Source organism: Klebsiella sp. HMSC09D12, assembly GCF_001808475.1.
Lineage (GTDB): Bacteria > Pseudomonadota > Gammaproteobacteria > Enterobacterales > Enterobacteriaceae > Klebsiella > Klebsiella oxytoca.
In genome coordinates, this window is record NZ_KV793492.1 from 115,698 (window position 1) to 164,622 (window position 48,925).

At 56.8% G+C, this 48,925-nt stretch carries 38 protein-coding genes and 1 pseudogene; 24 read left to right on the forward strand and 15 right to left on the reverse strand.

The features are described 5' to 3' along the window. Positions 1–130 precede the first annotated feature (130 nt). Complete coding sequence (locus HMPREF3178_RS19025) at positions 131–454, reverse strand: DUF1889 family protein (protein ID WP_071530277.1); 324 nt, start codon at positions 452–454, stop codon at positions 131–133. Positions 455–998: 544 nt separating this feature from the next. Between HMPREF3178_RS19025 and HMPREF3178_RS19030 the strand changes: the two genes are divergently transcribed. Both HMPREF3178_RS19030 and dhaT read left to right on the forward strand, forming a co-directional pair. Continuing rightward, positions 999–1,424 (forward strand): GlcG/HbpS family heme-binding protein, encoded by a 426-nt coding sequence (locus HMPREF3178_RS19030; RefSeq protein WP_017145401.1) that lies wholly within the window; start codon positions 999–1,001, stop codon positions 1,422–1,424. Between the two features lie 24 nt (positions 1,425–1,448). Then, positions 1,449–2,612 carry a 1,3-propanediol dehydrogenase gene (gene dhaT / locus HMPREF3178_RS19035; RefSeq protein ID WP_017145400.1) on the forward strand — a complete coding sequence of 388 codons (1,164 nt, stop codon included), beginning with the start codon at positions 1,449–1,451 and terminating at the stop codon, positions 2,610–2,612. A 58-nt stretch (positions 2,613–2,670) separates the two neighbouring features. On the opposite strand, the gene dhaR is transcribed toward dhaT, so the two are convergent. Both dhaR and HMPREF3178_RS19045 read right to left on the reverse strand, forming a co-directional pair. After that, positions 2,671–4,584, reverse strand: coding sequence for a dihydroxyacetone kinase operon transcriptional regulator DhaR (gene dhaR, locus HMPREF3178_RS19040; protein ID WP_029496780.1), 1,914 nt, complete (start codon positions 4,582–4,584; stop codon positions 2,671–2,673). A 104-nt stretch (positions 4,585–4,688) separates the two neighbouring features. Then, positions 4,689–5,786, reverse strand: coding sequence for a glycerol dehydrogenase (locus HMPREF3178_RS19045; protein WP_017145398.1), 1,098 nt, complete (start codon positions 5,784–5,786; stop codon positions 4,689–4,691). A 595-nt stretch (positions 5,787–6,381) separates the two neighbouring features. Here HMPREF3178_RS19045 and dhaK point away from each other — a divergent pair. The 4 genes from dhaK (at position 6,382) to HMPREF3178_RS19065 (ending at position 11,244) form a co-directional block, all read left to right on the forward strand. After that, complete coding sequence (dhaK, locus tag HMPREF3178_RS19050) at positions 6,382–7,452, forward strand: dihydroxyacetone kinase subunit DhaK (RefSeq protein WP_017145397.1); 1,071 nt, start codon at positions 6,382–6,384, stop codon at positions 7,450–7,452. Between the two features lie 10 nt (positions 7,453–7,462). Next, positions 7,463–8,095, forward strand: a complete 633-nt coding sequence (gene dhaL, locus HMPREF3178_RS19055; RefSeq protein ID WP_004115682.1) for a dihydroxyacetone kinase subunit DhaL — start codon at positions 7,463–7,465, stop codon at positions 8,093–8,095. A 10-nt stretch (positions 8,096–8,105) separates the two neighbouring features. After that, complete coding sequence (dhaM, locus tag HMPREF3178_RS19060) at positions 8,106–9,527, forward strand: dihydroxyacetone kinase phosphoryl donor subunit DhaM (RefSeq protein ID WP_017145396.1); 1,422 nt, start codon at positions 8,106–8,108, stop codon at positions 9,525–9,527. Positions 9,528–9,594: 67 nt separating this feature from the next. Beyond that, positions 9,595–11,244 carry a glycerone kinase gene (locus HMPREF3178_RS19065; protein ID WP_017145395.1) on the forward strand — a complete coding sequence of 550 codons (1,650 nt, stop codon included), beginning with the start codon at positions 9,595–9,597 and terminating at the stop codon, positions 11,242–11,244. Positions 11,245–11,407: 163 nt separating this feature from the next. Here the strand turns inward: HMPREF3178_RS19065 and HMPREF3178_RS19070 are convergent, their stop codons facing one another. Continuing rightward, on the reverse strand, positions 11,408–12,181 hold the full coding sequence (locus HMPREF3178_RS19070; RefSeq protein ID WP_017145394.1) for a siderophore-interacting protein: 774 nt from the start codon (positions 12,179–12,181) through the stop codon (positions 11,408–11,410). Positions 12,182–12,420: 239 nt separating this feature from the next. On the opposite strand from HMPREF3178_RS19070, the gene HMPREF3178_RS19075 reads away from it, so the two are divergent. Both HMPREF3178_RS19075 and ygjG read left to right on the forward strand, forming a co-directional pair. After that, positions 12,421–12,966: a PadR family transcriptional regulator gene (locus HMPREF3178_RS19075; RefSeq protein WP_004105928.1), complete on the forward strand. Its 546-nt coding sequence runs from the start codon at positions 12,421–12,423 to the stop codon at positions 12,964–12,966. Between the two features lie 224 nt (positions 12,967–13,190). Continuing rightward, entirely contained in the window at positions 13,191–14,570 is a 1,380-nt protein-coding gene (gene ygjG / locus HMPREF3178_RS19080; RefSeq protein WP_004105929.1) for a putrescine aminotransferase, read from the forward strand. A gap of 36 nt (positions 14,571–14,606) precedes the next feature. Here the strand turns inward: ygjG and HMPREF3178_RS19085 are convergent, their stop codons facing one another. Then, entirely contained in the window at positions 14,607–14,939 is a 333-nt protein-coding gene (locus HMPREF3178_RS19085) for a tRNA-binding protein (protein ID WP_004105930.1), read from the reverse strand. Between the two features lie 219 nt (positions 14,940–15,158). On the opposite strand from HMPREF3178_RS19085, the gene ebgR reads away from it, so the two are divergent. The 7 genes from ebgR to ygjK all read left to right on the forward strand — a co-directional run bounded on the left by ebgR (position 15,159) and on the right by ygjK (position 26,639). After that, positions 15,159–16,142: a transcriptional regulator EbgR gene (gene ebgR / locus HMPREF3178_RS19090; RefSeq protein WP_004105931.1), complete on the forward strand. Its 984-nt coding sequence runs from the start codon at positions 15,159–15,161 to the stop codon at positions 16,140–16,142. A gap of 296 nt (positions 16,143–16,438) precedes the next feature. Next, positions 16,439–19,531: a beta-galactosidase subunit alpha gene (ebgA, locus tag HMPREF3178_RS19095; RefSeq protein WP_017145393.1), complete on the forward strand. Its 3,093-nt coding sequence runs from the start codon at positions 16,439–16,441 to the stop codon at positions 19,529–19,531. Further along, positions 19,528–19,977 carry a beta-galactosidase subunit beta gene (locus HMPREF3178_RS19100; RefSeq protein WP_004105933.1) on the forward strand — a complete coding sequence of 150 codons (450 nt, stop codon included), beginning with the start codon at positions 19,528–19,530 and terminating at the stop codon, positions 19,975–19,977. Before ebgA ends, HMPREF3178_RS19100 begins: the two co-directional genes overlap by 4 nt. Before the next feature lie 93 nt (positions 19,978–20,070). Continuing rightward, a complete protein-coding gene (locus HMPREF3178_RS19105; RefSeq protein ID WP_004105934.1) occupies positions 20,071–21,504 on the forward strand; it encodes an amino acid permease in 1,434 nt (477 codons plus the stop codon). A gap of 228 nt (positions 21,505–21,732) precedes the next feature. After that, complete coding sequence (locus tag HMPREF3178_RS19110) at positions 21,733–23,166, forward strand: amino acid permease (protein WP_004105935.1); 1,434 nt, start codon at positions 21,733–21,735, stop codon at positions 23,164–23,166. Positions 23,167–23,211: 45 nt separating this feature from the next. Further along, positions 23,212–24,270: a protein YgjJ gene (ygjJ, locus tag HMPREF3178_RS19115; protein ID WP_017145392.1), complete on the forward strand. Its 1,059-nt coding sequence runs from the start codon at positions 23,212–23,214 to the stop codon at positions 24,268–24,270. Between the two features lie 17 nt (positions 24,271–24,287). After that, complete coding sequence (ygjK, locus tag HMPREF3178_RS19120) at positions 24,288–26,639, forward strand: alpha-glucosidase (protein ID WP_070585416.1); 2,352 nt, start codon at positions 24,288–24,290, stop codon at positions 26,637–26,639. A 108-nt stretch (positions 26,640–26,747) separates the two neighbouring features. Here ygjK and lsrG read toward each other — a convergent pair whose 3' ends face one another. The 6 genes and pseudogenes from lsrG to lsrA all read right to left on the reverse strand — a co-directional run bounded on the left by lsrG (position 26,748) and on the right by lsrA (position 32,473). Further along, on the reverse strand, positions 26,748–27,044 hold the full coding sequence (lsrG, locus tag HMPREF3178_RS19125; RefSeq protein WP_004105938.1) for a (4S)-4-hydroxy-5-phosphonooxypentane-2,3-dione isomerase: 297 nt from the start codon (positions 27,042–27,044) through the stop codon (positions 26,748–26,750). Next, positions 27,041–27,928 (reverse strand): 3-hydroxy-5-phosphonooxypentane-2,4-dione thiolase, encoded by an 888-nt coding sequence (gene lsrF / locus HMPREF3178_RS19130; RefSeq protein WP_004105939.1) that lies wholly within the window; start codon positions 27,926–27,928, stop codon positions 27,041–27,043. The genes lsrG and lsrF overlap by 4 nt, the downstream gene beginning before the upstream one ends. 11 nt (positions 27,929–27,939) lie before the next feature. Then, a complete protein-coding gene (lsrB, locus tag HMPREF3178_RS19135) occupies positions 27,940–28,953 on the reverse strand; it encodes an autoinducer 2 ABC transporter substrate-binding protein LsrB (RefSeq protein ID WP_004105940.1) in 1,014 nt (337 codons plus the stop codon). A 7-nt stretch (positions 28,954–28,960) separates the two neighbouring features. Further along, positions 28,961–29,954 (reverse strand): annotated as a pseudogene (gene lsrD / locus HMPREF3178_RS19140) (autoinducer 2 ABC transporter permease LsrD). Further along, a complete protein-coding gene (lsrC, locus tag HMPREF3178_RS19145) occupies positions 29,955–30,989 on the reverse strand; it encodes an autoinducer 2 ABC transporter permease LsrC (protein WP_017145390.1) in 1,035 nt (344 codons plus the stop codon). Then, entirely contained in the window at positions 30,986–32,473 is a 1,488-nt protein-coding gene (gene lsrA, locus HMPREF3178_RS19150; protein ID WP_017145389.1) for an autoinducer 2 ABC transporter ATP-binding protein LsrA, read from the reverse strand. The genes lsrC and lsrA overlap by 4 nt, the downstream gene beginning before the upstream one ends. A 219-nt stretch (positions 32,474–32,692) precedes the next feature. On the opposite strand from lsrA, the gene lsrR reads away from it, so the two are divergent. The 3 genes from lsrR (at position 32,693) to HMPREF3178_RS19165 (ending at position 37,530) form a co-directional block, all read left to right on the forward strand. Further along, complete coding sequence (gene lsrR / locus HMPREF3178_RS19155) at positions 32,693–33,664, forward strand: transcriptional regulator LsrR (protein ID WP_004105944.1); 972 nt, start codon at positions 32,693–32,695, stop codon at positions 33,662–33,664. A 38-nt stretch (positions 33,665–33,702) separates the two neighbouring features. Beyond that, a complete protein-coding gene (gene lsrK, locus HMPREF3178_RS19160) occupies positions 33,703–35,295 on the forward strand; it encodes an autoinducer-2 kinase (protein WP_017145388.1) in 1,593 nt (530 codons plus the stop codon). 213 nt (positions 35,296–35,508) lie between these two features. Then, positions 35,509–37,530: an NADPH-dependent 2,4-dienoyl-CoA reductase gene (locus tag HMPREF3178_RS19165; RefSeq protein ID WP_017145387.1), complete on the forward strand. Its 2,022-nt coding sequence runs from the start codon at positions 35,509–35,511 to the stop codon at positions 37,528–37,530. 153 nt (positions 37,531–37,683) lie between these two features. On the opposite strand, the gene HMPREF3178_RS19170 is transcribed toward HMPREF3178_RS19165, so the two are convergent. From HMPREF3178_RS19170 to HMPREF3178_RS19180, 3 genes are all read right to left on the reverse strand, one after another. Continuing rightward, entirely contained in the window at positions 37,684–38,511 is an 828-nt protein-coding gene (locus tag HMPREF3178_RS19170; protein WP_029496779.1) for a hypothetical protein, read from the reverse strand. Between the two features lie 77 nt (positions 38,512–38,588). Then, on the reverse strand, positions 38,589–39,719 hold the full coding sequence (gene rlmG / locus HMPREF3178_RS19175; protein ID WP_017145385.1) for a 23S rRNA (guanine(1835)-N(2))-methyltransferase RlmG: 1,131 nt from the start codon (positions 39,717–39,719) through the stop codon (positions 38,589–38,591). Between the two features lie 104 nt (positions 39,720–39,823). Next, positions 39,824–41,167: a glycoside-pentoside-hexuronide (GPH):cation symporter gene (locus HMPREF3178_RS19180; protein WP_017145384.1), complete on the reverse strand. Its 1,344-nt coding sequence runs from the start codon at positions 41,165–41,167 to the stop codon at positions 39,824–39,826. Positions 41,168–41,274: 107 nt separating this feature from the next. Between HMPREF3178_RS19180 and HMPREF3178_RS19185 the strand changes: the two genes are divergently transcribed. The 6 genes from HMPREF3178_RS19185 to sstT all read left to right on the forward strand — a co-directional run bounded on the left by HMPREF3178_RS19185 (position 41,275) and on the right by sstT (position 48,275). Beyond that, on the forward strand, positions 41,275–42,141 hold the full coding sequence (locus HMPREF3178_RS19185) for a helix-turn-helix domain-containing protein (RefSeq protein WP_004105950.1): 867 nt from the start codon (positions 41,275–41,277) through the stop codon (positions 42,139–42,141). A 128-nt stretch (positions 42,142–42,269) separates the two neighbouring features. Next, positions 42,270–43,913, forward strand: a complete 1,644-nt coding sequence (locus HMPREF3178_RS19190; protein ID WP_004105951.1) for a glycoside hydrolase family 43 protein — start codon at positions 42,270–42,272, stop codon at positions 43,911–43,913. A gap of 78 nt (positions 43,914–43,991) precedes the next feature. Further along, positions 43,992–44,495: a M48 metallopeptidase family protein gene (locus HMPREF3178_RS19195; protein WP_014839612.1), complete on the forward strand. Its 504-nt coding sequence runs from the start codon at positions 43,992–43,994 to the stop codon at positions 44,493–44,495. Between the two features lie 69 nt (positions 44,496–44,564). After that, a complete protein-coding gene (locus HMPREF3178_RS19200; RefSeq protein ID WP_004105959.1) occupies positions 44,565–45,554 on the forward strand; it encodes a Gfo/Idh/MocA family protein in 990 nt (329 codons plus the stop codon). Positions 45,555–45,804: 250 nt separating this feature from the next. Further along, complete coding sequence (locus HMPREF3178_RS19205) at positions 45,805–46,773, forward strand: TerC family protein (RefSeq protein ID WP_017145383.1); 969 nt, start codon at positions 45,805–45,807, stop codon at positions 46,771–46,773. Between the two features lie 254 nt (positions 46,774–47,027). Continuing rightward, a complete protein-coding gene (sstT, locus tag HMPREF3178_RS19210; RefSeq protein WP_004105963.1) occupies positions 47,028–48,275 on the forward strand; it encodes a serine/threonine transporter SstT in 1,248 nt (415 codons plus the stop codon). A 15-nt stretch (positions 48,276–48,290) separates the two neighbouring features. On the opposite strand, the gene HMPREF3178_RS19215 is transcribed toward sstT, so the two are convergent. Continuing rightward, entirely contained in the window at positions 48,291–48,845 is a 555-nt protein-coding gene (locus tag HMPREF3178_RS19215; protein ID WP_004105965.1) for a YgjV family protein, read from the reverse strand. Positions 48,846–48,925: the final 80 nt, after the last annotated feature.

Sequence of the window (48,925 nt, forward strand, 5' to 3'; positions counted from 1 at the left end):
TTGGTCGCTGGTTCAAGTCCAGCAGGGGCCACCAGATACAGCAAGGGCTGGCGAGAAATCGTCAGCCCTTTTTGCGTTTTGCGGCTCCTGTATAGCGCCACGTCTTATGGTGAATATGGCGACAGGCGGCTTACGCCAGCGCCTGCAGCTGTTCGCGCATATAAGCAGTAAAGTATTCTGGGTTTTTGATAATAATGCGGTTGCCAGAGGCAATTTTGTCCGCCCATCCGGCTACTTTTTGCGTGAACCCGGCACTCCACCCCTCCTTCTCACCACGGGCCGTGACCTGCGCAGCGCTGGCCGGTACACCTAGTTCATGCAAATACTTCAGGATCCCCTTAGCGGTACTTTCATCCATAGTATTCGGCACCGGTAACGATGTGTTCATACCACCAATAAAATCCAGGGCTTTATCGATTGCTGTTGGCATGCTCTTATCCTTAAAATTAACCACGTAATGAACATGTTTATAATATGGACCCAACTCCGTCGGGATATCAAAGAGATCGTTGCCTTTCTTTGATTCAGGCCCCAGCTAAACGCTTGCGTGGCGCTTTTCTGCTCGACTAATGCGGCGTTTTGCTCCCCTCCACGCCGCGCGCTCGCATCACGGTGCGATGCCCAATGAGTAAAAAGGCAGAAAAACTTCACCCTGCGCGACGGCTTACCGATAAACTCGCCTTCTTCTCGCCGTTAATCAGCAAAAAGCGATGTAAAGCCGTAAGTTAAGCAAATTAATTTCGTTCCAGTCTGGCACAGAATAAAAAAACAGAAGTTCCATAATGAAACATGCAAAAGAAAATTAATAACAAACTGTGATACAGCTAAACAATCGTTATCAAAAAACAGCCTGCGGTAATAAAAAACTCAATTAGATAGTATTTTTCTCGCTATTGACTTAATAACCTGCGGCGAGAGAATAGGCCCGCAAACAGCAGTTGAAATATGTGCCTGCGATAATTATCGCGATCCAGCCCTGGATATTAACAGGAGAGATTATGGATAAGATCAAACACATCGCCACTATCACGCTGGCGGCTGCGAAAGAAATGGCTACTGCCGTTGAGGCGAAAGCCCTTGAAATGAACGTGCCGGTGGTCTTTGCCGTTGTTGACCGCGGCGGAAATATGCTCCTGATGCAGCGTATGGATGAGGCATTTATAACCAGCTGCGATATTGCGCTCAATAAAGCCTATACGGCATGCGGCCTGCAAAAAGGCACCCATCAAATTACAGCGTTAGTCCAACCGGGCGCACCGCTATATGGATTACAACTCACCAACCAGCAGCGAATCATTCCTTTTGGCGGCGGCCTGCCAGTTATTTTTAACGAGGAAGTCATCGGCGCCGTTGGCGTGAGCGGCGGTACCGTCGAACAGGACATGTTATTAGCCGAAACGGCTCTGAATGGTTTCTCTAAATAATAAATCTAACCAGGAAGATATATTATGAGCTATCGTATGTTTGATTATCTGGTGCCAAACGTGAACTTTTTTGGTCCCAATGCTGTTTCTGTCGTCGGCGAACGCTGTAAGCTGCTGGGCGGTAAAAAAGCGCTGCTGGTCACCGATAAAGGTCTGCGGGCCATCAAAGACGGCGCGGTGGATAAAACTCTCGGCTATCTGCAGGAAGCCGGTATTGAGGTGGTGGTTTTTGATGGCGTCGAGCCAAATCCAAAAGACACCAACGTGCGCGATGGCCTGGCGGTCTTTCGTCAAGAACAGTGCGATATTATCGTCACCGTCGGCGGCGGTAGCCCTCATGACTGCGGTAAAGGGATTGGTATCGCGGCTACCCACGAAGGGGATCTTTACCGCTATGCCGGCATAGAAACCCTGACTAACCCACTGCCGCCGATCGTCGCGGTGAATACCACCGCCGGTACCGCCAGCGAAGTGACCCGCCACTGCGTACTGACCAACACCAAAACAAAAGTGAAGTTCGTTATCGTCAGCTGGCGTAACCTGCCCTCGGTCTCCATCAATGACCCGCTGCTCATGCTTGGCAAACCGGCGCCGCTGACCGCCGCAACCGGCATGGATGCGTTAACCCACGCCGTGGAGGCCTATATTTCAAAAGATGCCAACCCGGTCACCGATGCCGCCGCGATCCAGGCCATCCGCCTGATCGCCCGGAACTTGCGCCAGGCCGTCGCGCTGGGCAGCAACCTGCAAGCCCGCGAAAACATGGCCTACGCTTCCCTGCTGGCGGGAATGGCTTTCAATAACGCCAACCTCGGTTACGTTCACGCCATGGCCCATCAGCTTGGCGGCCTGTACGATATGCCGCACGGCGTGGCGAACGCGGTTCTGTTGCCGCACGTTGCGCGCTACAACCTGATCGCCAATCCGGAAAAGTTTGCCGACATCGCCGAATTTATGGGAGAAAACATCCACGGACTTTCAACCATGGACGCCGCCGAGTCGGCCATTTGCGCCATCGCCCGCCTCTCTTCCGATATCGGCATTCCGCAGCATCTGAGCGAGCTGGGAGTTAAAGAGGCTGACTTCCCCTATATGGCGGAGATGGCCTTGAAAGACGGCAACGCCTTCTCAAATCCGCGCAAGGGTAACGAGAAAGAGATTGTCGCTATCTTCCGCCAGGCTTTCTGATAGAGCGATCGCTAACGCCGCGAACAAGTACCATCGCGGCGTCAGGCTGGGTGCCCGGTTACTCCTGATTTTTATGCTTAAACTGGCCGGCATCGATATCGTACTGTTTCATTTTTCGCCACAGCGTGGTGCGGCCAATATTCAGCAGCTGCGCCATCTCTTGTACCCGCCCGCTGGTCACGCGGGCGGCATGGATGATGGCCTCTTTTTCAATGGCGCTGAAGGTCAGGCTGGCGGGCAGCAGCGAGGAACCCGCGTCGGCGCCTGGCCGCTCGGCAAAGAGATATTCCGGCAGATTACTCAAACGGATATGGCCGTTCTCGCTGCTAATGGCGATATTTTCAATCACGCTGTTCAGCTCAAAATCATTACCCGGCCAGGAGTAGGCCACCAGCTGCGCCAGCGCATCGTCATCCATCTTCAACCGCGAGGAAAAACGCTTCTCCAGACTCTTAAGACGATTGTGGACCAGCGAAGGAATACTGTTACGCCGCGCCCGCAGCGGCGGAATAACGATTTCAAAAGAGTGCAGCGCGTAGTAAAGCTGGCGACTAAATCGGTTTTGTTCCACCAGGTTGGCAAGATCGACGGTAGTGGTGGCGATGACTTTAACGTCCACCGGGATCAAACGCCGGGCATCCAGACGGGTTAATACCCCCTGCTTGATCACCTGCAACAGCGCGGACTGCAGCTCCGGCGCCAGATATTCGATTTTTTCCAGAAACAGCGTCCCGCCGTTGGCCAGCTCGAGACGGCTAAGACGCCCGTTTTCCTCGTCCGTCGGCGCGCTGCCCATAAAATCCTGCCCAAGGACGCTGTCGGCATACAGCTGGCAGTTAACCGCGATATACGGTCCGCCACCCCGCTCGCTCTCATTGTGAATCGCCTGGCTGAGCAGCTCTTTACCCACCCCTTCCTCGCCGCACAGCAGCACTGGAAAAGCGCCGCGCGCCGCCTGACGGCCAAAGTGAATTAACCGCCGGCTTTCAGGATCGTCAGCCGACATCTGCTCAAAGGTATGGCTCACTTTGCCAAGCTGGCTGGTCATCAGCTGACGCATCTGCTCGACCGGATGCAGCAGCAAGATGAAACTGTTGCCCTGCTCTTCGACGATCGGCTTGAGCGTGATGACGGCATCAACGAACTGATGCTGGCTCTCGAAGGTGACTTCCACATGGTTCAGCCCGCGCGCGTGCTTGATCGCCCGGCGCAACAGAGCCGGCAGCGTCACCAGTTCATTGATGTTTTTCCCCTGGCTGGCCTGGGCATCAAGGTGCAGCAGCGTCGCGGCCTGCACGTTCAGAAACTGCAAAATGCCCTGCTCGTTCCACGCCATCACCCCGTCATCCATGCTCTCCAGCAGACCGTACATCTGGTTAAGGTGGCGATTCGACTCGGCCAGCAGGCTATCGGTGAGCAGCGAGTTGCCCACTTCCCTGGCGATAGCCAGGGTCAGGGAGAGGTCCGGCGAAGCCTGTTCTTCCGTCAGGCAGCACAAAGAAATGGAACCGAACAGGCGCCCGTGGTTATCAAACACCGGCGTAGAGCTAAACGACCATCCGTGCAGCGCATGTTTAAAATGCTGCTCGCCCGTCGTTTTGACCGGCTGCCCGAGCATGGAGGCCAGCGAGAGCGCGCAGCTGCCGATGATGCTTTCCGCGCAATAGCTACCGTCACGAAACCCCAGCGCCGCCAGCTGGTCAAGGGTCTGCGGATCGCCGCAGCGGCTGAGAATACAGGCGGACTCATCAAGGATAAACAATGCGCAGGGGCGGTTATCCATATACTCCCAGGCATCTTCCAGCGCCGCCTGGCCAATCGTCAGCAGCGCGGTCTTACGCCGACAAATCGATTCGAAGGTCAGCCCCTGCGCCTGATGCGGCGTCTGCCAGGTTTCCCGCTGCATAAACTTACTGCAGCGATGCCACGACTGGGTTATCGCCAGGGGAAAGCTCTGAGTCTGCGCAGTCATATCCATTTCCGCTGTTACTTAAACGACAACCCCTCCGGCGGTAACCGCCAGAGGGGGATAAAACGCCCCTTCTCATTAACGAGGCGGGACAGGACGACGCTAAATTAACGCGCCAGCCACTGCTGTCCAAGCAGGTCGGCGGTCAGAATTGCCGCATGCACGCTCTGCGCGCTGACCGGGAACGGCATGTTATGGATGGTTTCGCCTTCCGCACAGGTCGCTTTTGCTACCGCCTGAATTTTCTCGTCGATGCTCTCTTTAACGCCCATTTGCGCCAGCGTGACCGGCAGGCCGACGGTATGGCAGAAGTTCAGCACCGTTTCGATCTCTTCCATCGGGCTATTTTGCAGCACCAGCTGCGCCAGGGTACCAAACGCGACTTTCTCGCCATGGTACAGGTGATGGCACTCTTCGAGGATGGTGAAACCATTGTGAATGGCGTGCGCGGCGGCCAGGCCGCTGCTTTCAAAGCCGATTCCGCTAAGGTAGGTATTCGCTTCAACGATGCGTTCCAGCGCATCGGTCACCACTCCGGCCTGAGCGGCGAGGCGGGCCTTTTCGCCTTCCGCCAGCAGCGTATCATAGCACAGGCGCGCCAGGCTCAGCGCCGCCGCCGTCGACTGGCCGCCGGCCATGCTGGTGGCTCTGGCGTCATAGCAGGCCCTGGCTTCAAACCAGGTTGAAAGCGCATCGCCCATCCCGGCCACCAGCAGGCGTACCGGGGCTTTAGCGATAATCGTCGTATCCATCACCACCATGTCCGGATTTTTCGGGTAAATAAGATACTCTTCAAATTCACCGGCTTCGGTATAAATAACCGACAACGCGCTGGTTGGCGCATCGGTGGAGGCAATCGTCGGGATCACCACCACCGGCAGCTTCTGGTAATAGCCTATCGCTTTCGCCGTATCGAGCGTCTTGCCGCCGCCGATGCCCACCACGCCGCGGCAGCCGTGCTGCTTCAGAATGGCGATCAGGCGATTGATCTCAACGTGGCTGCACTCGCCGTTGAAGCGCTCCGCATGGCAGCTGATATTGTGGCTATGCAAACCGTTCAACACTTTCTCACCCGCCAGCTTCATCACGAAGTCATCGGCAATCACGAAAAAGCTGTCCGCCAGGTTTTTAGCGTACTCGCCAAACAGCGTGGATGCATCCGGTCCCTGGAGATATTTGGCTGGAGATTGAATAACTTTTAGCATTCCGTTCACCCTCAAATAAGTGCATGTTTTGACACGATGTGCCCCGGTATTTCCCCGTCCGGCCTGGTATTAAAAGCGGGAACAAAAGCGCTACCTGAGCGATGTCATCACTGTAGGGCGAGCCGCGGGCAAAAAAATGTTTCCCCTTTTTGTCCCGATATGAAACAGGGTGCACATTTTATCGTTTCATATTGAAACATGAATTCATATGAAACGACGGGATTGCGATCTCGATCCGCTCGTTGAGCGCAAAACAAGCGGAAAAAGTGGATGAAGTACGGCGTTTTTCGCCGCTACTGGCGCCTGGAGAGGTAAAATTTTTTCTCCCCCCGCGTCTGGCAAGTATGTGAAGTGAGATGAAATAGTCGCCCTGGCTCGCATTTTTCGATTTCTCCCGGCAAAAGCGTTTCATAACGGAACAAAATTCACCGTGCGCGTTTCGTAATGAAACTCATTTTATGGCGATTTTTTTTCCCGTTAACTCAGCCAGAATCAATACATCGCCCGATATCGCATATCGACAGGCGATACCCCTACACGATGACCGCTTCCGTCAGCAGAGAGGCCGCATCGAAACTCCGATGGAGAATAAACAATGAAAAAACTGATTAACCGTGTCGAAGATGTCCTGAGTGAACAACTGGCGGGCCTGGCAAAAGCGCACCCTGAACTAACGCTGCATCATGATCCGGTCTACGTCACCCGCGCCGATGCACCGGTGGCCGGGAAAGTAGCGCTGCTTTCCGGCGGCGGCAGCGGTCATGAGCCGATGCACTGCGGATATATTGGCCTGGGCATGCTTTCCGGGGCCTGTCCGGGGGAAATTTTCACCTCCCCAACGCCGGATAAAATGTTTGAGTGCGCCATGAACATCGACGGCGGCGAAGGCGTGCTGCTGATTATTAAAAACTACACTGGCGATATTCTTAACTTTGAAACCGCCACCGAGCTGCTACACGAAAGCGGCATCAAGGTCACCACCGTGGTAGTCGATGACGATGTGGCGGTAAAAGACAGCCTCTATACCGCCGGACGGCGCGGCGTGGCCAATACCGTGCTGATTGAAAAACTGGTGGGCGCGGCCGCCGAGCGCGGCGACTCGCTGGCAGCATGCGCTGAACTGGGGCGCAAGCTTAACAACCTCGGCCACTCTATCGGCATCGCGCTGGGCGCCTGCACCGTTCCGGCCGCCGGCCAGCCCTCATTCGAACTGCAGGACGATGAGATGGAGTTCGGCGTCGGCATTCACGGCGAACCGGGCATCGACCGCCGCCGCTTCACCTCCCTCGATCGCACCGTTGACGAAATGTTCGATACTCTGCTGGAAAACGGCGCCTATAGCCGCACGCTGCGCCACTGGGACAACGTGAAGGGCGCGTGGCAGGAGATAACGCAGACCAAGCAGGCGCTGCAAAAAGGCGATCGGGTTATCGCGCTGGTCAACAACCTCGGCGCCACGCCGCTGTCCGAACTCTACGGCGTCTATAACCGTCTGACGCAGCGCTGCGAGGAAACCGGCATCGCGATCGAGCGCAATCTTATCGGCAGCTACTGTACCTCTCTGGATATGGTCGGTTTTTCCATCACCCTGTTAAAAGCCGATGACGAGACGCTGGCATTATGGGACGCCCCGGTTCACACCCCGGCGCTGAACTGGGGAAAATAAGGAGCACGACATGTCATTAAGCAGAACGCAAATCGTAGACTGGCTCTATCGCTGCGGCGATATCTTCACCAAAGAGAGCGATTTTTTGACCGGTCTGGACCGGGAGATCGGCGATGCCGACCACGGCCTGAATATGCATCGTGGGTTTAGCAAGGTGGTGGAAAAGCTGCCTTCGATTGCCGATAAAGACATTGGTTTCATTCTTAAAAATACCGGCATGACGCTGCTGTCCAACGTCGGTGGGGCCAGCGGCCCGCTGTTCGGCACCTTCTTTATCCGCGCCGCTCAGGTGACCCAGGCCCATCAGAGTCTGACCCTGGACGAGCTTTATCAAGCCATCCGCGAAGGCGCGGAAGGCGTGGTGAATCGCGGCAAAGCCGAGCCGGGCGATAAAACCATGTGCGACGTCTGGCTGCCGGTAGTGGAATCGCTGCGCCAGTCCAGCGAACAGCACCTGTCGATCCAAAGCGCTCTTGATGCTGCCTGCGAACAGGCGCAAGCCGCCGTCCAGGCCACCATCGCCATGCAGGCTCGCAAAGGGCGGGCCAGCTACCTGGGCGAACGCAGCATCGGGCACCAGGATCCGGGCGCGACCTCGGTAATGTTGATGGTTCAGATGCTGGCCGCAGCGGCCAAAGAGTAAGGAAAACGCGATGGTAAACCTGGTGATTGTTTCGCATAGCGCTCGTCTGGGCGAAGGTGTCGGAGAACTGGCCCGGCAGATGTTAATGAACGATGGCTGTAAGCTGGCGATCGCCGCCGGAATTGACGATCCCACCAGCCCGATCGGCACCGATCCCATTAAGGTTATGGAAGCCATCGAGTCCGTAGCCGACGCCGATCATATCCTGGTGATGATGGATATTGGCAGCGCCCTGCTGAGCGCCGAAACCGCGCTGGATCTCCTCGATCCGGCCATTGCGGCGAAGGTTCGCCTGTGCGCGGCGCCGCTGGTGGAAGGAACGCTGGCGGCGACGGTGAGCGCCGCCGCCGGGGCCTGCATCGACAAGGTCATCGAAGATGCCATGAACGCGCTGGAGGCAAAACGCGTACAGCTGGGATTGCCATCGCAACCGCAACACGCGGCGTTGACCGCCGCGCCGATCGACGACCGCGATGCGCGCTCGGTTTCCGTGGTGATTCAAAACCACAACGGCCTGCATGTTCGCCCGGCGTCAAAGCTGGTCGCCGCGCTGGCGGGATTCAACGCCGACCTGGTGCTGGAGAAAGGAGGTAAGTGCGTCACGCCCGACAGCCTCAACCAAATCGCCCTGCTTCAGGTGCGCCGTAACGATACCTTAAGACTGCTTGCTCGCGGGCCGGATGCCGATGCCGCGCTGGCAGCGTTCCAGGCGCTGGCGGCGGAGAATTTCGGCGAGCAAACCGAGGCGGCGTCTGCGACTCAGCCCGCCTGCGCCAATCGCGTACAGGGTAAGGTCGTACTCTATTCCCAGCCGCAGGAGAAGGTCTCACGGGAAAAAGGCGTCGCCATCGGTCAGCAGCAGCTGCGGCTAAAACGGGCCATCGATCGGACGCTGGAAGAGCTTAGCGCGCTGACGACCCTGGCGGAGGCGAAGTTTTCCGCCGACATCGCGGCCATCTTCTCCGGGCATCATACCCTGCTCGATGACCCTGATTTATACGCCGCCGCCTGCGATAGGGTGCGCGACGAGCAATGCAGCGCGGAGTGGGCGTGGCATCAGGTGCTGAACGATTTAAGCCAACAATATCGTCATCTCGACGATCCTTACCTACAGGCGCGCTATATTGATATTGAAGATATTTTGCACCGCACGCTGCGTCACCTTAACGGGAGCAACGAAGTACTACCGCAGTTTGACGGCCCCTCGATCCTCGTGGCCGACGATATTTTTCCTTCTACCGTCCTGCAGCTCGATGCGGATCGGGTGAAGGGGATCTGTCTGCAGGCCGGCAGTGAACTCTCTCACGGCGCCATTATCGCCCGTCAGGCGGGTATCGCGATGCTTTGCCAGCAGAGCGATGTCCTGACCACGCTACAAAAGGGGGAGACCGTCATCCTTGATATTCCCGGCAAGCGCGTGATTCGCGCCTAGCCTGCTCTAACCTTCTCGCCCCGGAGGCTGTCCCCTCCGGGAACTCGCTTAACTTTCAGGATCCGTTATGTCTCAATTCTTTTTTAATCAGCGCGCCAACCTCGTCAATGAAGTGATTGAAGGAACCATTATCGCCAGCCCGTGGAATAACCTGGCGCGGCTGGAAAGCGATCCCGCCATTCGCGTGGTGGTGCGTCGCGATCTCGACAAAAACAACGTGGCGGTGATCTCCGGCGGCGGTTCCGGTCACGAACCGGCCCACGCGGGCTTTGTCGGTAAAGGCATGCTGACCGCCGCCGTCTGCGGCGATCTTTTTGCCTCGCCGAGCGTCGATGCGGTGCTGACCGCCATCCAGGCCGTGACCGGCGATGCCGGTTGCCTGCTGATCGTCAAGAACTACACCGGCGATCGTCTGAACTTCGGCCTCGCCGCGGAGAAAGCGCGCCGCATGGGCTATAACGTCGAAATGCTGATCGTTGGCGATGATATTTCGCTGCCGGATAACAAACACCCGCGCGGTATTGCCGGGACGATTCTGGTGCATAAAGTGGCCGGCTACTTCGCCGAACGCGGCCAAAATCTGGCGACCGTGCTGCGTGAAGCGCAGTATGCCGCCAGACACACCTTCAGCCTCGGTCTGGCCCTTTCCAGCTGTCACCTGCCGCAGGATGCGGAAACGACTCCGCGCCATCATCCGGATCAGGCCGAACTGGGGATGGGGATCCACGGCGAACCGGGCGCTTCGGTTATCGCCACGCAGAACAGTGCGGAAATCGTTACGCTGATGGTAGAGAAGCTCAGCGCCGCCCTGCCGGAAACCGGCCGCCTGGCGGTGATGATCAATAATCTCGGCGGCGTATCGATTGCCGAAATGGCAATTTTGACCCGCGAGCTGGCCAATACCCCGCTGCATCAGCGAATTGACTGGCTGATAGGCCCGGCGTCGCTGGTCACCGCGCTGGATATGAAAGGCTTTTCCCTCACCGCCATCGTGCTGGAAGAGAGCATTGAGAAAGCGCTGCTCTCCGCGGTCGAAACCGCCGGCTGGCAGACGCCAGTGCAGCCGCGCGCAATCAGCGTGATGCCCTCGTCGCTGCGCAGTACGCGGGTGGAGTTTACGCCCTCGGAGAATAGCGAGGTTGCAGGCTACGTAGAGCGGGTGACCGGTACGCTATCCGATCTGGAAGCGGACCTCAATGCGCTGGATGCGAAGGTTGGCGACGGCGATACTGGCTCCACCTTTGCCGCTGGCGCACGCGATATCGCCGACTTACTTCAGCGCCGTCAGCTGCCGCTGGCTAACCTCGCCACGCTGTTCGCCCTGATTGGCGAGCGTCTGACGGTTGTGATGGGCGGTTCCAGCGGCGTGCTGATGTCGATTTTCTTTACCGCCGCCGGGCAGAAGCTGGAACAGGGGGCAAGCGTCGCCGAAGCGCTAAACGCCGGTCTGGCACAGATGAAGTTTTACGGCGGTGCCGACGAAGGCGACCGAACCATGATTGACGCCCTGCAACCGGCGCTGGCGGCGCTGCTGGCCGAACCGGAAAATCTGCAGGCCGCTTTCGCGGCGGCGCAGGCGGGCGCGGATCGTACGCTTCACGCCAGCAAAGCAGGTGCAGGACGCGCATCGTACCTGAACAGCGATAGTCTGCGCGGCAATATGGACCCCGGAGCCCACGCGGTGGCCATGGTGTTTAAAGCGCTGGCGCAGAAATAGTCTCTCTGGCACCGCCCCTGCTCCCGGGGGCGGCGCTTAACGCGCCTTGCCCGGGCTACAGGTTCACCGCCGTCTGCGGGCCGGTCGCCCCATGGTTCACCGCCGTCTGCAGGTCTGGTAGCCCGGGTCAGGCGCCAGCCGCAACCCGGGTTTTCTCCCGCGCTTACTTGCTGTGCCAGTAGGCCTGCGAACGCACCAGCTGCGGGTCAATCTCCGGACCTTCAAAACGCGCCAGCAGTGATTTCACCACCGCGCCTTCCCCGGTCACCCAGATAAAATAATCTTCGGTTGGAACCACAACCTGCGCCAGACGCTCGGCCACGGCAGAGGAGTGATGTCCCACCACCCACTCAATATTGAAGCCATCGAGATCGGCCAGGTAATCTTGATAAGACTCATCGCCAATGGTGACGATCGCCGTGACCTGCGGGCGCGTCGGAAGCTGCCGCAATCCCAGCAGACGGCGGCGCAGCGCGGGCATGCCTGACTCATCGGTCACATACAGTTGCCAGACGTAATCTTCCGGCACCACCAGCGAACCGCGCGGGCCGCCGATGACCAGCTTATCACCCGGTTTCGCCGCCAGCGCCCAGCTGCTGGCTATACCGCCATCGTGAATAAAAAAGTCGTACGCCAGCTCATGACGGTCGGCGTCGTAAAGCGGCGTATAATCGCGGGTCGCCGGACGTACGCCTTCGCCCCAGTTAATGCCTTCATCCGTCACCTCCGGCGGCGTAAACGCAGCACCCGCAGTGGGGAAAAAAAGCTTGGTATGGTCGTCGAAACCCTGGGAGACAAAGCCTTCCAGCGCCTCTCCGCCCAGCACGATACGCTGGAATGCGCTGCCGATACGCTCGACGCGCAATACGGTTAACTCACGGAAACGCAGCTCATTACGCACGCGCTGCGGGTATTTAGGATTCCTGCTCGTTGTCATCTTTCATCGCCTTGGTGAACGGAATAGATATATCTAAAAATATTGCAAATGATAATGATTGCCATTAAAAAAGAATGCAAGCACTTTTTGATATAGCCATAGTAAAACGCCACAAAAGTCAAAAAATAGAATTAAATCTCTAATTATCAACTATATAAAAAATAAATCTGCCACAAGGTTGCGACTTGAGTATTTTTAGATATAAATTAGATATATCAAAAAACTCAAAGGAAAAAATCATGAGAGATCATCACGAAGAAGGCCGTGGGCCACGCGGACGCCACGGCGAACATGGCGAACACGGTCGCAGAGGCGGCGGACGCCGGCAGCGCTTCTTTGGCCATGGCGAGCTGCGCCTGGTCATTCTGGACATCCTCACCCGTAATGCCAGCCACGGTTACGAACTGATTAAAGAGATCGAAACCATGACCCAGGGCAACTACAGTCCCAGCCCCGGCGTCATCTACCCGACGCTCGATTTACTCCAGGATCAGGGATTAATCAGCGTGGCTGACGAAAACGGTCGCAAAAAAATCGCCATCACCGCCGAAGGCAGCCAGCTGCACGCGGAAAACCAGCAGCCGCTGGAGCAGATTCAGGCCAGACTGCAGGCGCGAATGGTGGGTTGTGAGCTACGTAAAAACCCGCAGATGAAGCGCGCGCTGGAGAATTTTAAGGCGGTACTGGATTTAAAAGTTAACCAGCAGGAAATAACCGAAGCGCAGCTAAAGCAGATTGTCGGCGTGATTGACCGCGCGGCGATGGAGATCTCCCAGCTCGACTAATCCTTTGCCTCATTATCGGGCAGCCTGCACCGCCGCGAAGCACGCGGCGGTAGCCCTTCAGCGCATCGTTTTACGCCTTCAGGAGTAAAACATGCCAATAAAATTTTGCTCAATTGCGATTTCACGTTGCGTTTATCCCGTTTTTCCTGGCCCGCGCCGAAGTGGCGTAATCCCTGCAATACTTAATTCAGTATCATGTGATACGCCCCGCCCAGGAGCATATTTTGAACAGGTTACCTTCAAGCGCATCGGCTCTGGCCTGCAGCGCACACGCACTGAATCTTATTGAGAAGCGAACGCTCGATCATGAAGAGATGAAATCACTTAACCAGGAGGTCAGGGAATACTTTAAAGAGCATGTGAATCCGGGGTTTTTAGCGTATCGAAAATCGGTCACTGCTGGCGGGGATTACGGAGCCGTAGAGTGGCAAGCGGGAGGATTAAATACGCTTGTCGACACTCAGGGACAGGAGTTTATTGACTGCCTGGGTGGGTTTGGGATTTTTAATGTAGGGCACCGTAATCCAGTTGTCGTTTCCGCCGTCGAAAATCAGCTCGCTAAACAACCCCTTCATAGTCAGGAACTGCTGGACCCGCTGCGGGCCATGCTGGCTAAAACCCTGGCGGCCTTAACGCCGGGCAAACTGAAATACAGCTTCTTTAGCAACAGCGGTACCGAGTCGGTCGAAGCGGCGTTAAAGCTGGCGAAGGCCTACCAGTCTCCGCGCGGCAAGTTTACCTTCGTCGCCACCAGCGGCGCGTTTCACGGTAAGTCGCTGGGCGCGCTTTCAGCCACTGCGAAATCCACTTTCCGTAAGCCCTTTATGCCCCTGCTGCCGGGATTCCGTCATGTACCTTTTGGCGATATCAATGCGATGCGCACGCTGCTGAGCGAGTGCCAAAAGACCGGCGATGACGTCGCGGCGGTGATCCTTGAGCCTATTCAGGGCGAAGGCGGGGTGATTCTGCCGCCGCCGGGCTATCTGCCCGCGGTACGCAAGCTGTGCGACGAGTTTGGCGCGCTGCTGATCCTCGATGAAGTCCAAACCGGCATGGGGCGCACCGGCAAGATGTTCGCCTGCGAGCACGAAAACGTTCAGCCGGATATTCTGTGCCTTGCCAAAGCGCTGGGTGGCGGCGTCATGCCAATTGGCGCCACGGTCGCCACCGAAGAGGTGTTCTCGGTACTGTTCGATAACCCGTTCCTGCATACCACCACGTTTGGCGGCAACCCGCTGGCCTGCGCGGCGGCGCTGGCGACCATTAACGTACTGCTGACGCAAAACCTGCCCGCGCAGGCGGAGCAGAAAGGCGATATGCTGCTGGACGGCTTCCGTCAGCTGGCCCGCGAATATCCGGATCTGGTGAATGACGTGCGCGGCAAAGGTATGCTGATGGCGATTGAGTTTATTGATAACGAAATCGGCTATGACTTTGCCAGCGAAATGTTTCGCCAGCGCGTGCTGGTGGCCGGAACGCTCAACAACGCAAGAACGATTCGCGTTGAGCCGCCGCTGACGCTGACCCCTGAGCAGTGTGAACAGGTGCTAAAAGCGGCCCGCCTGGCGCTGGCGGCGCTGCGGGTTTCGGTGGAAGAGGCGTAATGGCTTGCCCTCTCCCGCTCCGGGAGAGGGCGTTTGCTATACGACGCGCACACCCGCAGGCATCGCTCTTTCCGGCGTAAGCAGTACGCTTTCGCCGCCATCGTCGGTTTCGGCGCATAACAGCATGCACTCCGACGTTTCACCGCGCATTTTGGCTTTCGCCAGATTGCACAGGACCACGACCGTTTTTCCCAGCAACTCTTCTTCTCGGTAATAGGGCACCAGGCTGGTCACCGTCTGCAAGGTGCGCTCGCCAACGTCAATCCGCGCGATATAGAGCTTATCGGCATTCTCATGTCGTTTTACAGCTACAATTTTTCCCGTACGCATTTCCAGTCTGGCAAAATCATCATAAAGCACCGTTTCCATCTTGCACCCCTCAGGTAAAAATTTAGTAAAAGATAACAAAAGTCGGCGAGGTTTCCGCATAATAGTGTAAGGAATGTTAGATCCATCACTTTTTAGTTCGCTATAAACTTCCCGATGCGGATGAATAATACGAGGGAAATTTACTGAAAAGAGATGCAGCGGCCCGCGCTTGCTTTACAATGGTTTGCGTCGATGGTGCAACGTCAGATAAGGAAAACAATGGCCACACTAAAAGATATCGCGACCGAAGCAGGCGTTTCACTGGCGACGGTTTCCCGGGTATTAAACGACGACCCCACTCTGAACGTGAAAGAAGAGACAAAGCACCGCATTCTTGAGGTAGCGGAAAAGCTGGAATATAAAAGCACCAGCTCGCGTAAGACTCAGGTTCATACCGTCGGCCACCATCATATTCTGGCTATCTACAGCTACCAGCAGGATCTGGAAATCAACGATCCTTACTATCTGGCGATCCGCCACGGTATCGAAACGCAGTGTGAAAAGCTCGGTATTGAGCTGACCAACTGCTACTTTAACAACGCGCTACCCGAGCTGAAAAAAGTGACCGGCGTTCTGATTGTCGGCCAGCCTTCGCGGGCGATTCGCGACGCAGCCACGGCGTTAACCGACAACGTCTGCTTTATTGATTTCCATGAGCCAGGCAGCAGCTACGACGCCGTCGATATCGATCTGGTGCGTATCGCCAAAGAAGTTATCGACTTTTTTATCGCCCAGGGCGCGCGGCGCATCGGCTTTATTGGTGGCCAGGATGAGCCGGGTAAAGCCGACATTCGCGAAGTGGCCTTCGTCGAATATGGCCGCCTGAAGGGGGTGGTTTCGGAAGAAGATATCTGGCGCGGCGGGTTTTCCAGCTCCTCCGGCTATGAGCTGGCAAAAACGATGCTGGCCAGGGCGGATTTCCCCACCGCGCTGTTCGTCGCGTCAGACTCTATCGCCATCGGCGTGCTGCGGGCTATTCATGAACGCGGCCTCGCGATCCCGGAAGATATCTCGCTCATTAGCGTTAACGATATCCCCACCGCGCGTTTTACTTTTCCGCCGCTCTCCACGGTGCGCATTCATTCAGAAATGATGGGCAGCCAGGGCGTTAATCTGCTGGTTGAAAAAGCCCGCGATGGCCGTGCGCTGCCGCTAAACGTCTTTGTCCCCAGCGTGCTGAAGCTGCGCGGCACCACCCGCTAATCCCCCGTTCTGACGCTAAATCCTCTGCGCCTGTCTCCCGGGGGCGGCGCTTGACGCGCCTTGCCCGGGCTACGGGTTCACCGCCGTCTGCCAAACGGTAGCCCGGACAGGCGCAGCGCGCCGCCTCCGGGATTTTCCTCCATCCCCCATCCTCTGCACCTTTTCCCCATCCTGACCCCTGGCGGCCAACCCGCTCATTTTGTGATCGAGTTAAAGTAAATCACTCCCGACGGTTTTATTTAGTAAAACTTTTACTAAAATGCGTTCTATCCGTTTAGTCCGTTCAGGGAGGCGATATGAATCGCTGGGAAAATCTTCAACTCACTCATGAAAACCGGCTGCCTCCGCGCGCCTATTTCTTCTCTTACGATTCGCAGGCCCTGGCGCGAACCTTCGCCCGTGAAACCAGCAGCCGCTTTTTGTCCCTTAGCGGACAGTGGAAATTCTGCTTCTTTAACAACCCGCTGCGGGTGCCGGAAGCGTTCACCTCGCAATACATGAGCGACTGGGGGCCGATTACCGTACCGGGAATGTGGCAGATGGAAGGACACGGCCAGCTACAGTATACCGACGAAGGCTTTCCCTTCCCGATTGACGTTCCCTACGTGCCGACCGACAACCCTACCGGCGCCTATCAGCGCATCTTTACCCTCAGCGAGGGCTGGCAGGACCAGCAGACTCTGATTAAATTTGATGGCGTTGAGACCTATTTTGAAATTTACGTTAACGGTCAGTACATCGGTTTCAGCAAAGGCAGCCGCCTGACGGCGGAGTTTGATATTAGTCACGCGGTAAAAACCGGCGACAACCTGCTTTGCGTGCGCGTCATGCAGTGGGCGGACTCCACCTATATAGAAGATCAGGATATGTGGTGGTCGGCGGGTATCTTCCGTGACGTGTATCTGGTGGGCAAAAACCCGCTTCACGTCCAGGACTTCACTCTGCGCACCGATTTTAACGATGACTACGTCGACGCCACCCTCTCCTGCCAGCTGGTGCTGGAAAATCTCGCCGCGCAGCCGGGCGCAGCCACATTGGAATACGCGCTGTTCGACGGCGAAAAGGCGCTGTATGAAGGCGTAACGCCGCACCTGAGCATCAGCCAGCAGCTGAACGTCAACTTTGCGATCGACGTGAAGGCGCCGCAGCAGTGGTCGGCGGAAAATCCTTATCTCTATCACCTGGTGATGACGCTGAAAAACGCCGCCGGAGAGATTATCGAAGTTATCCCGCAGCGCGTCGGTTTTCGCGATATCAAAGTGCGCAACGGCCTGTTCTACATCAATAACCGCTACGTGATGCTGCACGGCGTTAACCGCCACGACAACGACCATCTGAAGGGGCGTGCCGTAGGGATGGACCGCGTTGAGAAAGATCTGCTGCTGATGAAGCAGCACAATATCAACTCGGTACGCACCGCCCACTACCCCAATGACCCGCGTTTCTATGAGATGTGCGACATTTACGGTCTGTTCGTGATGGCGGAAACCGATGTCGAATCCCACGGCTTCGCCAACGTCGGCAATCTGAGCGCCATCACCGATGATCCGGCATGGGAGCATATATACGTCGAACGAATCGTGCGCCACATTCACGCGCAGAAAAACCATCCGTCGATCATTATCTGGTCGCTGGGTAACGAGTCCGGCTACGGCTGCAACATTCGGGCGATGTATCATGCCGCTAAAGCGATCGACGATACCCGTCTGGTGCATTACGAAGAGGATCGCGACGCGGAGGTGGTGGATATCATCTCTACCATGTATACCCGCGTGCCGCTGATGAACGAATTCGGGGAATATCCGCATGCCAAACCGCGAATTATCTGCGAATACGCCCATGCGATGGGCAACGGTCCCGGCGGGCTGAGCGAATACCAGAACGTGTTCTATCAACACGACAGTATTCAGGGCCACTACGTCTGGGAGTGGTGCGATCACGGGATTCAGGCCACCGATGACAGCGGCGCGGTTTGGTACAAATTCGGCGGCGATTACGGGGACTATCCTAATAACTACAACTTCTGTCTTGACGGTCTGATTTTCTCCGACCAGACGCCTGGGCCCGGCCTCAGAGAGTACAAACAGGTTATCGCCCCGGTAAAAGTTCAGGCAACCGACATCACCCGCGGCGAACTGCGCATCGATAATAAGCTCTGGTTCTCGACGCTTGATGACTATACCCTGCGCGTGGAAGTTCGCGCCGAAGGGGCTACGCTTGCCAGCCAACAGCTTAAGGTGCGCGATCTTGCGCCAAACAGCGGCCGCGATATCACCATTGACCTGCCAGAACTGGACGATCGCGAAACCTTCCTCAACATCCTGGTGACCAAAGACTCGCGCACGCCGTATAGCGAGGCCAACCATCCGATCGTCGTTTACCAGTTCCAGCTAAAAGAACAGACGGCAACGAAATCGCCGCTGATGAATGCCAGCGCAACCCCGCTACAGATAGTTGATGAACGACTGAGCTACAGCATCACCGGGCATAACTTCCGCGTGGTCTTCTCTAAAGTCAACGGCAAACTGAGCGAATGGCAGGTGAACGGCGTAGACCAGGTGACCCGTGAGCCGAAGATTAACTTCTTCAAGCCGATGATTGATAACCACAAGCAGGAATATGAGGGGCTGTGGCAGCCCAGTCACCTGCAAATTATGCAGGAGCATCTGCGTGAATTCAGCGCCGAACAGCGTGGAGACTCGGTGATTATCACCACCCGCAGCATTATCGCTCCGCCGGTTTTCGATTTTGGCATGCGTTGTACCTATCGCTGGCAGATTACCCCGCAGGGCCATATTAACGTTGAGCTTGCGGGGGAACGTTATGGCGACTATCCGCATATCGTGCCGTGCATCGGTTTTATGCTGGGCATTAACGGTCAGTTTGAACAGGTGAATTACTACGGTCGCGGTCCCGGTGAAAACTACGCCGACAGCCAGCAGAGCAACATCATTGATGTCTGGCGCACCACCGTGGACGACATGTTCGTGAACTACCCGTTCCCGCAGAACAACGGCAACCGCCAGCACGTCCGCTGGGCCGCGTTTACCGACCGTCACGGCAGCGGCCTGATGGTGGTCCCGCGCGATCCGCTCAACATCAGCGCCTGGCACTATACGGCGGAGAATCTGCACGCCGCGCAGCACTGTAACGAACTGCGTCGCAGCGATGACATCACCCTGAATATCGACGCCCAACTGCTCGGCCTGGGCTCTAACTCCTGGGGGAGCGAGGTGCTGGATAGCTGGCGGGTGTGGCTCAAACCGTTCAACTATGGCTTTACGCTGCTGCCGCTGGAAGGCGGGAGCGCTTCCTCGCAGACGCTGGCGAATCATAGCTTTGGTGCCGGTTTCTTTTCCTCCGATTCATACAGCGAGGCTGAAAAATGAGAATTCTCGATAATTTAGAACAATTTAAGCAAATTTATCACAGTGGACGTAAATGGCAGCGCTGCGTAGAAGCTATCAATAATGTCGATAATATCCGGCCTGGAGTTGCCCATTCGATAGGCGATTCGCTCTCCTATCGCGTGGCAAGCGACAGCACCACGGATGCGCTGTTCGTTGGCAACCGCCGCTATTTCGAGGTGCATTACTACCTCCAGGGTCAGCAAAAAATTGAGTTTGCCGCTAAAGAGCAGCTGCAGACCGTCGCCTGCTATCGCGATGAAACTGACCGTGAATATTTGAAAGGCATTGGTGAAACCGTGCAGGTCCATGAAGGACAAATGGTGATTTGCGATACCCACGAAGCTTATCGCTTTATCTGCGACTCGCCGGTCAAAAAGGTGGTGCTCAGAGTGACTATCGAAGACGGCTACTTCCTGAATAAGTAAGCCCGCGTTACGCAAGATGAGGCCAGCGGATCGACTCGTTGGCCTTCCCGGTCCCAGCCCTCAATGCGGGCCAGATCATTTTCCGGAGGACTTATGTCCGAATCAGTTCGTGCCAAAATAGGGAAGTTCGCCCTACTGTCGATGGCGTTTGCCGCCGTATTTAACGTACGAAATATCGTTAATAATAACATCGAGTTAGGGCTCAGTTCCGCCCCTATCTTTCTGTTTGCCACGGTGGTCTATTTTATTCCGTTTGTCTTTATCATCGCCGAATTCGTGTCAGCGAATAAAAATTCCGAATCAGGTATGTACGCCTGGCTGAAGCAGCCTTTAGGTACCCGCGCGGCCTATCTCGGCTCGTTCCTGTACTGGTTTGTGAACCTGTTCTTTTTCCTGTCGCTGCTGCCGAACGTGGTGGCCTACGCCTCGTACGCCATTATGGGTTACGCCATTCCCTTCTCGCCGATGGTCACTTCGCTGATCTCTATCGTTCTGTTCGCCATGGCCACCCACATTTCCACCAAAGGCGCGACCTGGCTGGGGAAAATCTCCGAATGCGTGGCTTATGGCGTCTTCGCGCTCTTTGCGATTTACGTGGTCGGTGCTATTACCGCGCTGGGCGCGGGCCATGTCCCCGCGCAGCCGATTACGCTGCACGCCATGGCGCCTACCATCAACTGGGCGACGCTGGGGATTATGTGCTGGATCTTCCAGGCGGCTGGCGGGGCTGAAACCGTTGCCGCATATCTGAACGATACTAAAGGCGGGCAGAAATCGTTTATTAAAGTCATCATCACCGCCGGGATCCTGATTGGCGGCATGTATGCGCTGGGTTCTCTGCTGGTCAACGTCTTTGTGGCACGGGAAGACCTGACCTATGCAGCCGGTATGGTGGAAATTTTCACCGGTCTCGGCGCTTATTTCCATATTTCCGAAGCGCTGATGGGCCGCTTCGTCGGCATCATTCTGTTTATCGCCATTTTCGGCAGCATGATGATGTGGACCGCCGCACCGGTAAAAATTCACTTCTCGGAAATTCCTGCCGGCATCTATGGCAAAAAAACCACCGAGCTGAACGTCCACGGCGTGCCGGTGCGCGCCGCCTGGTGGCAATTTGTCTTCGTCTTTCTGATGCTCATCGTGAATGGTTTCGGCTCCGCCAGCGTTCAGCAAATGATGAACACCGCCATCAACCTGACCGCCGGGACCGCAATGCTACCGCCGCTGTTTATCATGGCCGCCTACTTTGTTTTCCGCTGGAAACATGACGACACGCCGCGCGACTTCCGCATGGGTTCAAGAAAAGTTGGGATGGCCGTGGTGTCGATGCTTATCGTTATTTTCCTGGTCAGCATGACCGCCTCCGCTTTCCCGCCAGGAGTCGACCTGGTGAACGCCTTCTTCATTAACGTCTTTATGACCGCAGTCTTCTCCGGACTCGCATGGTGGTGGATAACCCGCTTTGAGAAAAAACAGCGCAAGAACCAACAACCAGGCCTGAAATCAGCGGCAAATACGGTGAAATAAGCCACCGTTGCTCCCGCCAGCGGTATATCCCCTGGCGGGATTTTTTTACCCGCAAGCCATGATCTGTCGCCCAACCATTTTCGTGATCGAGTTAAAGCAATTCATTTTTACCGCTTTTATTTACTAAATATTTTACTAAAATTAACCACAATACTTAACTGCCTCTACCTTACAAACAACACAATCCCCTTCGGCCATTCTCTGAAGGACAATGTGTGGAGATGTGTTATGTCTGATATCAAACGTAATACCATCGGCAAGTTTGGCCTGCTGTCGCTAACCTTCGCCGCCGTCTTCAGTTTTAATAACGTGATCAATAACAATATTGAGCTGGGACTGGCGTCGGCGCCGATGTTCTTCCTTGCAACCCTGCTCTACTTTGTTCCTTTCTGTCTGATCATCGCGGAATTCGTTTCGCTGAATAAAAACTCCGAAGCGGGCGTTTATGCCTGGGTGAAAAGCTCGCTAGGGGGGCGCTGGGCCTTTATTACCGCCTATACCTACTGGTTCGTGAATCTGTTCTTTTTTACCTCGCTGCTGCCGAGGGTAATCGCTTATGCCTCCTACGCTTTCCTCGGCTACGAGTACATTCTGACTCCGGTCGCCACCACGATGTTGAGCATGGCGCTGTTCGCCCTGTCGACCTGGGTTTCCACCAACGGCGCAAAAATGCTGGGTCCAATCACCTCGGTCACTTCATCGTTAATGCTGCTGCTGACGCTCTCCTACATTCTGCTTTCCGGCGGCGCGCTGGTGGGCGGTATTCAACCAGCGGATCCGATTACCGTGGATGCAATGATCCCGAACTTTAACTGGGCGTTCCTCGGTGTCACCACCTGGATCTTTATGGCGGCCGGCGGGGCGGAGTCCGTCGCGGTGTACGTCAATGACGTGAAAGGCGGATCGAAATCATTTGTTAAGGTCATTATCCTCGCCGGGATCGTGATTGGCGTGCTGTACTCCATTTCCTCGGTACTGATAAACGTGTTTATCAGCAGTAAAGAGCTGAAATTTACCGGCGGATCGGTACAGGTCTTCCACGGCATGGCGGTATGGTTTGGCCTGCCCGAAATCGTGGTCAACCGTTTTGTCGGCCTGGTCTCCTTTACCGCCATGTTTGGTTCGTTATTAATGTGGACCGCGACGCCGGTCAAAATCTTTTTCTCCGAAATCCCGCCCGGAATATTTGGTAAAAAAACCGTTGAGCTCAATCAAAACGGCGTACCGGCGCGCGCGGCGTGGATCCAGTTCCTGATTGTGATTCCACTAATGATAATTCCGATGATGGGCTCCAGTACCGTGCAGGATTTAATGAATACCATCATCAATATGACCGCCGCCGCCTCGATGCTGCCGCCGCTGTTTATCATGCTGGCGTACCTTAATCTGCGCCGCAAGCTCGATCATCTGCCGCGCGATTTTAAAATGGGTTCACGCACCACCGGTATTACGGTGGTCTCCATGCTGATTGTTATTTTCGCTATCGGCTTCGTCGCCTCAACCTTTCCCACCGGCGGCAATATTCTGACGATTATTTTCTATAACGTCGGCGGAATCGTTATCTTCCTCGGATTTGCATGGTGGAAATACAGCAAATACGTGAAAGGTTTAACTCGGGAAGAAAAAAGAATTGAAGCAGCGCCAGCCTCTGACGCGTCTTAATCTATTTTTCTTAAATAAAAAACCACAATACCTCTAAATAAAATGATGAAAAAGAACAGGCCTATTTACTGGGCGCTTGCCGCCCTGGCTTTTTGCACACCGGCTATTGCCGTCGATGTGGCGCATCCGGCGGAACATGATGACATGAAAATGCCAGAACTTAATGCCACCTCATACCGTTTTTACGGTGAATTGGGGGTTGGCGGATATATGGATCTAGAAGGTGAGGACAAGCATAAATATAGTGATGGCACCTATATTGAAGGCGGACTGGAAATAAAGCACGGCAGCTGGTTTGGTTTAATTTATGGCGAAGGCTGGACGGTTCAGGCCGATCGTCAGGGAAATGCCTGGGTAGCGGACCACGGCTGGGGCGGATTTGAAGGTGGAATAAACCGCTTCTACGGCGGATATAAAACCGAGAGCAGCACCGAGATTATGCTCAGCCTGCGCCAGGATTCATCGCTCGACGATCTGCAGTGGTGGGGCGATTTCACGCCCGACCTCGGCTACGTGATCCCCAATACGCGCGATATTATGTACGCGCTCAAGGTGCAGAACCTGGCGGGAGATTTTCGCTACAGCGTGACCGCCACGCCCGCCGGGCACCACGATGAAAGCAAAGCGTGGCTCCATTTCGGCAAATACGACCGCTACGACGATAAATATACCTACCCGGCGATGGTCAACGGCTACATCCAGTACGATCTCGCGAACGAGGTGACCTGGATGAATGGGCTTGAGGTGACGGATGGGACCGGCCAGCTATTTTTGACCGGTATTCTCACCCCCAACCTTGCCGCCCGCGCCTGGCATCATACCGGGCGCGCCAGGGGAAAAGACGTGCCGGGAACGGAGACCGGCTTTATGGCCAGCGCTATGTATGAAGCGCTCAAGGGCGTGTATCTCTCTACCGCCTATAGCTACGCCAAACACCGCCCGGATCGCGCCGCCGAGGAAACCACCTCGTTTATGCAGTTCGGCATCTGGTACGAATACGGCGGCGGACGTTTTGCCACCGCTGCGGACAGCCGCTTCTACATGAAAAATGCCTCCGGCAACCCGAGCGATCAGGTTTTCCTGATGCAATATTTCTATTGGTAAAAAGGGATATCAATACCGTGAAGATTACCACTACTCTTACGCCGCTGGCCTGCGCCCTACTGCTAAGCTTTTCCGCCCACGCGCTGACCGCGGATGACTTTAAAAATGTTATCAACCGCAGCGGCGCGCCGCAGGCGATGCAGGATTTTGATAACGATGACCACCAGCGCTTCAACCCGTTTTTCGATTTGGGCGCATGGCATGGGCATCTGCTGCCTGATGGTCCGGCCACCATGGGCGGATTTCCCGGACCCGCGCTGCTCACTGAGGAGTACATCAACTTTATGGCGACCAATTTCGATCGCCTGACGGTATACCAGAACGGCAAAAAAGTCGCCTTCACCCTGCAGGCCTGGAGCCTGCCCGGCGCGCTGGTGCAAAAGCTCTCCGCGGCCGGCGTACAGGTCGAGATGACCCTGCGCTTTGCCAGCGCGCACACCTCTTTACTGGAGACTAAAATCACCAGTAGCAGCCCGCTTAAGCTGGTCTGGGACGGCGAGTTGCTGGAGAAACTCTCCGCCAAAGAGGGGAAACCGCAGTCAACGCAAACCATCGACCAGGCTTTCCCGGACTATCAGCGCCGCCTGAGCGCGACCCACGACGGCCTGACCGTCAGCTTCGGCAAAGTCCGCTCCGCATCGGATTTAATGACCTCCGGCGAATCGCAGTATCAGATCCATCGCTCCCTGCCGACGGTCACCCAAATCGACGGCCATCGATTCACCAGCAGCGCGCAAATCAACGGCTCGACCACGCTCTATACCACCTACTCGCACCTGCTGAACGCCGAGCAGGTTCGGCTCGAGAAAGCGCAAATCCGCGATATTCTTGCGCGACCGGTACACTATCTGCGCGCTTCCGAGGCGCGCTGGAACGGCTATCTGCAAAAGGGGCTGACCAATCCTGATGCTACGGCGCAGCAAACCCGGGTGGCGGTAAAAGCGATCGAAACCCTTAACGGTAACTGGCGCGCGCCGGGCGGCGCCGTTAAGCACAACACCGTCACGCCGTCGGTAACCGGGCGCTGGTTCTCAGGCAACCAGACCTGGCCGTGGGATACCTGGAAGCAGGCCTACGCCATGGCCCACTTCAACCCGGAGATCGCGAAAGAGAACATCCGTGCCGTCTTCTCCTGGCAGATTGCCGCCGACGATAAAGTGCGGCCGCAGGATGCCGGGTTCATTCCGGATCTGATCGCCTGGAACCTGAGCCCGGAACGCGGCGGCGACGGCAGCAACTGGAACGAGCGAAATACCAAACCGAGCCTGGCGGCCTGGTCGGTGATGGAAGTCTATAACGTTACGAAAGATAAAGCCTGGCTGGCGGAGATGTATCCGAAGCTAGTGGCCTACCATGACTGGTGGCTGCGCAACCGCGACCACAACGGCAACGGCGTGCCGGAGTACGGCGCGACCCGCGATAAAGCGCACAACACCGCCGATGGCGCGATGCTGTTTACCGTGAAAAAGGGCGATAAAGAACGGACGCTTTCCGGCCTGAAAACCTACGAGCAGGTGACGGCGAAAGGCGATTACGACAGCCTGGAGATCCCGGCGCAGGTGGCCGCCTCCTGGGAGTCGGGGCGCGACGACGCGGCGGTTTTCGGCTTTATCGATAAAGATCAGTTGGATAAATACATCGCTGGCGGCGGCAAGCGTAGCGACTGGACGGTGAAATTTGCTGAAAACCGGGATAAAAGCGGCAATCTGCTCGGCTATTCGCTGCTGCAGGAGTCGGTCGATCAGGCCAGCTACATGTACAGCGACAACCACTATCTGGCGGAGATGGCGGCCCTTCTCGGCAAGCCGGAGGAGGCAAAACGCTACCGGGCGCTGGCGAAAAAGCTCGCCGACTATATCAACACCTGCATGTTCGACCCGCAGAGCAAATTCTATTACGACATTCGCATTGAAGCGCAGCCGCTGGCAAACGGCTGCGCCGGTAGGCCGATCGTCGAGCGCGGCAAAGGCCCGGAGGGCTGGTCGCCGCTGTTCAACGGCGCGGCCACTCAGGCGCATGCCGATGACGTCATTTCGGTGATGCTGGACGCCAAAGAGTTCAACACTTTCGTACCGCTGGGTACCGCCGCATTAACGAATCCGGCGTTTGGCGCGGATATTTACTGGCGCGGCCGCGTGTGGGTGGACCAGTTCTGGTTCGGCCTGAAGGGGATGGAGCGCTACGGCCACCGCGAAGAGGCGCTGCAGCTGGCGGACGCCTTCTTCAGGCACGCCCGGGGGCTCACCTCCGATGGCCCGATCCAGGAGAACTACAATCCGCTCACCGGCGCTCAGCAGGGCGCGCCGAACTTCTCCTGGAGCGCGGCGCATCTGTACATGCTGTATAACGAGTTTTTCCGTAAACCATAGGCTAGTGCCCTTACCCTAACCCTCTCCCACAGGGAGAGGGAACGGTCCGGCTCCCGATTTAACAGACGGCTCCTCTTTTCCCCCTCTTTCCGTGGGAGAGGACTCGTCTTACACCTCCGGCAGCAGGCCGATAAAGCTGCGTTTCTGCCGCGGCTGCGACATCAGCGCCTCCAGCTTCTCTACGCAGGCCAGATAGTGCGGGGTTTTCTTGTGCGCCAACACCGCTTCATCATCTTTATAGGCTTCATAAATAAAAAAGCGCGTCTTCACCTCCGGGTCCTGCAGGACATCAAAGCGAAGATTGCCCGGCTCCTGCAGCGCCCCCTCGTGGTTGGCGCGGAATACCTCAAGAAACTCGTCGACCCGTTCCGGTTTGATATTGATTTCTACCAGCGTTACGTTCATTGCAGCTCTCCCTGTTTTTCCTCCTGCCAGAACTGATACGCCTCGCGGGCGCTCAGGTTCTCATGCACCACTTTTTTCACCGCCTTCAGCATCGCGCGCGGCGCGCTGGACTGGAAGATATTCCGTCCCATATCGACGCCGGATGCGCCCTGGTCAATCGCCCGCCAGCACATCTCGAGCGCCTCCTGCTCCGGCAGCTTTTTGCCCCCGGCGATGACGATCGGCACCGGGCAGCTGGCGGTCACTTTCTCAAAGCCTTCCTCAACAAAGTAGGTTTTTACAAACTGCGCCCCCATTTCAGCGGCAATGCGGCTGGCCAGCGAGAAGTAGCGGGCGTCGCGGGCCATCTCTTTACCCACCCCGGTTACCGCCAGCACCGGCATACCGTAGCGGTTGCCGGCGTCCACCAGCTTGATGATGTTGTTGATGGACTGATGCTCATGTTCGCTGCCGATATAGACCTGCGCCGCCACCGCGCAGACGTTCAGGCGCAGCGCATCTTCCATCGCCACCGCCACGCACTCGTTGGAAAGTTCGCTGAGGATCGAGTTGCCGCCGGAAGCGCGCAGCACCACCGGTTTGTTGGTCGCGGCCGGCACCTGACTGCGCAGTACGCCGCGGGTGCACATCAGCACGTCGGTCTCCTCGAACAGCGGCGCGATAGAGAGATCGATACGCTCCAGACCGGTAGTCGGCCCCTGAAAATAGCCGTGATCGAAAGCCAGCATCACCGTGCGATTGCTCTGCGGATTAAAGATACGCGCCAGCCGCGACTGCATCCCCCACTCCAGCGACCCACAGCCCTTCAGCGTATAGAGCGTGTTCTGCTGCGGACGGTCTAAGCCGAAGTTTTTTCCCTCTTTGATATCGTCTAAATCAGCCATCTCATCCTCCATCAGAAATCGTAGTTATTGATATTCTCTTTGGTGAACACCACCCGCTCCGGCAGCAGCACGATGCCGTTGCCTTTCGCTTCATACTGATAACCCTGCACGCTGTTGGGCTCGACTTTCAGGGTGCCGAGATCTTTCACATCAACGCTGTCGCCGACGTTAAGATCGCCCTTTTTCAGCAGACGATCGGCGACGTTAACCGCGATCTTGCCTTGCTGTACCACGTCCCACAGGCCGAAGGCTTTTACCGTGCCGCGCTCTACATAGGGGCGCATCACGTTCGGGGTACTGAAGCCGACAATCGCCACGCCCTGGCGCTTAAGGTTCTCTGCCGCCTGGGCGGCGGCCGGAAGCGCGTTGGCGTCCGGGGCGATAATGGCGTCGAGATCCGGGTACGCTTTTAAGATCCCCTCGGCAGTTTGCAGCGATTTGGTGGCGTCGTTATAGCCAAACTGCGTGGTCACCACTTCCCACTGCGGATGCGCTTTTTCAATTTTGGCTTTCGCCTCTTTTACCCACTGGTTCTGATCGGTCACCGTTGGGCTGGAGTAGAAAAACGCCACCTTGGCGGTGGGTTTCGTCACCTGTTTTTCCGCCATCTCCACCAGCAGGCCGCCAAGCTGCTGCGGCGTCCCCTGGTTGATATAGATGCTGCGGCACTCTGGTTTGGTATCGGAGTCCCAGGTCAGAACCTTGACCCCGCGCTGCATCGCCCGCTTCAGCGCCGGGCACAGGCCGTCCGGCGATACGGCGGAGACGATAATCGCGTTGTAGCCCTGGTTGACGAAGTTGTTGATCAGCTGCACCTGGCCGGAGACGCTCGGTTCGGTCGGGCCGTCATAGGTGACGTCCACGCCGAGCGCTTTGCCCGCCTCTTTCGCGCCGTTACCGCCGCTGGTAAAGAAGCCGACGCCGACCAGCTTAGGAATAAAGGCGATGCGGTCCGCCGCCTGAGCGGTTGCCACGCTTAACGCCAGCGCCAGGGCGCTCGTTTGCAGGATTCGTTTGGTTTTCATCGTATGTTTATGCTCCGATTGTCTTATGCGCGAGAAAGACGCCGCCAGGTCATCCGCACCCACTCACGGTGCAGACTCAGCGAACGCCCCATCACCACCACAACCAACAGCGCCCCTGACAGCGCGCTCGACACCTGGTTGGGGATGCCGACCATTTGCAAACCTTGTTGTAAATAGCCCACCAGCAGCGCGGCAAGCGCCGTGCCGACGATCGAGCCGGAACCGCCGTAGATATTGGCCCCGCCGAGCACCGCGGCGGTCAGCGCCGGCATCAGCAGGTCGCGGCCTAAGTCCGAGCGCGCCGAGCCGAAATAGGAGACCATCACCAGCGCCGCCACCGCCGACGCTACGCCCACCAGGCCATACAGCGCGTAGGGCATCCCGTTAACGGAAAGCGCGGCGTAGCGCGCGGCGCGCGGGTTCTGGCCAAGCAGAAAAAGGTGCCGCCCAAAGCGCCCGCGGTGGGCCAGCAGCCAGAAGAAAAAGGTGATAACGGCGAACAGCACCAGCGGTATCGGCAGGCCGAACAGGGTCAGATTGGCGAAGGCGGTAAAGCTATCCGGGAATCCGCCGATGCCTTCGTAGCCGGTCGCCCCGGCCATGCCCGAAAGCAGCAGCGCGCCGCCGCCGTAGAGGTACAGGGTGCCAAGGGTAATCACCAGCGGGCTAATACCGGTGTAGTGAATCAGCGCCGCGTTCAGCAGCCCGCACAGCAGGCCGAGCAGCAGCGTCAGGGGGATCGCGAGGCTCATTGGCCAGCCCGCCTGCATCATCACCCCCAGCGCGATGGCGCACAGGCCGATAGTGGAACCGAGCGAAATATCAATCCCGCCGCTGATGATCACCAGCGTCAGCGGCAGCGCCACGATGCCGATGCAGATAAAGTCGCTGGTGCTGAACAGCAGCATATTGAGATCGAGCATGCGCGGATTGAGGGTGCCAAACAGCAGGATCTCCACCACCAGTAATCCCAGCAGCGCGCTTTCCCAGTTGAGCTTCATTTACGCCACCTCTTTATTTTTGCGTTCAGGAAACGGGGCCACGCGCTTGCCCCCTTTATTGCCGGGCTGAAAGCGACTGTATTTCAGCGCCCGCTGATGGCGGGTCAGCGCCTGACGCAGCCGCCCGTCGAGCACCAGTACGCCGAGCAGCACCAGGCCGGCAATGAAGTCGTTCCACCACGCCGGGAGACGAAACAGCACCAGCACGGTATCGATTTGGGTGAGGAAGAAGGCGCCGAGAAAAGCGCCGAGCAGCGTGCCGGTACCGCCCAGCAGCGAGATCCCGCCGAGCACGCAGGCGGCGATGGCTTTCATCTCCAGGCCGCTGCCGGTCTGATTGGGCACAAATCCAATCTGCGCGGCGAACACAATCCCGGCGCAGGCCGCCAGCATGCCGTTAAGGGTGAATGCCAGCATCCGCGTGCGGTTCACCGCCACCCCAAGCTGGCGGGCAGCGGCAAGGTTATCGCCGACGGCGTAAAAATCACGGCCAAAGGCAGTACGCGATAGTATCCCGCCGCCCGCCAGCAGTAGCGCCAGCACCAGCCAGCCCAGCGGAGAAATGCCGATGAATGCCGGTTCCGACAGCGCTTTCAGGCTGTTCGGCAAACCTTCAATCCACTTACCGCCGGTCCACAGCAGCATCACCCCGCGATAAAGGCCGAGGGTGCCGAGAGTGGCGACAATCGCCGGGATGCGCAGCCCCACCACCAGCAGGCCGTTAAAGGCGCCAGCCAGCGCGCCGATCGCCAGCGCAAAGGCGATGGCGGTCATCAGCCCATACCCGCTATTTAGCGCCACGCCTGTCGCGATAGCGCTCAGGCCAACGGTGGAGCCCACCGAAACGTCAATATTGCGGGTGAGCATCACCAGCGTCGCCCCCAGCGCCAGCAGGCAAAGGATTTGCGAGCTGGCGAAAATCATGCCCAGGGTTTGTAAGCTGAAATAAGCCGGGTTGAGCGCCACCAGCCCGGCAAACAGCACCACGATGGCGAGGAAGGCGCTCAGTTCGCGATTCTTTAATAACGTTTTCATGCCTGCCCTCCGAAGGCCAGGGTCATCATCCGGTCAACGCTGACCGCCTGCTGCGCCAGCTCGCCGCTCTGCCTGCCCTGATGCATTACAACCACCCGATCGGCCAGGCCAACGAACTCGTCGAGATCGCTGGAGATCATCAATACCGCCACGTTCTGCGCGGCGACGCTTTTCAGCAGCTGATAGATGTCGGCGCGGGCGGAAACGTCCACGCCGCGGGTCGGTTCATCGACGATCAGCAGCAGCGGGTTAGCCTCCAGGCAGCGCGCCAACAGTACCTTCTGCTGGTTACCGCCGGAGAGCGTGCGCACCGGACGATCGCCATCGGCTATTTTGATCCCCAGCGCCCGGTGATAGCGCTCCACCACCGCCGCTTCGCGCCGGTTCTGCTGCCACAGCGACGGTTGGTTAAACATCACCGTGTTCCAGCGCACCGGCGCATCGAGAAACAGTCCGGAAACCTGTCTGTCCTCCGGCAGATAGACCAGCCCGCTGGCCAGCCTGGCGCGCGTGCTGTCGCGGCTGATATCGCGGTTTTCCAGCCACACCCGCCCTGCGCGAGCCGGTCGCAGACCATAGAGCGTTTCAGCAAATTCGGTACGCCCGGATCCGACCAGCCCGGCGAGGCCGACGATCTCCCCGGCGCGGATCTCCAGATTGAGATCGATAAAGCCCTCTCCGGTCAGATCTTCGACCCGCAGCACCGGAAAATCCTGCGCCTGAGTGCGACGATTGCCCGGCAGCGCCAGCCACAACTTTTGCGTGTCGCTCAGGGCTCGATCGCGACTGACCGGCGTCATTGCGCCAATCAGCTGGTTGTCGCCGTAGTGCGCGGTTTCCCCGCTCAGCACCACCGCGCCATCGCGCATCACCGAAACGTGGCTGGCGACCTGGCGGATCTCCGGCAGCTTGTGCGAGATAAACACGATCCCGACACCGAGCGCCTGCAAAGAGCGGATCTGGCGAAACAGGCGATCGGTTTCTCCCGGCGTCAATGAGGCGGTGGGCTCATCGAGGATCAGGATCTGCGCGTCGCGCATCAGCCCGCGCAGGATCTCCACCATTTGCTGATCGGCCACTTCCAGCGTGCTGGCCGCCGCCTCAAGGTTAAGCTGGCAATTAAGCTGCTGAAGCTTTTCCTGCAGATGGTTCTCGTTATCCGCCCGCTTCGGCAGACGAAAAAGAATATTTTCCCGCACCGTCAGATTGGGGAATAACATCGGTTCCTGCGGCACCAGATACACGCCCTGCTGATGGGCCTGGGCGGGAGTAAGGCGCGCAAATGTACGTTCGCCGAGGATGAGCTCACCGCTGTCAGGGGTCTCTACCCCGGCAATAATCTTCATCAGCGTCGATTTTCCGGCGCCGTTGCCGCCCATCAGCGCGTGCACCTGGCCGGAAAGCAGCGTGAAATCAATATGCTTCAGCACGGTCACGCCGGAGAACTGTTTGCAGATTTGGCGAGCTTCAAGCAGTGGCTTCATCATCGCGCCTCGTTTTGAACAAAAGATTTTTTGAATTAATAATGTTCAAAAGCGTAGACGGTGAACTATATTTACAACCGTGCAACGATCACAGTTTTATGCTTTCGATCGTTTGAATAAAACCAGCGAACAACGAAAGATCGGTTTTGCCAGTCGGCTCACATTTTCCGACCACGCAATAACGAACATATGATCTAAATTTTTATAAGAGTTCACTTTATGAGCGAAAAACGCATTACGGAAGAGAGCCGCTACGCCGGGCTGGCGTTAGCCGAGGAGGAGCTGGTGGCGCGGGTAGCGTGGTGTTACTACCACGACGGCCTGACGCAGAACGACATCGGCGAGCGTTTAGGGCTGCCGCGGTTAAAAATCTCCCGCCTGCTGGAAAAAGGCCGCCAGTCGGGAGTGATCCGCGTACAGATTAATTCGCGCTATGAGGGCTGTCTGGCGCTGGAAACCGAACTCCAGCAGCGCTTTGGCCTGAAAATCGCCCGCGTGCTGCCGGCGCTCAATACCCCGCCGATGAACACCCGCCTGGGGATTGGCGCAGCGCAATCGTTAATGGGCGTGCTGGAGCCAGGACAACTGCTGGCGGTGGGCTTTGGCGAAGCCACCATGAGCTGCCTGCAGCATCTGAGCGGGTTTATCGGTTCCCAACAGGTTCGGCTGGTGACGCTTTCCGGCGGCGTAGGTCCGTATATGACCGGCATTGGCCAGCTGGATGCCGCCTGTAGCGTCAGCATGATCCCCGCGCCGCTGAGGGTGTCATCGGCGGATGTAGCGGAGATCCTGCGCCGGGAATCGAGCGTACGCGATGTGATCCTGGCCGCCACGGCGGCGGATGCGGCAGTGGTAGGTATCGGGGCCATTGACCAGCGCCGGGACGCCACCATCCTGCGCTCCGGCTATATCAGCGAAGGCGAGCAGCTGATGTACGCCCGCAAAGGGGCGGTCGGCGACATTTTAGGTTATTTCCTGCAGGCCGACGGTAAACCGGTTGAAGGGCTGGAGATCCATCGGGAACTGCTTGGCGTCACCCTTGATGAACTGGCGCAGCTGCCGACTATCGTTGGCGTCGCCGGGGGCACAGAAAAAGCGCAGGCGATTTACGCGGCCCTTATCGGCAAGCGGATTAATGGCCTGGTAACGGAAGAGACAACAGCACGCGCGGTGCTGACGCTGGCCTCATAAATGGCCCTGCGCCGCGCAACACGAGCGAGGCGCATGTCATGAGTTACCTGTTAGCGTTAGATGCCGGGACCGGCAGCGTTCGGGCGGTCGTATTCGATCTCCAGGGCCGTCAGATTGCGGTCGGTCAGGCCGAATGGAAGCACCTGAGCGTTGAGAATGTCCCCGGCTCAATGGAGTTCGATCTCAGCGTCAACTGGCAGCTGGCCTGTCAGTGTATCCGCCAGGCGCTGGCCGCCGCCCATCTCTCTGCGGCGGATATTCAGTCCGTGGCCTGCTGCTCGATGCGTGAAGGCATCGTGCTTTACGACCGCAACGGCGAGGCCATCTGGGCCTGCGCCAACGTTGACGCTCGCGCCAGCCGCGAGGTGGCGGAGCTCAAAGAGATCCACGACGACCGTTTTGAATCCGAAGTGTACAGCGTGTCGGGGCAGACCCTGGCGCTGAGCGCCATGCCGCGCCTGCTTTGGCTGGCCCACCATCGCCCGGATATCTACCGCAAAGCGGCGACCATCACCATGATCAGCGACTGGCTGGCGGCGAAGCTCTCCGGCGAGCTGGCGGTCGACCCTTCTAACGCCGGAACCACCGGCATGCTCGACCTGTTCAGCCGCGACTGGCGCCCGGCGCTGCTGGATATGGCCGGACTGCGGGCCGATATTCTCTCGCCGGTCAAGGAGACCGGCAGCGTACTGGGGGCGGTGACCGACGCAGCGGCGGCGCAAAGCGGGCTGCGCGCAGGCACGCCGGTGGTGATGGGCGGCGGCGACGTCCAGCTCGGCTGCCTGGGTCTCGGCGTGGTGCGCGCCGGGCAGACGGCGGTGCTCGGCGGCACTTTCTGGCAGCAGGTGGTTAACCTGCCGGAAGTCCGTACTGACCCGGAGATGAATATTCGCGTTAACCCGCACGTCATACCCGGCATGGCGCAGGCGGAGTCCATCAGCTTTTTTACCGGCCTGACCATGCGCTGGTTCCGTGATGCTTTTTGCGCAGAAGAGAAGCTCATTGCCGAGCGCCTCGGCGTTGACGCCTACAGCCTGCTCGAAGAGATGGCCAGCCGCGTACCGGCGGGTTCCCACGGGGTGATGCCGATTTTCTCTGACGCCATGCACTTTAAGCAGTGGTACCACGCTGCACCATCGTTTATTAACCTCTCCATCGACCCGGAAAAATGCAATAAGGCCACGCTTTTCCGTGCGCTGGAAGAGAACGCGGCGATTGTCTCCGCCTGCAACCTGGCGCAGATTTCGCAGTTTTCCGGCGTGCAGTTTGATAGCCTGGTCTTTGCCGGCGGCGGTGCAAAAGGGGCGCTGTGGAGCCAGATCCTCAGCGATGTCACCGGTCTGCCGGTGCGGGTGCCGGAAGTCCGCGAAGCGACGGCGCTGGGCTGCGCGATCGCCGCCGGCACCGGCGCCGGGCTATACGCCGATATGGCGACAACGGGTGAGAGACTGGTGAGCTGGTACCGGGAATTTACGCCTAATCCCGCGCATCGGGAGCTGTATCAGGAGATGATGACCAAATGGCAGTCGGTGTACGCCGAGCAGCTCGGTCTGGTGGACAGCGGATTGACGACCTCCATGTGGCAGGCGCCGGGTCTGGCGCGCCGCGAGCGCGTTGCCCCCTCACCCTAAGCCTCTCCCCGACAGGAGAGAGAACAGTCCGGGCTTCACTGGCCCCCTGCGCTATTCCGCCCTTCTCCCTTTCCCGGTGGGAGAAGGGAGAACCTTCCGCCGTTCTTTGAATCCCATCACAATCGCCGCACTCCCCTTTTCCCTTTTTGCCCGCGGCGGCTAAATTAGTAACTCATCCGACCACATAACAATAATTTTACACTGGAAGAGATTATGAGCCGCTACCCGTCGCTTTTCGCCCCGCTTGAGCTGGGGTTCACTACGCTCAAAAACCGCGTGTTGATGGGCTCAATGCATACTGGCCTGGAGGAGCTCCCGGATGGCGCGCAGCGGCTGGCGGCTTTTTACGCCGAGCGCGCCCGCCACGGGGTAGCGCTGATCGTCACCGGCGGAATTGCCCCCGCCCCTTCCGGCGTCACCATGGCGGGCGGGGCGGTGCTTAACGACGCCAGTCACCTCTCCCATCATCGCTATATTACCGACGCGGTACACGAGGAGGGCGGCAAAATCGCCCTGCAGATCCTGCATACCGGGCGCTACAGCTACCAACCGAAGCTGGTGGCCCCTTCCGCGCTGCAGGCGCCGATCAACCCCTTTACGCCTCACGAACTGAGCCACGAAGAGATCTTACAGCTGATCGATGATTTTGCCCGCTGCGCCCAGCTGGCGCGAGAAGCCGGGTACGACGGCGTCGAAGTGATGGGCTCGGAAGGCTATCTGATTAACGAATTTCTTGCCGCACGAACCAACCTGCGCGACGACCAGTGGGGCGGCGACTACGCCCGACGCATGCGTTTTGCCATAGAGGTGGTCAGAGCCGTACGGGAGCGCGCAGGCAACGACTTTATTATTATCTATCGTCTGTCAATGCTTGACCTTGTCAGCGGCGGCAGCACCCTGGCGGAAGTCACCGAGCTGGCAAAAGCCATTGAGGCCGCAGGGGCAACGATTATCAATACCGGTATCGGCTGGCACGAGGCGCGTATTCCCACCATCGCCACACCGGTACCGCGCGGCGCCTTTAGCTGGGTCACCCGTAAGCTGAAAGGCGCGGTGTCGATCCCGCTGGTCACCACCAACCGGATTAACGATCCCGATGTGGCGGAAGCGATCCTGGCTCGCGGAGACGCCGATATGGTATCAATGGCCCGCCCTTTCCTCGCCGACAGCGAATTTCTCTCCAAAGCACAAAGCGGACGGGCGGAAGAGATCAATACCTGCATCGGCTGCAACCAGGCCTGCCTCGATCGGATCTTCGCCGGCAAGGTCACCTCGTGCCTGGTCAACCCGCGCGCCTGCCATGAAACCCTGATGCCGATAGCGCCCGCGACCACGCCGAAGCGGCTGGCGGTGGTCGGCGCTGGTCCTGCCGGGCTGGCCTTTGCGGTTAACGCCGCCTCGCGCGGACATCAGGTTACCCTTTTTGATGGTCATTGCGAGATTGGCGGCCAGTTTAATATCGCCAAACAGATCCCCGGCAAAGAGGAATTCTACGAAACCCTGCGCTACTATCGCCAGATGCTCGATCTTCACGCTGTCGATCTGCGATTGAATACCCACGTCACGGCCGGGGATCTGCGGGCATTTGATGAAATCGTCCTCGCCACCGGGATCGCCCCGCGGATGCCGGATATCGCCGGGATCGAGCATCCCAAAGTGCTGAGCTACCTCGATGTCCTGCGCGATAAAGCGCCGGTAGGCGAGAAGGTGGCGATTATCGGCTGCGGCGGGATCGGCTTTGATACGGCCATGTACCTCAGCCAGTCCGGCATTGCCACCAGCCAGAATATCGGCGAGTTCTGTGCAGAATGGGGGATCGATACCAGCCTGCAGAACGCCGGCGGACTGCGCCCGGAGGGGATGCAGCTGGCTAAAAGCCCGCGCCAGATCGTGATGCTGCAGCGCAAAACCAGCAAGCCCGGCGACGGGCTGGGGAAAACTACCGGCTGGATCCATCGCGCTACCCTGCTGGCCCGCGGCGTCAAAATGATCCCCGGCGTCAGCTATCAACGGATCGATGATGCCGGCTTACATGTGACGATCGGCGGCGAATCTCAGGTGCTTAACGTTGATCATGTGATTATCTGCGCCGGTCAGGATCCCCGCCGCGAGCTGGCCGATCCGCTGCGGGCGGCGGGTAAAACGGTACATTTGATCGGCGGCTGCGACGTGGCGCTGGAGCTGGACGCCCGGCGGGCTATCGCTCAGGGCACCCGGCTGGCGCTGTCGATTTAAAAGTTCATGCTCAGACAATCGCGAGCGCCATAGGTAAACTCGCGATTGTCATTTCCCTGCGTGAGTCGGTACATCACTATCGCCCCAGCCTGATACAAACGGCAATCTTGATATTGCTGGCAGCGATAGCTTCACTCAGCGATTTTCCCCATCTTAAAATTGACAGTCTTTTGGCGTAAACGACAGGTCACGCGTCTCATACCCCTGCGCAAAGCGGACTATCATTTTTAAATCAAGCGAGCTCGCCACATCGTTGGCGCAATAACGCGAGTAAAGTTTTTTAGCGTGCGCGTAGTAGAGCGCCATCGGTAAATCGGCCAGCTTTGTCTGGCGAACATGGTGTTCAACAATCAAGGTGTGCTGATCAAAATAGATGTCGGTGAGGGAAGTATTATTATCGATTTTTATCGGCAGCGGGATCTTACTCTTATCTTCCATGACCGATTGATAAAACGCCTGCCAGAGGATATTGCGGGTGTGCTTCTGCGCCTGTTTCAGGCCCAGACAGGATGAATGGAAAAGCACGAGCACAATGAGATACAGCGTTAACGTTCGCTTATTAATATATGTACTGTCATCAATCCCGATGACTTTATGTTTACGCCGCATCCAGCAGGCAATGATTCCGCGGCAAAAACAGAGTAACCAGATCGTGGTCCCTGCCAGCCAGGCCACATTAAAGCTGCGTCCGGGCGGAAATAACTCCACCGCCAGTTGATCGATAAAATAAAGAACCAGCGCCATGGCAGCGCAGGCGCGGCTATATTTATAGATTCCGAAGGCCATTGCTGCCCACAGGACAGCGAATAGCAGATTATACCCTCCACCGGTATTATCACTAAACCCGAGCCAGCCAGAGCCAGTGATGTATATATAAACTATGCATTGTATAACGCAAACAAATACGGCAGGATGCCTGCCTAAGACAATTTTGCGCGGAGTGGCGGCTCCGTTATTGTATTCATCTTCCTGATGATTCATATTAATAATCCCTGTCCGATTAATATAAATAAACAGGCCATAGCGGCCTGCTTATCCAGGAACGAGATTATTATCTTTTAACGCGCCTTACGCAATTTCACCGCTTTTAAAACCACAAATTTATTATTGGTGGCGATCGTCGTGCAGTTACCGAACGCGCGCTTCAGCTTGCGGAAATAATCGAGGTGGCGGTTACCGACGACATACAGCTCGCCGCCGTACTTCAGGCTACGACGGGCATCGTTAAACATCTGCCAGGCAATATGATCGGTGATCGCATGCTGCTGATGGAACGGCGGGTTGCAGAGGATGGCGGCGAAGCGGTCCGGTTCAATATCGGACAGCGCGTTATTCACCATAAACTCGCAGCGCTCGAGGTCATCCGGCAGATTGGTTTCGACGTTCAGTCGGCTGGAAGCGACCGCCATATAGGACTCATCGGTAAACATCACCCGGGCGTCGGGGTTTAAAGCCAGCGCTTTCAGGCCAATCACGCCATTGCCGCAGCCGAGATCGGCGATCTCGCCTTCAATATTTACTGGCAAGTGTTCCAGGAAGAAGCGCGCGCCAATATCCAGGCCGCTGCGGGCAAACACGTTGGCGTGGTTGTGAATCGTCCACGGTGTACCGTCCAGCTGCCAGCTGTAAGTTTGCGGCGCATCGGCTACCTCAGGCGCGGTAAAGGTACAGAAAATCAGCCGCGCCTTTTTCCAGGCCAGCGATGTGGTGGTGGTGCCAAGGATTTTCTCAAACAGCGCCAGGGTGGAATTGTGGACGTCGCGAGCTTTCGCAGCGGCGATGATGCGGGTTTCTGGCGTGACAACCGCGCGCAGAGCGCGCAGCTGCTGCTCCAGCAGCGCCAGCTGTTTTGGTACTTTAATGAGCACCAGTGCCGGAGCTGCGGGCAGTTCGCTCAGGGGATCCTGAAAACGTACGCTCTCTTCATTAATGCCGTTCATCCGCAGGTTGTAGCGGGTCGCCAGCTCAGATACGTAGGAATCGTTGATGCTGACCGGATTGCGTTCCGCCAGCGCGCAGCCCAGCGCGCCGAAGCTGTCATTGAAAATGAGCGTCAGGCCGTCGACATCATTCACCTGTTGCAGCAGATATTCATCCGCCGCTTCCCACGCCTGAAGCGCTTCCTCTTCAGCATTCGGCGGGAACCGCTCTAATGTGAATAACTCACCGTTTAACTCTACCTGGCTCATCGCCTTTGTGCCTCCGGAACTCTAAAACCCGCGAGTTTATACGCAAACTCCGCCCAGTAGAATAGAGATGCGCCGATTATCTCCTTCTTCCGGGCGATAGCCCGTTACGCCGGGAGGTCGTCCTGCGCCATGCGCGACAGGCGCTTATCGTCCAGACTATATTTGCTCATGATAACAATCAGCAGCGCCACCAGCACGCCGGGGAAGACGGTAAACAACAGCTTAATCATCTGCAGCGCGGACTCGGTTTGCTGGGCTGCGCCGCCGACGTAGTCGCCCCAGGCCAGCATATAGCCCACCAGCGCGCCGCCGATGGCGATCCCCAGCTTGATGGCAAACAGGTTCGTTGAAAAAACGATCCCGCTGAGCTTTTTACCGCTGCGTTTTTCTTCCGCATCGATGATATCGGACAGCATGCTCCACTGCAGCGGCGTGGCGGCCAGCTGGATAATATTGATGATAATCACCAGCGCAAAGATAGCGGCTACGTTCCCCGCCGGGACGAAGTACATGCCCGTCAGCAGCGCCGCCTCGATGGCCATCGAGATTTTAAACCCTTTCACTTTATCAATATTTTTAAAGATAAACGGTGAGAGCATCGCCCCCAGCACGCCCGAGGCCAGGGTGGTGGTCAGCAGCAGGCTACCCAGATCCGCCCGCCCCATAATGTTGTTGACGTAATAGAGCGTGGTCCCGCCTTTAAACAGCACCGCAATCAGGTTAACGACGTTGAGCGCGAACAAAATGCGCCAGTCCTTGTTGGCGAGCAGAGTTTTTAGATCGTCAAGAATGCTGCTTTGGTTGTTGACCGCGATATCCGTGGTGTAACGCTCTTTCGTCAGGCCAAAACAGATAAAGAACAGGATGATGCTCAGGCCCCCCATTACGATCATGGTGTAAAAATAACCGTTTTGTACGTTCCCCTGGCCCAACCACGCCACCAGCGGTAGCGCGGTCAGCGAAACAATCAGGCCGCCAAGCGTACTGAGCGCAAAGCGCCAGGACTGGAGCGATACGCGCTCGCGGGAGTCGTTAGAAATATTATTGATCATCGCGCAATACGGAACGTTAATCGCCGTATAAACCAGCGATAATAAGGTATAAGAAACATAGGCATAAATGAGCTTGCCGGTATAGCCGAAATCCGGCGTATAAAAAGTTAAGCAGCAAAGAACGCCAAAAGGAATGGCGAACCATAAAATATAAGGTCGGAATTGCCCATATTTAGTTCGGGTACGATCCGCCACCGCCCCCATTAATACATCGGTCACCGCGTCTAATACCCTTACCGCGAGAAACATGGTTCCCATATGCGCCGGACTTAAACCAAATACGTCGGTATAAAACCAGGCCATAAACAGCATCACTGTTTGCCAGACTAAATTACAGCCGGTATCCCCTAACCCATAGCTAAATTTTTCGTTAATACTGATACGGGCAGTGTTCATCGCGCCTCCGCCAGAAACATCGTTAATATTTGTCCTCTGTACGTTATTGCGAAGGGCCTACCGATTATGTATAAATCATCCTGTTAAATATAAGAAGAGTGTACCCGATGAGTGACGAATCTCCCGTTTTCGAAAAGATCCCCGTGGGCGCCGGCGAGCTATTTACCTTACGGGTAGATAACATAAATGATTTCAATGGCATAAACGTAGTCCCCCATTTTCATATGATGGACGAACTGATGTGGTTCAGAGAGTCGGCAGGCAGCTATTCGATTGGTGATGAGAAATTTACGATAAAAAACAATACCCTGGTTTTCGTCCCTGCCTTATTGATCCATGAAATGACGCTGCCGGCCGCTGCCAGCCACAAGCGTTATCTTATGCAATTCGAAAAAGAGTGGCTTGAGGGATATGACCTGTCGCTACCCGCCGCGCACTGCGGCGCAGTCGCTTACCTTTCCGGCGAGGAAGCCGAGCGTCTGGAGCTGCTCCTGAGCTGGTGCGGCGAGTTCAGCGACTTTGCCGATTCGCTGTTCCGTTCCCTGATGCAGAGCGTGCTGCTGCATGCCTTTAACAGCCTGAAAGATTCCGTCCCCATTACCGAACGGACCAACCACCGCTACCTCAGCGAGCTGATTGAACTTCTGCAATCCATTGATGAAAATGAAAATTTTGAGATGACGACCGAAGAAGCCGCCCGCCGCTGCCGGTGGTCGAAATCCTGGTTTTCCCGCACCTTTAAATCCGCCTTCGGTATCAGCTTCAAAAAATTTATGCTGCTGCGCAAACTCAATATCGCTATCAACCTGCTGACCAATACCGACCTGAAGATCAGCGATATCTCGCAAAGCGCCGGCTTCACCGACAGCGCCTACTTCTGCCTCAAGTTTAAGGAGATGATGAACGACACCCCGCTGGCCTTCCGTCATAAAGTCAGAAGCACCGATGCCGTAGGCAGCCGGGCGGAGAAATAACGCGGTTTTGTGAGCGCTGTCACCGGATAAGTAGACGTTTATTATATAAATAGCCAGAGTCTATATATCCCCTTTACCATCGCCTGTTTACAATCATCGCTATATTTTGCGTATTAAGGGTAAATACGATGATTCAGAATCCTGTTTTTAAAGGTTTTAATCCGGACCCCAGTATCTGTCGGCGCGGCGATGATTATTATGTAGCTGTCTCTTCCTTTGAATGGTTTCCCGGCTTGCCGATTTACCATTCGAGAGATCTCAAACATTGGCAATTACTCACCCACGTTCTCACCGATGATACGAATCCGGATTTAAAAAAGCTGCCCTCCGCCAAAGGTATTTGGGCGCCAAGCCTGACCTGGTGTGAAGAGGAAAAGCTGTTCTACGTTATTTATGGCGTAATGAATTCCATGAATTCGCGTTATTTTGATGTAGATAACTATCTTATTACCGCCAGTGAAATCAGCGGCCCGTGGAGTGAGCCGGTTTATCTTCACTCGGCCGGGTTCGATGCTTCTATCCTGCACGACAGCGACGGTAAAAAATGGATCGTTTCACTGGAGTGGGAAACCCGCGAAGGTTACGAAAAACCGGGCGCCATTTGCCTGGTGGAGTATTCACCGCAAAGGCAAAGCGTTGTCGGCTATCCGCAGCGGATCTGGCGCGGCGGGACCGATCGCGGTTGTATAGAAGCACCGCATTTGACGCGCCGCGGCGACTATTACTATCTGATGGTCGCTGAAGGCGGCACCGGTTACGGCCATGCGGTCACTATGGCGCGCGCAACGCAGGTCGCTGGCCCCTATGAAGGCGATCCGCAAAATCCTATCGTCACCGCCTGGCCGGAGAATTTTAACGAGCGCCACGATGCAGGTCATCTCAAACCACACTACTTCAATCCGCAAACCTATCTGCAAAAGGCCGGGCACGGCAGCTACGTCGAGACCCCGACGGGGGAAGTCTGGTTAACCCACCTTTGCAGCAGACCCTTCCGCCAGGAGTTGCGCTGCCCGCTAGGCCGCGAGACGGCGATACAAAAGATGGTATGGAGCGACGATGGCTGGCTGCGCATGGCGGCCGGGGGGAACCTCGCTCAGCACCAGGTGGAAGAGTCTAATCTGCCTTCTCAGCCGTTTCCGGCTAAACCAGACAGGGATGATTTTGATGGGCAGACGCTGGATAACGCCTTCTATGCGCCGCGGATCCGCTTTCAGCGCTTTACCAGCCTTGAGCGTAAAGCGGGTTACCTTGCCTTACGCGGTCAGGAGTCGCTGAGCTCGCTGAATAAAGTCAGCCTGCTGGCGAAAAAGCTCACCTCGGTATACGCCACCATCACCACGAAAATGGATTTCAGCCCGGAGATTTATCAGCATAGCGCGGGCCTGGCGCTTTACTACGACAATATGAACTATCTGTTTTTGCATAAAACCAGGGATGAAGCCTCCGGCGCAGCGCAGCTGGCCATCATTTATATGGACAACGGTGAGCGTCACGACGACCCGCAGAAAATCTGCCTTACGGAGGGGGAAATCTATCTGGCGATGGCGATTAATGGCCGGGAGATACAGTGCTCGTGGTCCGTGGATGGCGAAAAATACCTCAACATCGGCGCGGTCTACGACACCTCGCTTTTTTCCGATGAATACAGCCGCTATGGCGAGTTTACCGGCGCGTTTGTCGGCATGGCCTGCGTGGATAGCATGCTGCATCGTAAAGAGGCGCTGTTTGACTTCTTTAGCTACCGGGCGGTCGAAGACGCGATAATCGAGTAACGCTGCCTTTCTGGCATCCTGCCCGCGCGGGGTGCTAGAATCCGCGGCTGTTGTCGCTGAATTACGCAAACAGGCCGCATGAGCACTTTAACCTATCTCCAGGGCTACCCTGAATCCCTGCTGGCGCAGGTCACCGCGTTAATCGAACAGAACCGTCTCGGCGAGGTGCTGAAAAAGCGCTATCCGCAGGGCCACGATATCAACAACGATAAAGCGCTGTATCAGTACACCCAGGATCTGAAGTCCCGCTATCTGCGCGGCGCGGCGCCTATTAACAAAGTAATGTACGACAACAAGATCCACGTGCTTAACAACGCGCTCGGCCTGCATACCGCCATCTCCCGCGTTCAGGGCGGCAAGCTGAAGGCCAAAGCCGAAATTCGCGTCGCCACCGTTTTTCGCGATGCGCCGGAGGATTTTCTGCGGATGATCGTGGTGCACGAGCTGGCGCACCTGAAGGAAAAAGAGCACAACAAAGCGTTCTATCAGCTGTGCTGCCATATGGAGCCGCAGTACCATCAGCTGGAGTTTGATACCCGCCTGTGGCTGACCCAGCTTTCGTTAGAGCGTTCTGCGCCATAGCGCACTGGTTTTGTCATGATGCCGTGCTACAGTGACGAAAGGTCCCTTTTACGGAGTTCGTCAACGTTTATGATACGTTTCGCAGTTGTTGGCACAAACTGGATAACCAAGCAGTTTGTCGATGCCGCCCATGAAACCGGCAAATATAAACTCACCGCCATCTACTCCCGCAGCCTTGAGCAAGCCCAGGCTTTCGCCAGCGACTATCCCGTCGAACATCTCTTCACTTCGCTGGAAGATTTAGCGCAAAGTCCTGACGTTGACGCGGTCTATATCGCCAGCCCAAACTCGCTGCACTTTCCGCAAACCCGCCTGTTTCTGCGCCATAAAAAGCACGTCATTTGCGAAAAACCGCTGGCCTCGAATCTGCAGGAAGTGGAAGCCGCCATTAAGACGGCGCGGGAAAATAACGTGGTGCTCTTCGAAGCGTTCAAAACCGCCAGCCTGCCAAACTTCCTGCTGCTTAAACAAGCATTCGACAAGATCGGCAAGCTGCGCAAAGCCTTTATTAACTACTGCCAGTACTCTTCCCGCTATCAGCGCTATCTCGACGGTGAAAATCCCAACACCTTCAATCCGGCCTTCTCTAACGGCTCGATTATGGACATCGGCTTTTACTGCCTGGCCTCGGCGGTCGCGCTGTGGGGCGAGCCTCGCGCGGTGCACGCAACCGCCAGCCTGCTGGAGAGCGGCGTCGATGGCCAGGGCACGGTCGTTCTCAGCTACGGGGATTTTGATGTCACTTTGCACCACTCAAAGGTCAGCGACTCGGCGATCCCCAGCGAAATTCAGGGCGAAGCTGGCGCGCTGGTGATCGAAAAAATCTCCGAATGCCAGAAAGTGTGTTTCGTGCCGCGCGGCGGCAAGTCTCAGGATCTCACCCAGCCGCAGCATATCAATACGATGCTGTATGAAGCGGAGGAGTTCGCGCGTCTGGTCGAAGCCAACGAGGTGGTTCATCCGGGTCTGGAAGTGAGCCGCATCACGGCGAAGCTGCTGAGCGAAATTCGTCGCCAGACCGGGGTCGTGTTCCCGGCGGATAGTCAACCGGTGGCGTAAAGCTGTGTAAATGGTCCGTCGGCCTCCATTGACGCCATTTATAACCTGTAATACTTTGTTACGCGCAAAGGGGAGTAACTTCCTTGCCGGCCGATCGTCATTACGATGCGTGAAAAACCGCATCCGGTCGCCGGGCAACAGATTCTTGTTGTAAGTGAGACCTTGCCGGAAGGCGAGGTCTATGCATAAAAGCGCAGCGGCTGCCGTCTTCCGACGTCAGCCGTTTTGTTTTTATCTAAGGAAAATAGTAATGAATACTGTCGGCACACCGTTGTTATGGGGCGGATTCGCAGTGGTCGTGGTCATTATGCTGGCTATCGATCTGCTGCTGCAGGGACGGCGTGGTGCACATAGCATGACCATGAAGCAGGCCGCTGGCTGGTCAATTCTCTGGGTTACCCTCTCGCTGCTGTTTAACGCCGCTTTCTGGTGGTATCTGGTGCAGACCGAAGGTCGCGCCGTGGCCGACCCGCAAGCGCTGGCGTTCCTCACCGGCTATCTGATTGAAAAAGCGCTGGCCGTGGATAACGTCTTCGTCTGGCTGATGCTGTTCAGCTACTTTGCCGTTCCGCCTGCGCTACAGCGCAGAGTGCTGGTTTACGGCGTACTGGGCGCGATCGTGCTGCGTACGATCATGATCTTCGCCGGTAGCTGGCTGATCTCTCAGTTTGAGTGGCTGCTCTACGTCTTCGGCGCCTTCCTGCTGTTTACCGGCGTGAAGATGGCGCTGGCGAAAGAAGATGATTCCGGGATCGGCGATAAACCGCTGGTGCGCTGGATCTGCAATCATCTGCGCATGACGGATAAAATCGAGGGTGAGCGCTTCTTTACCCGCAAAAACGGCGTTATCTACGCCACGCCGCTGCTGCTGGTGCTGATCCTGGTCGAGCTGAGCGACGTAATCTTTGCCGTTGACAGTATTCCGGCCATCTTCGCCGTGACCACCGATCCGTTTATCGTGCTGACCTCCAACCTGTTCGCGATACTTGGCCTGCGCGCGATGTATTTCCTGCTGGCGGGCGTCGCGGAGCGCTTCTCGATGCTGAAATATGGCCTGTCGGTGATTCTGGTGTTTATCGGCATTAAGATGCTGATTGTCGATTTCTTCCATATTCCTATCAGCATTTCTCTGGGCGTGGTCGGCGGTATTCTGGTGCTGACCCTGCTTATCAACGCCTGGGTCAACAAGCAGAACGATAAGAAAAAACAGCTGCAATAAAAGGTAAACGACCGGGTGAAGACCCGTTTCACCCGGTCGGCAACGTTCGCCGCGCATTATTCTTACTCATGTCACAAAATAGTTAATGCATAGTTAAAAAATAAGATCTCAGCGCGATAAACAGCATTTTACCCTTCCCCAATAGCGTTCTTTCCGTATACTCAACCAGGCAAACATCTATTTACATCCGGACATAAACGTTACAAATAATACGTAGCCGGGACGGACAGCGACATCACTGGAAGGAATGAATTATGGCAACCCCATCACCCCGATCGACCCTGCTACGGCGGCTGGCTCAGGGCAGTCTGGTCAAACAAATTTTAATCGGTCTGGTACTCGGCGTACTGCTGGCGACGGTCTCAAAACCGGCCGCCGTCGCGGTTGGACTACTGGGTACGCTGTTCGTCGGCGCGCTGAAAGCGGTAGCGCCGGTGCTGGTATTGATGCTGGTTATGGCCTCCATCGCCAATCATCAGCAGGGGCAAAAAACCAGCATCCGCCCGATTCTGTTCCTCTATCTGCTGGGGACTTTTGCCGCCGCGTTAACCGCGGTGCTGTTTAGCTTCCTCTTTCCGTCAACGCTGCACCTGAACGCAGCGGCAGAGAGCATTACTCCGCCGTCGGGCATCGTTGAAGTCCTGCGCGGGCTGCTGATGAGCATGGTTTCTAACCCGATTGACGCCCTGTTGAACGCTAACTACATCGGGATTCTGGTCTGGGCCGTCGGTTTAGGGTTCGCGCTGCGCCACGGCAATGAAACCACCAAAAATCTGATCAACGATATGTCCCACGCGGTGACCTTTATCGTTAAGGTGGTGATTCGCTTTGCGCCGCTGGGTATCTTTGGGCTGGTCGCGTCAACGCTGGCGACGACCGGGTTTGAAACCCTGTGGGGCTACGCCCAGCTGCTGCTGGTGCTGGTTGGCTGTATGCTGCTGGTGGCGCTGGTGATTAACCCGCTGCTGGTGTTCTGGAAAATCCGCCGCAATCCCTATCCGCTGGTGATGACCTGCCTGCGCGAAAGCGGCGTATACGCCTTCTTTACCCGCAGCTCCGCCGCCAACATTCCGGTGAATATGGCGCTGTGCGAAAAGCTTAATCTGGATCGCGATACCTATTCGGTCTCTATTCCGCTGGGCGCGACCATCAACATGGCCGGCGCGGCGATTACCATTACGGTACTGACCCTGGCGGCAGTGCACACGCTGAACGTTCCGGTCGATCTGCCGACCGCGCTGCTGCTCAGCGTCGTTGCTTCGCTGTGCGCCTGCGGCGCTTCCGGCGTGGCGGGCGGGTCGCTGCTGCTGATCCCGCTGGCCTGTAATATGTTTGGTATCCCGAACGATATCGCCATGCAGGTGGTCGCCGTCGGCTTTATTATCGGCGTCCTGCAGGACTCCTGCGAAACCGCGCTGAACTCCTCAACCGATGCGCTGTTCACCGCTGCCGCCTGTATCGCTGAAGACGAACAGCTGGCGAAGAACGCCCTGCGCAGTTAATCTCCCCCCCCTCCGCTAACGCGCGGAGGGGGTTTCCTTCTGTACCGCCTTTTCCACTTTAAACGGATCGATACCGCGCTTCTGCATCCGCCGGAAACGAATGATATTCAGGCCGTTCATCAGCAGGAAGCTGCCTTCAATCAGAGTGCCGCCGATCGAACCCAGCCAGAAGTTGTGGATCACCCAGCAGGCGGTTGCACACCACATCACGCAGCGGACGGTGAGCCCGGAGCAGCGAAAGAGCGCCCAGGTACTGGCCAGGGTGCCAATAATCGGCAGCAGCTCCATAGCGTGCTGCAGCTTCGCCAGCCCCAGTACCAGCGTGAGCACAATAAACAGGGTCATCACCCACAGCCTGCGGGTGCGCATGGAGACGAGGGTACGAACGGTATTCAGCTCGGCGCTCATACCCGCCGGCCAGGCGCCCATCAAAAAGAAATGCACGCCAATGGTGGCGCTATAAACGGCTAGCTGGAGCTTAAAGCGGCGCTCATCGCGATTGAAAAATGTCGTAATACCGATCAGAAAGGCGATAACGCCAACGCTCTGGGCAAGCCAGTATGCGGTCATGGGAAATCCTTATATACCCGTCATACTTCAAGTTGCATGTGCGTTAGCCGCGTTACTCGGCCTGCGGTCTCGCCCCTTCG

What these genes read in the sequence shown, in the direction of transcription:
- HMPREF3178_RS19100 (WP_004105933.1), top strand. Translation starts at nt 19,528, where the DNA reads ATGAGAATTCTCGATAATTTAGAACAATTTAAGCAAATTTATCACAGT.
- lsrC (WP_017145390.1), bottom strand. Translation starts at nt 30,989, where the DNA reads ATGAAAACGTTATTAAAGAATCGCGAACTGAGCGCCTTCCTCGCCATC.
- HMPREF3178_RS19105 (WP_004105934.1), top strand. Translation starts at nt 20,071, where the DNA reads ATGTCCGAATCAGTTCGTGCCAAAATAGGGAAGTTCGCCCTACTGTCG.
- HMPREF3178_RS19215 (WP_004105965.1), bottom strand. Translation starts at nt 48,845, where the DNA reads ATGACCGCATACTGGCTTGCCCAGAGCGTTGGCGTTATCGCCTTTCTG.
- HMPREF3178_RS19045 (WP_017145398.1), bottom strand. Translation starts at nt 5,786, where the DNA reads ATGCTAAAAGTTATTCAATCTCCAGCCAAATATCTCCAGGGACCGGAT.
- HMPREF3178_RS19065 (WP_017145395.1), top strand. Translation starts at nt 9,595, where the DNA reads ATGTCTCAATTCTTTTTTAATCAGCGCGCCAACCTCGTCAATGAAGTG.
- lsrR (WP_004105944.1), top strand. Translation starts at nt 32,693, where the DNA reads ATGAGCGAAAAACGCATTACGGAAGAGAGCCGCTACGCCGGGCTGGCG.
- HMPREF3178_RS19205 (WP_017145383.1), top strand. Translation starts at nt 45,805, where the DNA reads ATGAATACTGTCGGCACACCGTTGTTATGGGGCGGATTCGCAGTGGTC.
- HMPREF3178_RS19170 (WP_029496779.1), bottom strand. Translation starts at nt 38,511, where the DNA reads ATGAATCATCAGGAAGATGAATACAATAACGGAGCCGCCACTCCGCGC.
- ebgA (WP_017145393.1), top strand. Translation starts at nt 16,439, where the DNA reads ATGAATCGCTGGGAAAATCTTCAACTCACTCATGAAAACCGGCTGCCT.
- lsrG (WP_004105938.1), bottom strand. Translation starts at nt 27,044, where the DNA reads ATGAACGTAACGCTGGTAGAAATCAATATCAAACCGGAACGGGTCGAC.
- HMPREF3178_RS19075 (WP_004105928.1), top strand. Translation starts at nt 12,421, where the DNA reads ATGAGAGATCATCACGAAGAAGGCCGTGGGCCACGCGGACGCCACGGC.
- lsrF (WP_004105939.1), bottom strand. Translation starts at nt 27,928, where the DNA reads ATGGCTGATTTAGACGATATCAAAGAGGGAAAAAACTTCGGCTTAGAC.
- HMPREF3178_RS19110 (WP_004105935.1), top strand. Translation starts at nt 21,733, where the DNA reads ATGTCTGATATCAAACGTAATACCATCGGCAAGTTTGGCCTGCTGTCG.
- lsrK (WP_017145388.1), top strand. Translation starts at nt 33,703, where the DNA reads ATGAGTTACCTGTTAGCGTTAGATGCCGGGACCGGCAGCGTTCGGGCG.
- dhaM (WP_017145396.1), top strand. Translation starts at nt 8,106, where the DNA reads ATGGTAAACCTGGTGATTGTTTCGCATAGCGCTCGTCTGGGCGAAGGT.
- HMPREF3178_RS19185 (WP_004105950.1), top strand. Translation starts at nt 41,275, where the DNA reads ATGAGTGACGAATCTCCCGTTTTCGAAAAGATCCCCGTGGGCGCCGGC.
- lsrB (WP_004105940.1), bottom strand. Translation starts at nt 28,953, where the DNA reads ATGAAAACCAAACGAATCCTGCAAACGAGCGCCCTGGCGCTGGCGTTA.
- dhaT (WP_017145400.1), top strand. Translation starts at nt 1,449, where the DNA reads ATGAGCTATCGTATGTTTGATTATCTGGTGCCAAACGTGAACTTTTTT.
- ygjJ (WP_017145392.1), top strand. Translation starts at nt 23,212, where the DNA reads ATGAAAAAGAACAGGCCTATTTACTGGGCGCTTGCCGCCCTGGCTTTT.
- dhaK (WP_017145397.1), top strand. Translation starts at nt 6,382, where the DNA reads ATGAAAAAACTGATTAACCGTGTCGAAGATGTCCTGAGTGAACAACTG.
- ebgR (WP_004105931.1), top strand. Translation starts at nt 15,159, where the DNA reads ATGGCCACACTAAAAGATATCGCGACCGAAGCAGGCGTTTCACTGGCG.
- HMPREF3178_RS19070 (WP_017145394.1), bottom strand. Translation starts at nt 12,181, where the DNA reads ATGACAACGAGCAGGAATCCTAAATACCCGCAGCGCGTGCGTAATGAG.
- HMPREF3178_RS19085 (WP_004105930.1), bottom strand. Translation starts at nt 14,939, where the DNA reads ATGGAAACGGTGCTTTATGATGATTTTGCCAGACTGGAAATGCGTACG.
- HMPREF3178_RS19195 (WP_014839612.1), top strand. Translation starts at nt 43,992, where the DNA reads ATGAGCACTTTAACCTATCTCCAGGGCTACCCTGAATCCCTGCTGGCG.
- lsrA (WP_017145389.1), bottom strand. Translation starts at nt 32,473, where the DNA reads ATGAAGCCACTGCTTGAAGCTCGCCAAATCTGCAAACAGTTCTCCGGC.
- HMPREF3178_RS19200 (WP_004105959.1), top strand. Translation starts at nt 44,565, where the DNA reads ATGATACGTTTCGCAGTTGTTGGCACAAACTGGATAACCAAGCAGTTT.
- HMPREF3178_RS19030 (WP_017145401.1), top strand. Translation starts at nt 999, where the DNA reads ATGGATAAGATCAAACACATCGCCACTATCACGCTGGCGGCTGCGAAA.
- HMPREF3178_RS19165 (WP_017145387.1), top strand. Translation starts at nt 35,509, where the DNA reads ATGAGCCGCTACCCGTCGCTTTTCGCCCCGCTTGAGCTGGGGTTCACT.
- sstT (WP_004105963.1), top strand. Translation starts at nt 47,028, where the DNA reads ATGGCAACCCCATCACCCCGATCGACCCTGCTACGGCGGCTGGCTCAG.
- dhaR (WP_029496780.1), bottom strand. Translation starts at nt 4,584, where the DNA reads ATGACTGCGCAGACTCAGAGCTTTCCCCTGGCGATAACCCAGTCGTGG.
- HMPREF3178_RS19190 (WP_004105951.1), top strand. Translation starts at nt 42,270, where the DNA reads ATGATTCAGAATCCTGTTTTTAAAGGTTTTAATCCGGACCCCAGTATC.
- rlmG (WP_017145385.1), bottom strand. Translation starts at nt 39,719, where the DNA reads ATGAGCCAGGTAGAGTTAAACGGTGAGTTATTCACATTAGAGCGGTTC.
- dhaL (WP_004115682.1), top strand. Translation starts at nt 7,463, where the DNA reads ATGTCATTAAGCAGAACGCAAATCGTAGACTGGCTCTATCGCTGCGGC.
- HMPREF3178_RS19180 (WP_017145384.1), bottom strand. Translation starts at nt 41,167, where the DNA reads ATGAACACTGCCCGTATCAGTATTAACGAAAAATTTAGCTATGGGTTA.